The 57101-nt window shown below is 63.7% G+C and carries 59 protein-coding genes; 54 read left to right on the forward strand and 5 right to left on the reverse strand.

Features of this window, described 5'->3' with window-relative positions; translation table 11 throughout:
* The 16 genes from AC27E8_RS11065 to AC27E8_RS11140 form a co-directional block, all read left to right on the forward strand.
* A partial coding sequence (locus AC27E8_RS11065; RefSeq protein ID WP_487111485.1) for a hypothetical protein occupies positions 1–311 on the forward strand: 311 nt, incomplete at its 5' end.
* Positions 312–314: 3 nt separating this feature from the next.
* A complete protein-coding gene (locus AC27E8_RS11070) occupies positions 315–947 on the forward strand; it encodes a class D sortase (protein ID WP_487097125.1) in 633 nt (210 codons plus the stop codon).
* A gap of 173 nt (positions 948–1120) precedes the next feature.
* Positions 1121–2821 carry an ABC1 kinase family protein gene (locus AC27E8_RS11075; protein ID WP_487097127.1) on the forward strand — a complete coding sequence of 567 codons (1701 nt, stop codon included), beginning with the start codon at positions 1121–1123 and terminating at the stop codon, positions 2819–2821.
* Positions 2822–2842: 21 nt separating this feature from the next.
* Positions 2843–3334: a hypothetical protein gene (locus AC27E8_RS11080; protein WP_487097129.1), complete on the forward strand. Its 492-nt coding sequence runs from the start codon at positions 2843–2845 to the stop codon at positions 3332–3334.
* Positions 3325–4857: an aldehyde dehydrogenase family protein gene (locus AC27E8_RS11085; RefSeq protein WP_487097131.1), complete on the forward strand. Its 1533-nt coding sequence runs from the start codon at positions 3325–3327 to the stop codon at positions 4855–4857. The genes AC27E8_RS11080 and AC27E8_RS11085 overlap by 10 nt, the downstream gene beginning before the upstream one ends.
* 30 nt (positions 4858–4887) lie before the next feature.
* Positions 4888–6078, forward strand: a complete 1191-nt coding sequence (locus tag AC27E8_RS11090; protein WP_487097132.1) for an iron-containing alcohol dehydrogenase — start codon at positions 4888–4890, stop codon at positions 6076–6078.
* Between the two features lie 204 nt (positions 6079–6282).
* Complete coding sequence (locus AC27E8_RS11095) at positions 6283–7749, forward strand: S-layer homology domain-containing protein (protein WP_487097133.1); 1467 nt, start codon at positions 6283–6285, stop codon at positions 7747–7749.
* Between the two features lie 167 nt (positions 7750–7916).
* Positions 7917–9083 (forward strand): acyl-CoA dehydrogenase family protein, encoded by a 1167-nt coding sequence (locus AC27E8_RS11100; protein ID WP_487097134.1) that lies wholly within the window; start codon positions 7917–7919, stop codon positions 9081–9083.
* Positions 9084–9275: 192 nt separating this feature from the next.
* A complete protein-coding gene (locus AC27E8_RS11105; RefSeq protein ID WP_487097135.1) occupies positions 9276–10037 on the forward strand; it encodes a beta-ketoacyl-ACP reductase in 762 nt (253 codons plus the stop codon).
* A 69-nt stretch (positions 10038–10106) separates the two neighbouring features.
* On the forward strand, positions 10107–10880 hold the full coding sequence (locus AC27E8_RS11110; RefSeq protein ID WP_041694845.1) for an SDR family oxidoreductase: 774 nt from the start codon (positions 10107–10109) through the stop codon (positions 10878–10880).
* Positions 10881–10912: 32 nt separating this feature from the next.
* Positions 10913–12130, forward strand: a complete 1218-nt coding sequence (locus AC27E8_RS11115; protein ID WP_487097137.1) for an acyl-CoA dehydrogenase family protein — start codon at positions 10913–10915, stop codon at positions 12128–12130.
* An 81-nt stretch (positions 12131–12211) separates the two neighbouring features.
* Complete coding sequence (locus tag AC27E8_RS11120; RefSeq protein WP_041695595.1) at positions 12212–13846, forward strand: long-chain fatty acid--CoA ligase; 1635 nt, start codon at positions 12212–12214, stop codon at positions 13844–13846.
* A 19-nt stretch (positions 13847–13865) separates the two neighbouring features.
* Positions 13866–14321: a MaoC family dehydratase N-terminal domain-containing protein gene (locus AC27E8_RS11125; RefSeq protein ID WP_487097138.1), complete on the forward strand. Its 456-nt coding sequence runs from the start codon at positions 13866–13868 to the stop codon at positions 14319–14321.
* A complete protein-coding gene (locus tag AC27E8_RS11130; RefSeq protein WP_008340754.1) occupies positions 14318–14740 on the forward strand; it encodes a MaoC/PaaZ C-terminal domain-containing protein in 423 nt (140 codons plus the stop codon). The genes AC27E8_RS11125 and AC27E8_RS11130 overlap by 4 nt, the downstream gene beginning before the upstream one ends.
* A gap of 39 nt (positions 14741–14779) precedes the next feature.
* A complete protein-coding gene (locus AC27E8_RS11135) occupies positions 14780–15553 on the forward strand; it encodes an IclR family transcriptional regulator (RefSeq protein WP_487097140.1) in 774 nt (257 codons plus the stop codon).
* A 199-nt stretch (positions 15554–15752) separates the two neighbouring features.
* Positions 15753–16655, forward strand: a complete 903-nt coding sequence (locus AC27E8_RS11140) for an RpnC/YadD family protein (protein ID WP_487097142.1) — start codon at positions 15753–15755, stop codon at positions 16653–16655.
* Positions 16656–16716: 61 nt separating this feature from the next.
* Here the strand turns inward: AC27E8_RS11140 and AC27E8_RS11145 are convergent, their stop codons facing one another.
* Entirely contained in the window at positions 16717–17790 is a 1074-nt protein-coding gene (locus tag AC27E8_RS11145) for a phosphotransferase family protein (protein WP_487097144.1), read from the reverse strand.
* Between the two features lie 123 nt (positions 17791–17913).
* On the opposite strand from AC27E8_RS11145, the gene AC27E8_RS11150 reads away from it, so the two are divergent.
* Together AC27E8_RS11150 and AC27E8_RS11155 are read left to right on the forward strand one after the other, a co-directional pair.
* Entirely contained in the window at positions 17914–18555 is a 642-nt protein-coding gene (locus tag AC27E8_RS11150) for a metallophosphoesterase family protein (RefSeq protein WP_487097146.1), read from the forward strand.
* Between the two features lie 67 nt (positions 18556–18622).
* Positions 18623–19102 (forward strand): ribonuclease H-like YkuK family protein, encoded by a 480-nt coding sequence (locus AC27E8_RS11155; RefSeq protein WP_041695603.1) that lies wholly within the window; start codon positions 18623–18625, stop codon positions 19100–19102.
* Here AC27E8_RS11155 and AC27E8_RS11160 read toward each other — a convergent pair.
* A complete protein-coding gene (locus AC27E8_RS11160) occupies positions 19087–19896 on the reverse strand; it encodes a glycosyltransferase family protein (protein WP_487097147.1) in 810 nt (269 codons plus the stop codon). The genes AC27E8_RS11155 and AC27E8_RS11160 overlap by 16 nt on opposite strands.
* 69 nt (positions 19897–19965) lie before the next feature.
* Between AC27E8_RS11160 and yabG the strand changes: the two genes are divergently transcribed.
* The 23 genes from yabG (at position 19966) to AC27E8_RS11275 (ending at position 40351) form a co-directional block, all read left to right on the forward strand.
* Positions 19966–20832, forward strand: coding sequence for a sporulation peptidase YabG (yabG, locus tag AC27E8_RS11165; protein ID WP_014463124.1), 867 nt, complete (start codon positions 19966–19968; stop codon positions 20830–20832).
* A gap of 216 nt (positions 20833–21048) precedes the next feature.
* A complete protein-coding gene (gene veg, locus AC27E8_RS11170) occupies positions 21049–21324 on the forward strand; it encodes a biofilm formation stimulator Veg (RefSeq protein WP_008340745.1) in 276 nt (91 codons plus the stop codon).
* Between the two features lie 201 nt (positions 21325–21525).
* A complete protein-coding gene (locus AC27E8_RS11175) occupies positions 21526–21711 on the forward strand; it encodes a small, acid-soluble spore protein, alpha/beta type (protein ID WP_169304837.1) in 186 nt (61 codons plus the stop codon).
* A gap of 111 nt (positions 21712–21822) precedes the next feature.
* Complete coding sequence (locus AC27E8_RS11180) at positions 21823–22659, forward strand: cyanophycinase (RefSeq protein WP_487097149.1); 837 nt, start codon at positions 21823–21825, stop codon at positions 22657–22659.
* Positions 22656–25301 (forward strand): cyanophycin synthetase, encoded by a 2646-nt coding sequence (gene cphA / locus AC27E8_RS11185; RefSeq protein WP_487097151.1) that lies wholly within the window; start codon positions 22656–22658, stop codon positions 25299–25301. The genes AC27E8_RS11180 and cphA overlap by 4 nt, the downstream gene beginning before the upstream one ends.
* A gap of 55 nt (positions 25302–25356) precedes the next feature.
* Complete coding sequence (ispE, locus tag AC27E8_RS11190) at positions 25357–26235, forward strand: 4-(cytidine 5'-diphospho)-2-C-methyl-D-erythritol kinase (protein ID WP_487097153.1); 879 nt, start codon at positions 25357–25359, stop codon at positions 26233–26235.
* A gap of 11 nt (positions 26236–26246) precedes the next feature.
* Complete coding sequence (purR, locus tag AC27E8_RS11195) at positions 26247–27074, forward strand: pur operon repressor (RefSeq protein WP_487097154.1); 828 nt, start codon at positions 26247–26249, stop codon at positions 27072–27074.
* Between the two features lie 13 nt (positions 27075–27087).
* A complete protein-coding gene (locus AC27E8_RS11200; protein WP_487097155.1) occupies positions 27088–27465 on the forward strand; it encodes a RidA family protein in 378 nt (125 codons plus the stop codon).
* A gap of 138 nt (positions 27466–27603) precedes the next feature.
* On the forward strand, positions 27604–27903 hold the full coding sequence (gene spoVG / locus AC27E8_RS11205; RefSeq protein ID WP_012809622.1) for a septation regulator SpoVG: 300 nt from the start codon (positions 27604–27606) through the stop codon (positions 27901–27903).
* Between the two features lie 146 nt (positions 27904–28049).
* Complete coding sequence (gene glmU, locus AC27E8_RS11210; RefSeq protein WP_487097156.1) at positions 28050–29462, forward strand: bifunctional UDP-N-acetylglucosamine diphosphorylase/glucosamine-1-phosphate N-acetyltransferase GlmU; 1413 nt, start codon at positions 28050–28052, stop codon at positions 29460–29462.
* A complete protein-coding gene (locus AC27E8_RS11215) occupies positions 29452–30396 on the forward strand; it encodes a ribose-phosphate diphosphokinase (protein ID WP_008340731.1) in 945 nt (314 codons plus the stop codon). Before glmU ends, AC27E8_RS11215 begins: the two co-directional genes overlap by 11 nt.
* A 13-nt stretch (positions 30397–30409) precedes the next feature.
* The gene (pth, locus tag AC27E8_RS11220) at positions 30410–30985 is read left to right on the forward strand and encodes an aminoacyl-tRNA hydrolase (RefSeq protein WP_487097158.1); all 576 of its coding nucleotides are present in this window, start codon (positions 30410–30412) and stop codon (positions 30983–30985) included.
* A 93-nt stretch (positions 30986–31078) separates the two neighbouring features.
* Positions 31079–31318: an anti-sigma-F factor Fin gene (locus AC27E8_RS11225; protein ID WP_014463134.1), complete on the forward strand. Its 240-nt coding sequence runs from the start codon at positions 31079–31081 to the stop codon at positions 31316–31318.
* Between the two features lie 35 nt (positions 31319–31353).
* On the forward strand, positions 31354–34905 hold the full coding sequence (gene mfd, locus AC27E8_RS11230) for a transcription-repair coupling factor (protein WP_487097160.1): 3552 nt from the start codon (positions 31354–31356) through the stop codon (positions 34903–34905).
* A gap of 116 nt (positions 34906–35021) precedes the next feature.
* The gene (gene spoVT, locus AC27E8_RS11235) at positions 35022–35564 is read left to right on the forward strand and encodes a stage V sporulation protein T (RefSeq protein ID WP_008340726.1); all 543 of its coding nucleotides are present in this window, start codon (positions 35022–35024) and stop codon (positions 35562–35564) included.
* A 319-nt stretch (positions 35565–35883) separates the two neighbouring features.
* Positions 35884–37365 carry a bifunctional methyltransferase/pyrophosphohydrolase YabN gene (gene yabN / locus AC27E8_RS11240; protein ID WP_487097161.1) on the forward strand — a complete coding sequence of 494 codons (1482 nt, stop codon included), beginning with the start codon at positions 35884–35886 and terminating at the stop codon, positions 37363–37365.
* A gap of 64 nt (positions 37366–37429) precedes the next feature.
* Complete coding sequence (locus AC27E8_RS11245) at positions 37430–37702, forward strand: HU family DNA-binding protein (RefSeq protein WP_014463137.1); 273 nt, start codon at positions 37430–37432, stop codon at positions 37700–37702.
* Between the two features lie 3 nt (positions 37703–37705).
* A complete protein-coding gene (locus tag AC27E8_RS11250; RefSeq protein WP_014463138.1) occupies positions 37706–38008 on the forward strand; it encodes an RNA-binding S4 domain-containing protein in 303 nt (100 codons plus the stop codon).
* A gap of 170 nt (positions 38009–38178) precedes the next feature.
* On the forward strand, positions 38179–38439 hold the full coding sequence (locus AC27E8_RS11255; RefSeq protein ID WP_487097164.1) for a YabP/YqfC family sporulation protein: 261 nt from the start codon (positions 38179–38181) through the stop codon (positions 38437–38439).
* A complete protein-coding gene (gene yabQ, locus AC27E8_RS11260; protein WP_487097166.1) occupies positions 38436–39032 on the forward strand; it encodes a spore cortex biosynthesis protein YabQ in 597 nt (198 codons plus the stop codon). The genes AC27E8_RS11255 and yabQ overlap by 4 nt, the downstream gene beginning before the upstream one ends.
* A gap of 60 nt (positions 39033–39092) precedes the next feature.
* Positions 39093–39440 (forward strand): FtsB family cell division protein, encoded by a 348-nt coding sequence (locus tag AC27E8_RS11265; RefSeq protein WP_041694856.1) that lies wholly within the window; start codon positions 39093–39095, stop codon positions 39438–39440.
* A 147-nt stretch (positions 39441–39587) separates the two neighbouring features.
* Positions 39588–39989, forward strand: coding sequence for a S1 domain-containing RNA-binding protein (locus tag AC27E8_RS11270; RefSeq protein ID WP_487097168.1), 402 nt, complete (start codon positions 39588–39590; stop codon positions 39987–39989).
* Positions 39990–40150: 161 nt separating this feature from the next.
* On the forward strand, positions 40151–40351 hold the full coding sequence (locus AC27E8_RS11275) for a hypothetical protein (protein WP_487097170.1): 201 nt from the start codon (positions 40151–40153) through the stop codon (positions 40349–40351).
* 78 nt (positions 40352–40429) lie between these two features.
* On the opposite strand, the gene cmpA is transcribed toward AC27E8_RS11275, so the two are convergent.
* Together cmpA and AC27E8_RS11285 are read right to left on the reverse strand one after the other, a co-directional pair.
* A complete protein-coding gene (cmpA, locus tag AC27E8_RS11280) occupies positions 40430–40552 on the reverse strand; it encodes a cortex morphogenetic protein CmpA (protein WP_012809634.1) in 123 nt (40 codons plus the stop codon).
* Positions 40553–40696: 144 nt separating this feature from the next.
* The gene (locus AC27E8_RS11285; RefSeq protein WP_067850158.1) at positions 40697–41152 is read right to left on the reverse strand and encodes a ComE operon protein 2; all 456 of its coding nucleotides are present in this window, start codon (positions 41150–41152) and stop codon (positions 40697–40699) included.
* A gap of 138 nt (positions 41153–41290) precedes the next feature.
* On the opposite strand from AC27E8_RS11285, the gene spoIIE reads away from it, so the two are divergent.
* The 6 genes from spoIIE to ftsH all read left to right on the forward strand — a co-directional run bounded on the left by spoIIE (position 41291) and on the right by ftsH (position 49505).
* Positions 41291–43756: a stage II sporulation protein E gene (spoIIE, locus tag AC27E8_RS11290; RefSeq protein ID WP_487097172.1), complete on the forward strand. Its 2466-nt coding sequence runs from the start codon at positions 41291–41293 to the stop codon at positions 43754–43756.
* Between the two features lie 96 nt (positions 43757–43852).
* Positions 43853–44572, forward strand: a complete 720-nt coding sequence (locus AC27E8_RS11295; RefSeq protein WP_487097174.1) for a VWA domain-containing protein — start codon at positions 43853–43855, stop codon at positions 44570–44572.
* Complete coding sequence (locus tag AC27E8_RS11300; protein ID WP_487097175.1) at positions 44569–45474, forward strand: protein kinase domain-containing protein; 906 nt, start codon at positions 44569–44571, stop codon at positions 45472–45474. Before AC27E8_RS11295 ends, AC27E8_RS11300 begins: the two co-directional genes overlap by 4 nt.
* Before the next feature lie 118 nt (positions 45475–45592).
* Entirely contained in the window at positions 45593–47020 is a 1428-nt protein-coding gene (gene tilS, locus AC27E8_RS11305; protein WP_487097177.1) for a tRNA lysidine(34) synthetase TilS, read from the forward strand.
* 43 nt (positions 47021–47063) lie between these two features.
* Positions 47064–47606: a hypoxanthine phosphoribosyltransferase gene (gene hpt, locus AC27E8_RS11310; protein ID WP_008340702.1), complete on the forward strand. Its 543-nt coding sequence runs from the start codon at positions 47064–47066 to the stop codon at positions 47604–47606.
* Positions 47607–47696: 90 nt separating this feature from the next.
* Positions 47697–49505 carry an ATP-dependent zinc metalloprotease FtsH gene (ftsH, locus tag AC27E8_RS11315; protein ID WP_014463151.1) on the forward strand — a complete coding sequence of 603 codons (1809 nt, stop codon included), beginning with the start codon at positions 47697–47699 and terminating at the stop codon, positions 49503–49505.
* Between the two features lie 176 nt (positions 49506–49681).
* Here ftsH and AC27E8_RS11320 read toward each other — a convergent pair whose 3' ends face one another.
* Complete coding sequence (locus tag AC27E8_RS11320) at positions 49682–50545, reverse strand: hypothetical protein (protein ID WP_487097180.1); 864 nt, start codon at positions 50543–50545, stop codon at positions 49682–49684.
* A gap of 231 nt (positions 50546–50776) precedes the next feature.
* Here AC27E8_RS11320 and AC27E8_RS11325 point away from each other — a divergent pair, with 231 nt between their 5' ends.
* The 7 genes from AC27E8_RS11325 (at position 50777) to lysS (ending at position 56822) form a co-directional block, all read left to right on the forward strand.
* On the forward strand, positions 50777–51868 hold the full coding sequence (locus tag AC27E8_RS11325; RefSeq protein ID WP_487097182.1) for an HD-GYP domain-containing protein: 1092 nt from the start codon (positions 50777–50779) through the stop codon (positions 51866–51868).
* Positions 51869–51913: 45 nt separating this feature from the next.
* Entirely contained in the window at positions 51914–52807 is an 894-nt protein-coding gene (gene hslO / locus AC27E8_RS11330; protein WP_487097184.1) for an Hsp33 family molecular chaperone HslO, read from the forward strand.
* A complete protein-coding gene (gene folP, locus AC27E8_RS11335; protein WP_487097186.1) occupies positions 52804–53592 on the forward strand; it encodes a dihydropteroate synthase in 789 nt (262 codons plus the stop codon). The genes hslO and folP overlap by 4 nt, the downstream gene beginning before the upstream one ends.
* Entirely contained in the window at positions 53570–54070 is a 501-nt protein-coding gene (folK, locus tag AC27E8_RS11340) for a 2-amino-4-hydroxy-6-hydroxymethyldihydropteridine diphosphokinase (RefSeq protein ID WP_487097188.1), read from the forward strand. Before folP ends, folK begins: the two co-directional genes overlap by 23 nt.
* Positions 54048–54389 carry a helix-turn-helix domain-containing protein gene (locus AC27E8_RS11345; protein WP_487097190.1) on the forward strand — a complete coding sequence of 114 codons (342 nt, stop codon included), beginning with the start codon at positions 54048–54050 and terminating at the stop codon, positions 54387–54389. Before folK ends, AC27E8_RS11345 begins: the two co-directional genes overlap by 23 nt.
* 231 nt (positions 54390–54620) lie before the next feature.
* A complete protein-coding gene (greA, locus tag AC27E8_RS11350; RefSeq protein WP_012809648.1) occupies positions 54621–55097 on the forward strand; it encodes a transcription elongation factor GreA in 477 nt (158 codons plus the stop codon).
* Positions 55098–55334: 237 nt separating this feature from the next.
* Positions 55335–56822: a lysine--tRNA ligase gene (gene lysS / locus AC27E8_RS11355; RefSeq protein WP_487097192.1), complete on the forward strand. Its 1488-nt coding sequence runs from the start codon at positions 55335–55337 to the stop codon at positions 56820–56822.
* The last annotated feature ends 279 nt before the right edge of the window (positions 56823–57101 follow it).

Genomic DNA, 57101 nt, shown 5'->3' on the forward strand with positions numbered 1-57101 from the left:
GCACCACGGGCACCACGGGCACCACGGGCACCACGGGCACCACGGGCACCACGGGCACCACGGGCACCACGGGCACCACGGGCACCACGGGCACCACGGGCACCACGGGCACCACGGGCACCACGGGCACCACGGGCACCACACCGGGCCACATCATCGTGTCGGCGCAGCTTCCTAAAGTGCCCGGAGGACTGCTGCCCCAGACGTCCACACGCCTCCCGCTCTGGATTGCGTTGGGCCTCGCCCTGTTGATGCTCGGGGGCGGTTCCGCCGTTCCCGTGTGGCGGTGGACGCGGCGTTGGATGGTGTGAGTGATGAAGGCGAAGCAGATGCGGCGGCTCGCGCTCGGCGCGCGGGCCGTTCCGCTTCTTCTGACGCTCATCGGGGCCGTGATGGCGGGTGACGCAGGATGGGCGTACTTGTGGGAGACCGCCTGGGTGAACCATCGCCCCCTCCCCGCCTATCAGCCCGGGCCGCGCGCTATCGGTCAAGGTGCTAACGAGGTTCCGCTTTGGATGCCTCCGCCGCAGCCGGGACAAAAGATCGGTGAACTCGTCTTTCCAGCCGAAGGCGTGCGCGTGCCTGTCGTCCAAGGGGATTCGTGGGCAGATCTGGCGCTTGGCGCTGGGCACGATCCGGCCTCCGCTCTCCCCGGGCAGGGCAGCAACGTGTACGTCGCGGGACACCGCGACACGGTGTTTCACGTCCTGAGCCGCCTGCACGCAGGCGATCTCGTCGAATTTGAAACACCCTACGGGACGTTCACCTATCAGGTGACGGGTGCGCAAATCGTCCCGCCGACCGACACCGCCGTGACCGCACCGACGCCACGAGAGACTTTGACACTTCAGACCTGTTGGCCTTTTGACTACATCGGGTTCGCGCCCCTCCGGTACATCGTCCACACCCGCTTTCTTCACGGTCCGCGCGCAACGAACGGAGGGTGAAGATCCCCCCTCGTCATGGGGGGGTTCCCCCGAATTCCCCCGGTTCTCGGGATATAGGCAGACTATTTCGGATTGTATACTCCAAGAAAGATAAGTGTCGTGGCGCGTGTCCCTAGTGCAGGCCCAAAGGCTTGTACGGGAGGCATGGCGACTCGCGAGGGGGTGCGTGTCCCATGGCGGTTGCGCTGAATACCGAAGAGAGGAACGAGCTGGAGCGAGCGCGGCGGTTCATCGAGCGGGAGCGCCGGAAGATCACGCCGAGCAGGCGCCAGCGCGAGGTGGTGAAAGCGCTTGTAAAGCACGGCGTGTTGCATGCGCTCCGCGATAGGAGCCGAGACGAAGAGGCCGGTCAGCGCCTCTTGGGTCAACGGCTGCGCGCGGCGTTTGAAGAACTCGGCCCCACATTTATCAAGCTCGGGCAGGTCATCATGACGCGGCAGGAGCTGCTACCCGAAGCGGTGACGGCGGAGCTGGCCTACCTCCTCGACAGCGTGCCCCCGCTGCCCTTTCACTACATGATGGCCGTGCTCGAGGACGAGATCCCCAATTGGGCTGACGTGTTTCGCTGGATTGACCCGAATCCGCTTGGTTCGGCTTCGCTGGCGCAAGTGTATCGCGCTCAGCTGGCCGATGGCCGGATGGCCGCGGTCAAGATTGTCCGGCCGCTCGTCGACAGACTGTTCCAAGTGGACATCAACAACGTGCGCAAGCTCGTCCGGCGCTTGCAGAAATTGCTTCCGCCGCAACTCGAGGTTTCCATTGATTTAAACGGCATTATTGAAGACTACTACAGCAGCACCATGAACGAGCTGGACCTGCGCCGCGAGGCGGAAATCATGGAAGAGCAGCGCGGCATGGTCCAGGAGTTTGAAACCTTGTACATCCCTGAGGTGTACCACGTCACGCAGCGCGTGCTGGTGATGGAGTTCATCGATGGGTGGAATCTGAAAGACTTTCCCGTCGACTTCTTCACCTTTGAAGAGCGCTTGGAGCGCATGACGGATCTCGCGCATTACTACGTGAAAGCGTTTGTCGAAGGGAATTACCACGCGGACCCACACGCATCCAACCTGATGGTGGATAAGCGGACCAAGCGCATCGCCATCCTCGACTGGGGCCTGGTGGGGCGGATGGACGCGGCGCACACGGAGGCCATCTTCCGCATGCTCATGCACGTGCGCGTCAACCAGCAGGAGGACGCCATCGAGGCCCTGCTCGACATCTACGAACCGACTCGGTACACCGATCTCGTCCGCCTGCGGGATCAACTGCGCTCCTTGCTCATCCACTACACCAACAGCACGCAGGCCAGCTACTACAACTGGGGCAACCTCCTGCTCAGCACCATCGTGATTGCGGCCAAAAACTACTGCCGAATTCCGAACGGCTTGGCGCTCTGGACCAAGGGTTTTTCCGCGGCGGAAGGCACGGCGCGCTGGCTTTGTCCCGAGATCTCGTATCACCAACTGGTGGAGATTGCGGACGTCCAGATCCTGCGACGCTGGATGATGCGCCGCTTCAACTATCACACCAACGCCAGCTTTGCGGCTGAGTTCGCCAAACTCACTGCGACGCTGCCGCGGCGCCTCAATAAGATCCTCGAGCACTTCGAATGGAACGACTTCCGCGTCAACCTGGATGCCCAGTTGTCTCACCAGGCCGTGCGCACGCTGCACCGCGTAGTCAACAAATTGCTTCTGGCCACCATGTCGGGGACGTTCTTCCTCGGCGGCGCCATCCTGCTCGCCTTTGCTGACACGCGGCCGGATGCGCATGGCGGGATTGTCGATCTCGGCTGGGGTGGCGTAGCGGCCAGCGTGGCCCTCGGACTCTCAGCGCTCTGGAGCACCATCCGATCCAAGAAGCGAATCTGAACAGCGGCGGAGGGGATGTGTATGGCGGTGCAGTTTCAGTCAAGGGATTCCATGCCAGCCCGCGGCGGCACGCGTGAGACGGGAAACTTATCGCGCGAGGCGCAGGAGCAGTTGACGATTCAAAAGCGCATCGAGGCGTTTTACCGCCAGTCTGGCGGACCCAACAATCCGGATATCCCGAAGATCCTGGAGAAGCACCTCCTGTACGGGCGCGATCACGGCCCAAAGGGCAAGCGCGAGACGTTGGAGGACGCTTTGCGCGACATGATCACCCAGGACTATTCCAATCAGATCCTTTTCAAGTGGTTCATGCAGATGCGCATGGAGCGACAGAAGCGTGCACAGGCGGATCGCGCCGAGTTAGCTCGCATGCGGGGCGAGTTGGAAGCTCTGAAGCAGCAGGTCCAGGCGCTGCGGGCGCTCATTGAGGAGCACGTCGTCCCCCAGCACGCGGCGCCGAGTCGTGCGCAAGGCTGCGGCGAAATGTCAAGGGAGGAACAGCCATGGTCATGACGAGTGTGAGGCTCCCCGAGTACGGCATGTTCATCGACGGCGAGTACACGCCTGCGGAAAGCGGCGAGATGTTCGAGGTGGTGAATCCCGCTACGGGTCAGCCCTGCGCGCGCGTGGCCAAGTCGGACGTTCGAGACGTGGACCGCGCCGTGCGTAGCGCTCGGCGGGCGTTCGAATCCGGCGAGTGGTCTCGCGCCAAGCCCCACGAACGGGCCCAGGTGTTGTTGCGGTTTGCGGACGAGATCGTCGCACACGCGCAGGAGATCGCGTTTCTCGAGATCCTGACATCCGGTGCAACCGTGCGGCGCGTGTCGAACGCGGACATGTTGCTCATTGTCGACCTGCTCCAGCAGACGGCCAAGTTCGCGCAGGAGTACGAATACGCGAAGACGCTTCCGCTGCGTCCGTTTCCGGCGCCGAGCCACAACCAGGTGTGGAGAGAACCGGTCGGCGTCTGTGCGGGCATCACGGCGTGGAACTATCCGCTCATCCTCGCGATGTGGAAATTGGCGCCCGCGCTCGCCATGGGCAACTCCATCGTCATCAAGCCGGCGTCCAACACGCCGCTTTCCACGCTCAAGCTGGCCGAGCTCGCCGTGAAGGCCGGGCTGCCGAAGGGCGTGTTCAACGTGGTCACCGGGCCGGGATCGTCCGTGGGCGAAGCGTTGGTCACCCACCCGGAGGTCGACAAAATTGCCTTCACCGGATCCACCGAGGTCGGCAAGCGCATCATGCAACTCGCCGCCCAGGGCGTGAAGCGCGTGACGCTGGAGTTGGGCGGCAAGTCGCCGGCCATTGTATTGCCGGATGCGGATCTGGATCTCGCCATTCCCGGCATCCTGTTTGGCGTCTTTCTGCACAGCGGCCAGGTGTGTGAGTGCGGGACGCGCGTGATTGTCCACGAAGAGATCTACGAAGAAGTCGTGAACCGACTGGCGGAGATGGCTTCGCGGATCAAACTTGGCAACCCGCTCGACGACAAGGTGGGCATGGGGCCCATCATCTCGGAGACACAGCTCAAGTCCATCCTGGGTTATATCGAGTCCGGCAAACAGGAGGGAGCGCGCCTGGTGTGCGGCGGTTCGCGCGCAGAGGTGCCAGGGCTCGAAGGCGGGTATTTCGTCCAGCCCACCATCTTCGCGGACGTCGACAACCGCATGAAGATTGCACAGGAGGAGATCTTCGGTCCCGTGCTCGCGGTCATGAAGGCGCGAGACGTGGACGAGGCGGTGCGGCTGGCCAACGACACCGTGTATGGGCTCGCGGGCGGCGTCTGGACGTGCGATCTCAACCAGGCCTATCGCGTCGCGCGCGAAATTCGCGCGGGAACCATCTGGGTGAACGATTGGCACATGTTCCGCAGTGACGCGCCGTTCGGCGGTTACAAGATGAGCGGCTTTGGGCGCGAGATAGGCCGGTATGCGCTCGACGAGTACACGCAGCTGAAACATGTGCACGCCTCCCTCGTGCACGAGGTGGAAAACCGCCACTGGTATTCCATTGTCCTGCCCGAGAAGGCCTGACGCCATCGACGACTGCGAGGGGGTTCATCCATGCCATACATCCGATCCGGCTTTCAATTCATGGCGAGAACGACCATCACAAACGGCGTTGGCTCGCGCGTGCTCCTGCCTGAGACCGTGCGCGGGCTCGGCGGCAAGCGCGCGTTTGTCGTCACCGACCCCGGAATTGTGCGAGCCGGCTTGCTCGACAAGATTCTGGAGCTGTTCGATCTCGTCCCGACGCCCGTGACCATCGCCGGCGTGTTCGATCGCGTCGAGCAGGACGCGAAGGCGCATATCATCAACGAGGCCGCGCGCGCGTACCGCGAGTGTGCCGCAGACAGCCTCATCGCCCTCGGCGGGGGCAGCGTGCTCGACACGGTGAAGGGCATCAAGTGGATGGTGAGCCGCGGCCTCACTGACATCCGACCGGCGCTCATCGGCAATGTGCTCGAGATGTGGCCCGAAGCGCAGCCTATCTTCATTCCGCACGTGGCGCTGCCCACCACCGCCGGAACCGGTGCAGAGGCTTCGCCCATCGCCGTGGTCTTCCACGACGATCTCGGCGTCAAGGTGAACCTCATCAACCCGTTCATCAACGCGGATATCGCCATTCTCGATCCGGAACTCACCGTCGGCCTGCCACCCACCATCACCGCGTTCACGGGCTTCGACGCGCTGACGCACGCCATCGAAGGCTTCTTCTCGCCGCAGGCCAACCCGTTCACCGACGCGTACGCCATCCAATCCGCGCGCATGATCTTCGAAAACCTGCCGAAGGCCGTGGCCAACGGGCAGGATCTGACCGCGCGCGCCAACATGCTCATGGCGAGCACGATGGCGATCATCAGCTTCAGCCTCGCCTTGAACGCGATTCCTGTGCACAACATGGCGCACGCCTTCGGCGCGAAGTTCGGCATTCCGCACGGCCTCGCGAACGCGGTACTCCTGCCGAACGTGATGGCCGCGATGCCCGCGTTCTACCGCCCGCGCGTGGTGGAATTCATGCAGGCACTGAATCTCGACGCACCTTCCGATCCCGACGCTGCCCTCGACGCGCTCATCCAGCGCATTCGCGACCTGCGAGAACAAGTCGGCCTGCCCGCGACGTTTGCCGACTACCAACTTGACAAGCGGCAGCTCGGCAAGATGGTGGATCTGGTGCACGCCGATCCGTCCGGCGTCGTCTATCGCCTGCCGGATGCCATCATCCAGCGCGTCACGCGCGAGGTGGCGAGCTGAGACCAGGCACAGGGTTGGAATGAGCTTCACATCTCATATTCCTCGGCGATCTCGTTCGATGAGGGGCGAGATCGCCTTTGTTGTGTGCTCTTTGTCTCAATTCGGACAAAACCGAAGAAACTTGTAATTCGTTCTTCCAAATCACTGGGTCTTCAAGCTAGAATGAGTTGACACGACTTCCAATCGCGATGGGGGTTTCATGGGATGCGAAAGAACAGATACGCTGGTTGTGCATTGGTTGTCGCCGCTGCACTGTCGCCATACCTCACCATGGAGGTGAGCGCCGACACCGTCGAGTCCAAGGGGGCGTTTCTGCAACTCCTTCTGCAGCAAGCGGCGGTCAAGCCCGATGCCTTGGGCAGGTCCCCTTACGCGGACGTACCCACCCATTCAGCGCTGTGGGGCTATGTGCACAGGGCTTTGGAGCTCGGAATTGTGAAAGCGGACTCCCCGCGCAGATTCGGCGTTGCAGATCCGGTAAGTGCCGCGCAAGCCGCTGAGATGGCTGCGAAACTGTACCACGTGGATCTCGAAGGGATGTCGCCTATCCAATGGGCGCGTGAGCAAGGACTGTTGGGACAAGGAGACTCTTTCACTGCCGCGCAGGCGACGATGTTCGTGAACGGGCTAAAACATCTTGCGGAGGCCATTGCCCCCATCCCGGGTTCCTGGGCTCTTTCGCCCGCGCAGCGGCAGGAATTCTTGGGGGCACTTAACGATTCGAGACAAGCCCCGTTTATTCAGATGCAAGAAAACGAGAGTGAGGCATGGAAACTAGAACTCACTCCAGCGTTTCAAAAGAAACCCGGAATGCAGGCTCAGATCGATGAAATGTTAAGACTCAGCCATTGGCAAATGACAGGGTCTTACGAGCAGATGCGCACGGGTACGCATATCTACGCCGTTTCACAGGCGACAGTCCAAGTCGGATCGAACACCAGCAAAGCCCAAGCTGTCGACGACGATGGTGTCTACTATATGCAGCAAGACGGTTCGGGTTGGACGAACGTGACACAGGCTGAAGCGCCTCTCGCACAAAGCGTGTCTCAGTGGGAAGGGGTTCTTACCAATGTGACATGGGCGGGCCAGACGAATGGACTGGACGTGTTTCAGGCGCAGATCAGCCCGTCCGCTTTGGCGCGCATCGCACGTGCGATGGGGAAGACGGATACTTCGTCCCAACAGGCCATCCAGTTGCTAAGTCGCGCGCCGGGGCGCGTCGTTGTCGATATCGACAACTCGTCGGGCGCACCGCGCGTTGCAGACATTGAAATGTCCTACGACATCTCGCTTTCCGGGCCGGCGCTCACTGCGATGTTCGGCAAGGACGGGGCCAAAATGTTTCGCTCGCTTCAAATGTTGATTTCGGAGAAGACGGTCTATCAGTATCAGCCCCTGGTGCCCACGTTGCCGCCCGGTCTGCACCTCTCCGACTGGCCGACCGCCTCCAGTGAGGGCGGCACCACGGGGAATGCAACAGGGAATGCAACAGGGAATGCAACAGGGAATGCAACAGGGAATGCAACAGGGAATGCAACAGGGAATGCAACAGGGAATGCAACAGGGAATGCAACAGGGAACTTATCCAGCGGGGGCAATGGCAACGCGACGGCCAACGTGCCGGCGAGCGGGAACAGTTCAGACGGAAACGCAACTGGCAACTCAAATTGACCTCATGGGCGCGGTTGGAACACAACCGCGCCCTAACGTAGCTTGGCCACGGCCTGGCGATCCGACGTCGTTCCCCATTGCGCCTCCCCGCAGAAACCGCTATCATGATCCGTGTAGTTCTCATTTGAACTCGGATTTCATATTCGTAAACGACGGAGGTGAGTCGCGTGGATTTTACGCTACCATCCGAGCTGGAGGACATGCGGCGGACGATTCGCGACTTTGTGGAACACGAGGTTGAGCCGCTCGCGATGCAGATCGAGGAAGAGGATCGCGTGCCGGACAGCGTACTGGAAAAATCGAAGGAGCTAGGGCTGTTTGGCCTCAGCATCCCTGAGGAGTACGGCGGTATCGGCCTCAACATGTTGGGCAAGTGCCTCATCTACGAGGAGCTCGGCAAGACCATCAATGGCTACACGACCATCATTGGCGCACACAACGGCATTGGGTCGGTCGGCATCGTCGAGTTTGGCACCAAGGAGCAGAAGGAGAAATACTTGCCCAAGATGGCGACGGGGGAGTGGATCGGCGCGTTTGCGCTCACCGAGCCTCAGGCCGGATCGAACGCGGCAGCCATCAAGACCACGGCGGTGAAAAAGGGAGACCGGTACATCCTCAACGGGCAAAAGATCTACATCACCAACGCGCCGTATGCGCATGTGTTCACGGTGATGGCGGTCACAGATCCATCCAGGGGGCCGAAGGGGATCACGTCGTTCATTGTGGAACGCGACTTTCCAGGTTTTCGCGTGGGACACATTGAAAAGAAGATGGGGCTGCATGGATCGCATACGGCGCAGATCTTCTTCGAGGACATGGAGGTCCCGGAGGAGAACGTCCTCGGCCGAGAGGGCGAGGGATATGTGAACGCGCTTAAGATTCTGGCCAACGGCCGAGCGGGGCTCGCAGCGAGATGCCTAGGCTCCTGCGAATATCTGTTGGACAAATCGCTGGCGTTTGCGCATGAGCGAATCCAGTTCGGCAAGCCCATCTTTGAGCAGCAGATCATCCAGCACTACCTCGCGGAGATGGCGCTCGAAATCGAACTGCTGCGCACGTTTGTCTACCGCGTGGCGTGGATGACGGATCAGAAGATGAACGTCATTAAGGAAGCTGCCATGCTGAAGTTGTATGGATCTGAGGTCTACAACCGCGTGGCGGACAAGGCGGTCCAGATCCATGGCGGGCTTGGGTTCATCGCGGAGTATCCCATCGAGCGCTTCTACCGCGACGCGCGCATTACGAGAATTTACGAGGGCACCTCGGAAATTCAGAAGAATATCATTGCGGCACAGCTGCACAAGGAGTATGAGCGCACCAAGGCGGACGCATGATGGCGGATCGAAACTCTATTTCAACTATGAAAAAATTCTGGCATTCTGTCGATGAGCTGTGATAGGATGAGGTTGTGCCATCATCCTGAACGTTGAATCGATTCTGAAACATCGGCGAGCGGGTGGCCCATGCGCGATGTCAGCGCTTACCGACGGAGCCATCCGGCGACGAAGATGAGAGGGGTATGTGGCATGGGGAAGTTGGATGGACAAGTTGCGATTGTGACGGGAGCGGCGCGCGGCATTGGCGCGGCGACGGCAAAGCGGTTGGCGGCGGACGGCGCGAAGGTCGCCGTGTTTGACATCAAGGAGGAGTTCACGAAGGACACCGTCGAGGCCATCCGCCAGGCGGGCGGCGAGGCCATTGGCGTCGGGTGCGACGTGACCAAGGCGGACGACGTGGAGCGGGCTATTGAGTCGGTCGTGCAGAAGTGGGGCCGCCTCGACATCCTGGTGAACAATGCGGGTGTCATCCGTGACAACTTGCTCTTCAAGATGACCGAAGAAGACTGGGACACGGTGATGAACGTGCACTTGAAGGGCGCGTTCCTCTGCAGCCGGGCCGCCCAGAAGTACATGGTGCAGCAGAAGTCCGGCAAAATCATCAACCTCTCGAGCACGTCTGCGCTCGGCAACCGCGGGCAGGCGAACTATGCGGCTGCGAAGGCCGGCATCCAGGGGTTCACCCGCACGCTCGCCATCGAGCTCGGACCTTTCGGGATCCGCGTGAACGCGGTGGCGCCGGGCTTCATCGAGACCGACATGACGCGGGCGACGGCTGAGCGCATCGGTGTGGATTACGAGGCGTTCAAGCAGGCTGCGTCGCAGCAGATTGCGCTTCGCCGCACGGGCAAGCCGGAGGACGTGGCGAATGTCATCGCCTTCTTCGCGAGCGACGACTCCGCCTACGTGTCGGGCCAGGTGCTGTACATCGACGGTTGCCGTCACCGCTGACGACTGAGGCCGATCGCGCCGGGATAGGCGTGATCGGCCGCATGAATGGGAGAGGGAGGAGGCTCGCGCATGAGCGTGTTCGATCTGTTCCGCCTCGACGGCAAGGTGGCCATCGTCACAGGCGGAGGCCGCGGGCTGGGTCAGCAGATCGCAGAAGCGTACGCCGAGGCCGGCGCCCGCGTCGTCTTATGTTCGCGGCGCGTCGAAAACTGCGAAGAAGTGGCGCGCGAGATCGCAGAAGCAGGTGGAGAGGCCGTGGCGCTGCCGCTCGATGTGACCGACGAGGCGTCGATTCAGGCGCTCGTCGACGAGGTCATCGCGCGGTACGGCCGGATCGACATCCTGGTGAATAATTCCGGTACGTCCTGGGGGGCGCCCGCGCTCGATATGCCGTACGACGCGTGGATGAAGGTCCTCCAAACCAACCTGACCGGCGCATTCTTCATGTCCCAGCGCGTCGCTCGGCACATGAAGGATCAGGGCGGCGGCAAGATCGTGAACATCGCGTCCGTGGCGGGCATGCGCGGTTCCCCGCCGGAGATGTTGGATGCAGTGGGATACGCGGCTTCCAAAGGCGGCCTCATCGCCATGACGCGCGATCTCGCCGTGAAATGGGCGCGATACCACATCTATGTGAATGCGATTGCGCCTGGCTTTTTCCCGACAAAGATGACGCGCGTGGTGCTCGAGCGCGGCGGTAGCCTCATTCAGCTGCGAACGCCGCTCGGCCGCGTCGGCGGGGAACACGATCTCAAAGGAGCGGCCTTGTTCTTTGCATCCGCTGCGTCGGACTACGTGACCGGCCAGGTGCTAGCCGTGGACGGCGGCACGACGGCGATGTGACGATCGCGACCTCGCGTGAAGGAGCGGTGGGTGTGGATTTCTCGTACTCCGACAAAGTGGTGGCGCTGAAGAAAAAGCTTGAGGAATTCATGGAGGAAGTCGTCTATCCCGGCGAACGCGTCTACTACGAGCAGCTCGCGTCCCAGCCAAGCCGCTGGATGATTCCTCCCATCATGGAGGAGATGAAGGCGAAGGCCAAGGCGGCGGGGCTCTGGAACCTGTTCCTTCCGGACAGCGAGTACGGCGCTGGGCTCACCAACCTCGAGTACGCGCCGCTCGCCGAAGTGATGGGCCGGTCGCCCATCGCGCCGGAGGTCTTCAACTGCAACGCCCCGGACACGGGCAACATGGAGGTCCTCGTCCGCTACGGCACACCCGAGCAGAAGGAGAAGTGGCTGAAGCCGCTCCTCGCCGGCGAAATCCGCTCGTGCTTTTCCATGACGGAACCGGAGGTGGCATCCTCCGACGCCACCAACATTTCGGCGAGCATCGTCCGGGATGGCGATGAATACGTGATCAACGCACACAAGTGGTGGTCGTCCGGTGCGGGCGATCCGCGCTGCAAGTTCGCCATTGTGATGGGAAAGACGAATCCAGACGCGCCGAAGCACGAGCAGCAGTCCATGATCATCGTGCCGCTCGACACGCCTGGCGTCAAAATTGTCCGCACGCTCAACGTGTTCGGCTACGACGACGCGCCACACGGGCATGCCGAAATTGTGTTTGAGAACGTGCGCGTGCCCAAGGAAAACCTCATCTGGGGCGAGGGCAAGGGATTCGCCATCGCACAGGGGCGATTGGGACCCGGGCGGATCCACCACTGCATGCGGCAGATTGGCATGGCGGAGCGGGCGCTCGAGCTCATGGTCCAGCGCGTCAAGGAGCGCGTCGCGTTTGGGCGGCCGCTGGCGGAGCAGGGCGTCATTCGCGAGTGGATTGCGGAATCGCGCATCGAAATTGAACAGGCGCGGCTGCTCGTGCTCAAGGCCGCGTACATGATGGACACGGTCGGCAACAAGGCCGCGCAGAAGGAAATCGCCATGATCAAGGTCGTCGCGCCCAACGTGGCGCAACGCGTCATCGATCGCGCCATTCAGGCGTTCGGCGCGGCGGGCGTCAGCCAGGACACGCCGCTCGCGTACATGTGGACGCAGGCGCGCGTCATCCGGATTGCGGACGGACCCGACGAGGTGCACAAGCGCCACGTGGCGAGGCTCGAACTGGCCCAGCGGGCGGAGCGGCCCAACTAGTCCATGCCGCCACAAGAGGCGGAAGAGAAGGAACGAAACTCGCGGTGGAAAGAATGAGACTCGCGAAGGGAGTCGATGGCGATGATGAATTACCCGCTTCTGCTGAAATCGCCGCTCTACCGCGCCAAGACCATCTTCCCGGAAAAGGAAATTGTCTCGCGCGGATACAACGGCGTGTTTCGCTACACGTACCGGGATTTGTACGATCGCGTCTGCCGACTCGCGAACGCGCTGGATCGCGTGCTCGGCGTGAAAGCGCTTGAACACGTCGGATCGTTCGCCTGGAATCATCACCGGCACCTGGAGCTCTACTACGCGGTGCCGTGCTCGCAGCGCGTGTTGCACACCGTCAACATCCGGCTGTTTCCCGATCAAATTGCCTATGTCATCAACCACGCCGAGGACAAAGTCTTGTTTGTCGACGAAGATCTTCTCCCGCTGATCGAAGCCGTAGCGCCGAAGCTCACGACCGTGCAGGCGTACGTCGTGATGACAGACAACGACAAGCTGCCCGAGACGAAACTCCCGAATGTGTATCATTATGAAGACCTGATTCGCCAGGGCGATCCTCACTTCGACTTTCCGACGTTCGACGAGAACACCCCGGCGCTCATCAGCTACACCTCGGCGACGACGGGCAACCCCAAGGGCGTCGTCTACAGCCATCGCGGCCTCTATCTCCACTGCCTGACGGTGCTCGTCGACGAGCTGGGCACGCGCGAGACCGATGTGACGATGCCGGTGGTGCCCATGTTCCACGTGAACGCGTGGGGGCGGCCCTATGCCGACACCTGGATTGGGGCAAAGCAGGTCTATCCGGGCCCGCGGCCCACGGCGAAAGACCTCGCCGATCTCATTCACAACGAGCGCGTCACGTACTCGGCGGGCGTCCCTACCATCTGGATGGGCATCCTGAACCACGTCCGCCAGCACCCGGGCGAATACGACTTCTCCTGCGTGCGCTTCTTCATGTCGGGCGGATCGGCGCTGCCAGCGGCGCTCACCGAAGCGTACGAGAAGGAGCTCGGCGTGAAGCTGTATCAAGGCTACGGCCAGACGGAGACGAGCCCCGTGACGTTCGTTTCGTTCCCCAAGTCGAGCCTGAAAGACCTGCCGGACGAGGAGAAGTACCGGTTGCGCGCGAAGACGGGACTCATTTTGCCCGGGCTCGAGATGAAGATCGTCAACGAAAAGGGCGAGGAGGTCGCTCACGACGGCAAGGAGATGGGCGAACTTCTCCTCAAAGGGCCGTGGATCATCGATTCGTATTACAAAGATCCGGAGAAGACCAAGGAAGCGTTTACGGAGGACGGCTGGTTCCGCACCGGCGACATTGCCACCATCGATGAGAACGGCTATCTGCAGATTGTCGATCGCGTCAAGGACCTCGTGAAGTCGGGCGGCGAATGGATCTCGTCCGTGGACCTCGAGAATGCCCTCATGGCGCACCCGGCGGTGATGGAGGCGGCCGTGATCGCCATCCCCCACGAGAAGTGGCAGGAGCGGCCTCTCGCGTGCGTGGTCATCCGGGAGGAATACCGCGGCAAGGTCACGAAGGAGGACCTGCAGGCGCACTTATCCAAGATGGTGGCGAAGTGGTGGCTTCCCGACGACTACGTGTTCGTCGAGGAAATCCCCAAGACGAGCGTCGGCAAATTCTCGAAGAAGACGTTGCGCGAGCAGTACGACAAAGGCCAGCTCGTATCCATGTACTGAGCTTGAGGGGAGATGAACGATGGAACTCGCGGATTTTGAGCGGTTGCTCGGCGTGTGGTCCAAACCGGTCAAGAACGAGGTGGAGAAAGGGGCCATTCGAAAGTTCGCGGACGCGATTGGCGATCCAAACCCCCTCTACTACGACGAGGAGCGCGCGGCGCAGAGCCGGTTCGGCCGCCTCGTGGCGCCCCCGACGTTCAGCCGCACGTTCGACTACGGCGTGATTCCGGGCCTCGAGATGCCGACGGAGGGCCTGATTCACGGCGAGATGTTCTACACGTATTACAAGCCCATCCTCGCGGGTGACGTGCTATACGCGAGCTTCGCGCTCACGGACGTGAAGGAACGGTCCGGCAAGCTCGGCCGGATGATCCTGCTCGTCTTCACGTACAAAGTGGAGAACGAAGCCGGCGAACTGGTTCAGGAGGCGAAGTCGACCGTGATCTATCGACCGGAAGGGGGCGGGGCGAAATGACGGCGAAGCGATATCAGCCGGGCGATCACCTCACGCCGCTTACCAAGCCGCCCGTGACCAAGATTCAGCTCGTGAAGTACTCGGGCGCGTCGGGCGACTTCAACCCCATTCACACGGTGGAGGAGTTCGCCAAGGAGGCAGGGCTCGGCGGCGTCATCGCACACGGCATGCTGACGATGGGCTTCGTGGCGCAGATGCTGACGGACGAGATCGGCGAAGAGGGCGATCTGCTGTCGTTCGGCGTCCGGTTCGTTGACATGGTGCGGCCGGGTGATATCATCACCTGTGACGGCGTCGTCCAAGAGGTGAAAGAGGAAGAAGGCTATCAGGTGGTGACGTGTGACGTCTGGGCGCAGAAGTCGCCAGGAGACGTCCGCGTCGTCCAGGGTACGGCGACGTTCCGCAAACCGCTCGCCTGAAGGCGGGCCAGACACTTTTTCGCGGAATGAGGGTGTCCGTTGGACTACCAAGTGCCATCTGTCGCGCTCGCGGCGCGCGTTTTGAAGCTCTTGAGCCGGCACAAGTATCGGCAATCCACGTTGACCGAAATTGCCGAGCGGCTCGGCGTGAACAAGACGACTTGCCTGCGCGTGCTGCGGACGTTGGAGCGCGAGGATTTCGTCTCCTACGATCCGCAGTCGCGCCGCTACAGCCTGGGCCCTTATCTTATCCCGCTCGGCGCTCGGGCGGCAGATCTGAATGACGTCTACGCGCACGCGCTTGCTGAACTGCATCAGGTCGCCGCGCACACGGGCATGACGGCCGTCCTCGTCAAGCGGCTGCGCGACGATCGCGTCATTTACATCGGCTCCGCCGAGCCGCCGGGCGACGGGGTGCGCATCGCGGTGTCCGTGGGGCAGCAGTTCCCCGTGTACGGCGCCGCCTTCGGCCGCTGCTTTCTGGCGTATGACGACGAGTCCACGTGGCGTCGAGTGCTCCGAGAGGGGCTCAAAGCCTACACGCCGAATAGCATCACCGATGAAGAGGAGTACGTGCGCCTCCTCCAGGAAGTGCGCGAAAAGGGGTACGCGGTCTCCCATGGCGAGCTGTGGCCTGGTATTTCGGCAGTCGCGGTGCCGGTCTTCAACCAGCAGAACAAGGTCGATCTCGTCCTCTCCTGCCTCACGATGACGTCGGTCATCCAGGACGAGGACGTGGAGCGGGCGGTGAAGGCGCTCAAGGAGAGCGCCGCCAAAGTCTCGGCGTGGAGCGGATATCAAGGTCGGTCGTAGGCACCCGTTTTGGCGGGTGCCTTTTCAATTGGGGACGGTCCTGCTAACGTCGCAAGCCCATCATAGCGCTTCAGTGTATGGCCTCGATACGCGTGAACAGCAGGAATGTTGCACCCAACAATCGAACATATGTTCTGTAGCGATCAATCCGTTGTTCGCCTTGGGACCCTTCCGTATACTTGAAGAAAGGAGACTTGCGATGTCGAGGCAGGACGCTTTGATGAAAGCATTGACGCGTTCACTATCGGGTGGGGCGCTGGACGCCATCGGCGTGTACGGCGTGGAACTTGTGGAGCCGGTGGAGACCGAATTGCCCGCGAACGTTCTTCGGATGGATCGGGTCTGGCGCACGGCAGCCGGTCATCTGTTTCACCTCGAGTTCCAAGCAACGCGGGAGGCTACACTGCATCGATTTTTGGAGTACGACGCTCGTCTTGCAAACCGAATGCGCTGTCCCATACGGACCGTGGTTCTTTATCACGCGAGCATCTCGAGCGCACCAGAGGAACTGAATATTGGCACAGCGCTGTACCGCGTCGAAAACGTGTTTTTGGCTCACGTGAATGGCGATGAGGCACTCGATGAGGTGGAGCACCACCTCCGGGACGGTCGTTGGGAGCCGCGCGACCGCCTGCGACTTGCGTTGGCCATGAACATGCGCCTGAGCGACCCTTCGCGGGCGTTCGACCGAGTCCTGTCCTTGATCCCTCAGGTGCGCAACCCAAGCGAGCGGGAACTCGTCGTCAGCGCGCTCCTGACGCTCGGGGAACAGGCGCTTTCGGAGGAACAGCGGCTACGTTTAAGAAGGGAGTTGAGAAACATGTATCGCCTGATTGATGAGATCTTTGAGGACGGCCGCAGGGAAGGGCACCTTGAGGGTTTCAAGGAAGGACTGCAAGAGGGCATCGAAAAAGGCATGGAGAAAGGCATGGAGAAAGGCATGGAAAAAGGCATGGAAAAAGGCATCGAGATGGGAACGGAGATGGGCGTTCGCCGAGTCGCGCGAAACATGCTCGAGGCGGGCATGCCGTGCGAGGTCATTGAGCGGGCGACGGGACTCTCTCGCGATGTGATTGAGGCCCTGCGAAAGCAGATGAACTGAACCGAGAGGCCAGTCGGCCGGGCCGGCTGGCCTCTTGACATGTGGGGCGCTGGGATGGGCCTCAGGGGCGGTCGATCTCGGCCCTGGCATGTTCCACAAGCGCCCGGATGCCGTCGCCGAAGCGGGCGAAACGGGCGTCGGACGTCTTGCCCAGCTTGTATCGCACGTAAATCTGCTGCAAGATCACGGCGAGCTTGAACACGCCGAACACATAGTAAAACTTCATGTCGTGGACCGAACGCCCCGTCTCCTGTGCGTACCGCTCCGCCATCTCGCGGCGCGAGTAAAAACCTTCGAGCGTCGTCACGGACGGGAAGAGCGCCTGGAGCGCCGGCGGATCGGACGGCTCGGTCCAGTAGCTCAGCATGACGCCGAGATCGAAGAGTGGATCTCCAACAGTTGCCATTTCCCAGTCTACGATGCCGACAATGTGTTGATACGCCGGCGGGGCAAACAGCATGTTGTTCAGCTTGAAGTCGTTGTGGATGACGGTGACGTCGCGCGATTCCGGGACGTGGCCGCTGAGCCACGCCATGACGGCGTCCGCGTGCGGCACGTCCTCGTCCGTGCGAGACCGGTGGAATCGCTCGATCCACCCGTCGACCTGGCGGCGCAGAAAGCCCTCGGGCTTGCCAAACTGGATGAGACCGGATGCCACCGGGTCCACGGCGTGCAGCTCCGCGAGCGCCTGAATCGCGCGCTCGGAGATGGCCCGCCCCACCTCGGGCGCATAGGCGAAGTCCTCGGGGAACGCGTCGTCCAGCGGGACGCCCGGGCGGTACTCCATGACGAAAAACGGCACGCCGATGACTCGCGGATCTTCGCAGTAGGCATACGGTTTCGGCGCTTTCGGGAAGTGCGGATGGAGCTTCGCGAGGATGGACGACTCGCGCCCCATGTCGTGCGCCCGCGGGGGGAGCGGGCCGTGGGGCGGGCGGCGCAGGACGGCCACAAACTCGCCGCTCTGAATCAGGTACGTGAGGTTCGACGCGCCGGTCGGGAACTGAACAGCCATCAGCGGGCCGGAATCCGATGGAAGCACGCCCTCGCGCACGAGGTAAGTCCGGAGTCCTTCCCAATCCAGTTGATCTTCTTCGCGAACCGGCATGACGCCGGGCACGGTGCGGATGTCCATGGGCGAGCCCTCCAAGCCTCGCATCCCAGGCGATGTGTGGCAGGGATTTTATCATTGAAATACAATTTCTATTATGTGAAACGCGGGCTTTCGATGCAAGCGTTTTCTAGGAGGGTCCTTTCCGTGGCATCGGCGCCGCCAGAACGAACCATTTTCATCAGCGACATTCATGGGCACCTGCGCCCATTTGCGCGGCTTTTGACGAGGCTCGGATACCGGCCGGATCGCGATCAGCTGGTCCTCGTCGGCGACTACATCTCGGGCGGCCCGGACAGCCTGGGCGTCCTCCGGCTGGTGCGGGATCTGTGCGCCCAAGGGGCCGTAGCGCTCCGAGGGAATCACGAGGAGGCTCTCGTTCGCTGGATGCGCGGCGGGATGAAGCCGCTCGGTCCCGTGCGCGACTCGCTGTATCGAGCCATTGCGTCAGACTCGTCGCTCGCCGCCTTTCTCCCCACCCTGCCGTACGCCTGGGAAGGGGAGCGGTGGGTCGCCGTTCACGCTGGCATCGATCCCGACAAGCCCGATTGGCGGCAGACCGCGAAGCGGGACCTGTTGACCATCCGCGAGCGGTTTTATGCGCGCCCGCATCGGGTGGGTAAGCTGGTGGTATTCGGGCACACGCCGTGCATGGTGCTGCATGGGACGCATGACGTGTGGTATGGTTCGGATAAAGTCGGAATTGACGGAGGTGCGCGTCACGGCGGACAGGTAAACGCGCTCGTCGACGCGGGCGGCGCGTTGACCAGCACAGCTGAGCCCGTGTGACATCCTGCGGCAGATGACCGCGGCGCAGGCGTGGATGCCGCGTAGCCAACGAGAGGGGGCGGTGCGCGTGCTGTTTCGCAGCCCGACGCTCGGCGTGGTGACGTTGGAGCAGGTGGCGGAGGACGCCATCCAGGAGCGAAGAGAACATCCCCAGGATCGCTTTCGGTTGATCATTGGCACCGATTCGCAGCCACACGAGCACACGGCGTCCGCGACTTTCGTGACCGCGGTCATCCTGCACCGCGTGGGGCGGGGCGCCCGCTACTATGTGCACAAGGAGCATCACGAGCACATCCACTCGCTGCGCCAGCGCATGTTTACCGAGGCCTCGCTGTCCCTGCAGGTGGGCGGTCTGCTGAGCGAATTGCTCCAAAAGGCCGGACAGGATTGGCAGATCGAGGTGCACCTCGATATCGGCGAAGGGGGCGAGACCAAGCAGTGGATTCGCGAGATTGTCGCATGGATTGAGTCGAACGGCTACGAGGCGCGCATCAAGCCCGAGTCGTTTGGCGCGAGCAAGGTGGCGGATCGCTACACCAAGTCGTGATGTCTCCTGCGAAGGTTCGGCCCGCGGATGCAGCTCATCCACGCCTCGACGGCCCGCCAGTCACGCCGTCCCGGCCAAAGCGGTGGCGGATGGCTCGAACCGCTGAAGAGGGCTATCTCGGCCGCCCGCGCGTCCTCGCGCAGGAGATCGAGCACGGTCGCCTGCGCGCCCGCCTCCCGCGAAGGGTTGCCCACCAACCTACCGTCCCACGCTTCATACACCCGCCACGGAATCCCTTCACGGCGCGTGAGGGCGAAGAAGAGCCCCGGAGAAGCCACGAAACGCGGCGAGACGCGCAGGAAGACGGAAAGGGGGATGAAGTGCGGCAGGAGAAACGGCCGCAGCAATGGCGGGGCGCCCGCGCGGCACACGAGGCGATGCCAGTGCCGGTCGATCTCGGCCGCCCGCACGCGTCCCCAGACGCCCGTGATGGCTCCCGGGTGCCGGAGGGCGTCCTCGAGAAAGTCTGCGAGCATGGGGCCGAATCCTCCCTGCCAGTCCGCATCCATCATGAATACGGCCGTCGAATCAGGCCAGCGCCGCCAGGCCTCCATGGCTGCGATGGCCCTCGGGGCGTCGTGTCCCAGCGCCTTGGCAAACTCCACCACGGTGAGTTCCAGTCCCAACGTGTCCGACACGCGCCGCGCCTCCGCCACGGTGCCATCCGTGCAGCCGTTTGCACAGAGCGCAACCCGGCGCACGCCTGCCCTTCCCACCTGCCGCAACACATTGCCAATCCGCCCCGCCTCGTCGCGCGCCCCGAGCGCGCACGCGATGTCCCGCGCATCCGCCATGTTTCCATCCTCCGGGATCACGAAGCCGTCGAGCCGCATACCGTAGTCTAGAGCCCGCCATGGGAGGCGATGACGGTGTGGCACATTGGCGATCGCGTCACGCGCCGTTCGTACGGCCACGACATCTGCTTCGTGATCGTTGAATTGGACGAAAGCTCGGAGACCGCCATCCTCAAGGGACTGGACGTGCGCCTGATGGCCGACGCGCCCTTTGACGATCTCGCCCCTGTCACCGAGGAGGATATGCGCGCGTTCGAGGCGATGCGCACGCAGGTCGTCGGCGAATGCCTCCGCATCATTCGATCCCGCCGCGCCCACGACTCGGAGAAGCGATCGCTCCGCAAAGAGGCGCGGTACCGGGCGAATCCCGACTTCTTCGAGCGCCCGGGGACCGTGCTTCACCTGGACGGCGACGGCAGCTATCTGCAGAAGTGCCTCGCCATGTACGAGGAGCTCGGCATTCGCGCCGTCGGGCAGCACGTGGCGGAATCGGAGATGCCGCGAAAGGTCGTGCATCTGCTCGAGACGTATGCGCCGGACATCCTCATTATCACCGGCCACGACGGCGTCATCCGCAAGGGCAAGGACTGGTCCGACATCAAGAACTACCGAAACTCGCAAAACTTCGTGAAGACCGTGGCCAATGCCCGAAAATACGTGCGGAACATGGACGATCTCGTCATCATCGCCGGCGCGTGCCAGTCTCACTTTGAGGCGCTCATCGAGGCGGGCGCGAATTTCGCCTCTTCGCCGCAGCGCATCATGATTCACGCGCTCGATCCCGTCTTCATCGCGGAAAAGGTGGCGTTCACGCCCATTCACGAGACGGTGAATCTGTACGACGCGGTGAAGTCCACCTACACAGGCACGGACGGGATCGGCGGACTGGAGTCGCGCGGCAAGTACCGGCTCGGACTGCCGAAGTCCATGTACTGAGGTCATGCGAGACATCCGGTGTGTCCAGGCCGCGGGCGACGTCCCGACGAAGGCCCGCGGCGGTCCCTCATCGGCGCCGAATTCCATGCGACTCGCCGTGGATCCCCGTAAAATACCCATTGACACCGAAAAACATGCGCTGATATAATCATCTAATTTCCTTGACACCCCGTTCCGTGCGATGGTATAATGAAGCGCGGAAAGAGGTGGTGTGTGTTGGCCAGGAATGCGCTCCACGAAATTAAGAAGAGTCTGGATGGACTCGTGGGTGAACGCGTGTTGCTCCGCGCAAACGGAGGCAGGCGCAAAACCATTGAGCGCTTCGGGGTTCTCGAAGAGACGTATCCGTCGGTGTTCGTCGTCAAGCTGGACCCGCCGGACGGATCGTTTGAGCGCGTCTCGTACAGCTACGCGGACGTGCTGACCGAGACCGTCGAGCTGATGCTGTGCAAGGAGGACGGGAACACCACCAAGTTCGTGGTTGAACACTGAACCTCGAAGATGGGCCGGGGGCTCTGTGAGGACAGGCCTCGTCACATAGATGGAACAGGATGAAGATGACCAGGGTGAGGCGGATGGCCTTGCCCTTTTTTGTTGTCCGTAAGGCCTGCACCCGCGGAGTGAAAGCCGCATAGAACACGCCTCTCCAGCGCATTGTAAAGGTGTCGCCTCTGACCCAGGGAGGGATTTGGCATGGCACGGCGGAGAAGCACCATGTCAGATGCGTTCAAGGTGGAACTGGCCAAGGAGCTCGGGTTCTACGACACGGTCCAGCGCGAAGGCTGGGGCGGGATCAAGGCGCGCGACGCCGGGAACATGGTGAAACGCGCCATCGAGATCGCAGAGCAAGCGTTGGCTGAGAAGTCCGGGCAGAGGTGACCGAGGGCGGCTGGGATCATCCCGGCCGCCCTTTGTTGGCGTTCGCATGCTGGCCACGCGTTTCGGGAAGAGTAACTGGATGATCTGACCAATCTCTGGGAGGGCGTGCGGTTGGGGCAGAAAGGACCTCTCGTCATCATCGGCGGCGCGGAGGACAAGGCGGGCGAGTGCCGCATTTTGCGCCGATTTCTCGATCTCGGCGGCGGAAAGCGCGCCCGGGTGCTCGTCATCACCGTGGCGACGAAAACCCCGGTCGAGGTGGGCGCGGAGTACGTGGACGTGTTTCACCGCCTCGGGGTGGACGACGTGCGCACATTCGACGTGTCCACCCGCGAGGCCGCGAACCGCGACAGCGCAGTCCAGATGATCGCGCAGGCGACGTGCATCTTCTTCACTGGGGGAGATCAGGAGCGCATCACGAAGCTCCTCGGCGGAACGAAGGTGGATTCGGCGCTGCACGAGGCGCACAGGAGCGGCGTCGTGCTCGGCGGGACGAGCGCGGGCGCCTCCATGATGTCGAGCACCATGATTGTCGAGGGCGAGGGAGAGACCAATCCCCGCCCCTCCATCGTGCGCATGGCGCCCGGCATGGAGTTTCTGGATGGCTGCGTGATCGACCAACACTTTGCGCAGCGGGGCCGGCTCGGAAGGCTGTTGTCTGCGGTCGCGCAGTATCCGCATCATCTGGGGCTTGGCATCGACGAAGACACGGCCGTCGTGGTGCACGACGGGCAGGTGCTCGAGGTCATCGGCCGCGGGGCGGTGAGCGTCGTAGATGCAGGCAGCGCCACCTATTCCAACCTTGACCGCATTCGCCGGGACGAATCGCTCGCGCTGTGCGACGTGAGACTGCACACGCTGCCCGAGGGTTGCGGATTCCTGCTGCGCGAACGCAGGCCCATTCCCGACTTTCCACACTGGCTTCGCCAGAAGGAGCTATCCTCATGAACATCGTGCGCATTCGCTTCATCGAGGGGCCCAACATCTTCACGTACCGCCCCATTCTCCTGGCCCGGTTGGACCTCGGGGCGTATACGGGCAAAGAGAGCATCGACATCCCCGGATTCGGAGAGCGCCTCTTGTGCCATTTCCCTGGTCTGCGTCAACACCACTGCGCCAAGGGACGGCCGGGCGGCTTCATCGAGCGCCTGGAGGACGGCACCTATTTCGGCCACATCTGCGAACACGTGGCCATTGAGATAGGCCATCTCGCCGGCATTCCGGCCAACTACGGCAAGACCGTGTACGCGGGGCGGCCGGGGGTGTACGACGTGGCCATCGAGTGCGCGTCCTACCCTGCGCAGCGGCGCGCACTCGAGGCCGCCCTCGACGTGGTGACTTCGCTCGCCGAAGGTCGCCATCCGGGCGATCTCGACGCCCTAATTCGAGAAATCGCTAGGCTGTACGAGGACGACCGCCTCGGCCCGAGCACGCAGGCCATCGTCGACGCGTGCCGGCGGCGCAACATCCCCGTGCGGCGCCTGCAGGCGAGCTTCCTCGAGCTCGGCTACGGCGTGCACCGGAAGCGAATCGAGGCCACGCTTACCGACCGGACGTCTTGCGTCGCCGCCGACATCGCGAGTGACAAGGCGTTGACCAAGCGTCTGCTCGACGAGGCCGGGCTCGCCGTGCCGCCAGGCGGGGTGGCGGCGGACGAGGACGAGGCCGTTTTTCTCTGGCGCCACCTCGGCGGGCCCGCCGTTGCCAAGCCGCTCGACGCGCGCCAGGGCCAGGGCGTATCGCTGCGCCTCGAGTCCGAGGCGGAGGTGCGCGCTGCATTTCGCGAGGCCAGGCGGTACGCGCGGGAGGTCATTGTCGAAGCGTATGTGCCAGGCGAGAACGTGCGCGTGCTGGTGGTCGACGGCCGCGCCGTCGCCGCGTCCGTGCGCGAGCCCGCCTTCGTGGAGGGAGACGGCGTGCACACGGTCCGTGAGCTGGTCGATCTCGTCAACCGCGATCCGCGCCGCGGCGAGGGCCACGAGAAGCCGCTGACGAAGATTGCTATTGACGAGATCGCGCGCCAGGTGCTTCTGCGCCAGGGCATGTCGCCCGAGTCCGTGCCGCAGGTCGGCGAGCGCGTGGCGCTGCGCGAGAGCGCCAACCTCTCGACGGGCGGCGAGGCGCGCGACGTGACGGACGTGTTGCACCCATCCTACTTGCGCATCGCCGAGCGGGCCGCCGAGGCCGTGGGCCTCGACGTGTGCGGCGTCGATCTCGTCGTCCCCTCGCTCACGGCTCCCGCGGACGCTGGGGGATGGGCGGTGATTGAGGTGAACGCCTGCCCGGGCATCCGCATGCACGAGCACCCGTCGAGCGGATCGCCGCGCCGGGCTGCGGAAGCCATTGTGGAGTCCTTGTTTCCGGCCGGATCGGACGGCCGAATTCCCATCGTGTCCATCACAGGCACAAACGGCAAGACGACCACCGCGCGGCTCGTCGCGCACGGGTTCGCGCTCGCCGGCAAGACCGTAGGGCTCACGACCACCGGGGGCGTGTACATCGGGGGCGAGTGCGTGTTAAAGGGCGATACCACGGGGCCTATGAGTGCGCGGCTCGTGCTGTCGAATCCGCGCGTCGAAGTCGCCGTGCTCGAGACGGCGCGCGGTGGGATTGTGCGCGGCGGGCTCGCCTACGATGTCGCGGACGTCGGGGTCATCACCAACCTGTCGCTCGATCACGTCGGCCAGGACGGGCTCGAGTCCATCAACGACATCGCCTTTGTCAAAGCGCTCGTCGGAGAGTGCGTCCGCGACGATGGCGCGGTGGTCCTGAACGCGGACGACCCGCGCGTGCTCGCCCTGGCGCCGCGCTTTCGCGCGCCGCTCGTGCTCGTGTCGCAGGTTCCGGAAAATCCGCACGTCGCGCGGCACGTGCAGGCAGGCGGCATGGCGGTGGTCATCTCGGACGGCGTCCTCTACGAATGGCAGGGCGGCGCCCAGCGGCCCATCCTCGCCGTCGAACAAATTCCCATCTGCCTGGGCGGCCTCGCGCGCTTTCACGTCGAAAACGCGGCGTTGGCGGCGGCCGCCATGCGCGCGGCGGGGCTACCCGCATCCACCGTTGCCCAGGCGCTCGCGACGTTCTCGCCCGAGCAGAACGCCGGCAGGCTCGAGATGTACGTGCTCCCGAACGGGGCGCGCGTCGTGCTGGACTACGGCCATAACCCGGCCGGCTTCCGGGAGGTTGGGCGATGGCTTCAGGCGCTGCCCTGCAGGCGCCGCGTCGGCGTGGTGGGCGTTCCGGGGGACCGGGCCAATCACGTCGTGGAGGAGGCGGGGCGCGCGCTCGCACCGTGGTTCGACGAGTTCATCGTGAAGGAGGACGCTGATTTGCGCGGGCGGGAACCCGGCGAGATCGCGCGTCTCTTGTCTTCTTCTATTTTGCGGGCGTGTCCGGACAAAAAGGTGGCGGTGATCCTGGACGAGCGAGAGGCCACACGCATCGCCGCGCGGGGGCTCGGGCCGGAGGACGTCGCCTGCGTGTTTTACGAGCGGCTCGCGCCGCTCAAGGAGGCGCTTGAGGAGCTCGGCGCGCGGCCGTGGCACAAGGTTGTGGCGGAGGGCGCGGGCGAGCGGCTCGCCATGCTGTGATTCTTGACATTGTCTTGCCGCCTCGGCATGCTAATCCTAGTCGAGGTGGGGCGCTTTGTTGTTGCAACGCGCGTACGCGAAGATCAACCTGACCCTGGATGTCCTTGGGCGCCGCGACGACGGCTATCACGAGGTCGACATGGTCATGCAGACGGTGGACCTGTCGGATGTCGTCTGGCTTGAGGCTCGAGACGACGGCGACATCACCATGGAGAGCACATCGTCCTCGGTGCCTATGGACGAGCGGAACCTGTGCGTGCAGGCAGCGCGGGCATTCAAGCGCCGCACGGGTTTTCCGGGCGGCGTGCACATTCAGCTCGAAAAACACATTCCTGTCGCCGCGGGGCTCGCCGGCGGGTCGAGCGACGCCGCGGCTGTTTTGCGCGGGCTGAATCAGTTATCAGGCGCGGGGCTCACCCTGGACGAACTCGCGGACATCGGCGCGGAAGTGGGATCCGACGTCCCCTACTGCGTCTATGGCGGGCTCGCCATCGCGCGCGGGCGGGGCGAACGCGTGACGCGCTATCCGCACGTCCCGGCCATGTATGCGGTGCTGTTGCACCCGCGCCTCTTCGTCTCAACTGCGGACGTCTACCGCGGCCTTGAGCCTTCCGATTTCACCTCCTCCCCGCGCAGCGAGGAGATGGTGCGCTGCCTCGCGGAAGGGGACCACGAGCGGGTGGTTGCGCTCGTCCACAACGCCCTGGAGCGCGTCACCCTGAGCCTGTATCCGGAGCTACGGGCGCTCAAGGAGCGGGTGACCTCCATCGCGCAGCGGCCTGTGCACATGTCAGGGTCGGGGCCCACGTTGTTCGTGCTGACCCCCGTGCATACGCACGCGCAGCGGCTGTACAACGCGCTCCGCGGCATCATGAAAGACGTGTACGTGTGCCGGTTTGTGGGCGGCTACGCCCAAGCACACGCGCGCAGCTGAGGAGGCGGGCCATGCAGCGGCATGAACGGCTCATCCGGCTGACCCGCCGGCTCGTCGAGCGCCCCATGGCGCCCATCGGCATCTCGGCGCTGGCCGAGGCGTGGGGCGTGGCCAAGTCCACGCTGAGCGAGGACGTGCAGCTCGTCCGCGAAGTGCTCGCCGATGACGGCGCCGGCCGGGTGGAGACGCTCGTCGGGGCCCAAGGCGGCGTGCGCTTTGTGCCCCAGGTGGATCGGGAGCGCGCCGAAGCCTTTCTGTGGGACGTCGCGCGCCGGCTCGCCTCGCCGGATCGCGTCATCGCCGGTGAGTTCCTGTACGCGTCGGATGTGTTGGGCGATCCGGACGTGATCGACACGGCGGGCGCCATGGTGGCGAGCCGATTCGCCCACGCGGGCGTCGAGGTGGTGGTGACCGTCGAGACGAAGGGCATCCCGCTCGCCGCGAGCGCCGCGAGGTACTTGCACGCGCCGCTCGCCATCGTCCGGCGCGAGCAGCGCGTGACGGAGGGCGCCTCGCTCACGACGCACTATGTGTCCGGTTCGGCGAAGCGCATTCAGACCATGTCCTTGAGCACCCGGCTGGTCCCGCGGGGTGCGCGGGCGCTCATTGTGGACGACTTCATGCGCGCGGGCGCCACGGCCCGGGCGGTGGCCGAGCTCATCGGCGAGTTTGGCGGTGAGGTCTGCGGCACGGCGGTCTTTATGGCCACGTCGCAGCCCGCGCAGAAGATGGTCGCGGATTACGTGGCGCTCATCGAGGTAGGCCCTGTGCGCGAGAGCGGTTTTGAGGTTCGCCCCAATCTCGGCGCGCTGGCTTGGCGCGCTACCCATGTCGATTGAGGAGGTCTTGTCCATGCAGATCATTCACACGGATCAGGCGCCGAAGGCCATCGGCCCGTATTCGCAAGCGGTCCAGGTGGACCGATTCGTCTACACCTCCGGCCAAATTCCGCTCACGCCTGACGGCGAGATGGTCCAGGGCGGCGTGAAGGAGCAGGTGGAGCAGGTGTTCCGCAACCTCGACGCGGTGCTCACGGCGGCGGGCGCGCGGCGCGATCAGGTCGTAAAGGCCACCATCTTCATGACGGATCTCGCCGAATTCCAGGTGGTCAACGAGGCGTGCGAGGCGTTTTTCGGCAGCCATAAACCCGCTCGCTCGACGGTGCAGGTGGCGGCGCTTCCGCGCGGCGCCAAGGTCGAGATCGAGCTCGTCGCCTATCTGGGTGAATGAGCGCCAAGCGGAAAACAGAGAACGAGGTCGAATTTTTGAAAAAATGATGACGATCTGTGCAGGAGTTTGCCGCCCGGATGTTGAATTGGTCGTGCAAGACAGATGTGACCAATTCGCGACATCAGGGTGGTGAAGAGGGTGCAGATCACCGATGTAAGGCTTCGCCGAGTGGCGAGTGAAGGCCGCATGAAGGCGATCGCGTCCATTACCATCGACAGCGAGTTCGTCGTCCACGACATCCGCGTGATCGATGGCAACAACGGCATGTTTGTCGCGATGCCGAGCAAGAAAACGCCGGACGGCGAGTTTCGGGACATCGCGCATCCCATTTCGTCGTCCACGCGCCAGAAGATCCAGGAGGCCGTCCTCGCCGCGTACTACCGCGCGCAGGAGGCGGACGCCGAGAACTCGCAGCCGCTTCGCGACTCGGCCATGTGAAGCTTGTGTGAAAAGTCCCTGGCGAAAGTCAGGGCTTTTTTGTGATCGCGGGCCTGCCAAATTGAAATGCACCCCCCCATCGGGTACACTTTGTGGCGACAAGATTTGTGGGAGCGCACACATGGCGCGCTCGGAGGAGATATTGCATGGCGCAAACCGCTGTCGTGCTGGCCGCGGGGCACGGCACACGCATGAAGTCACAGACACACAAGGTGTTGCACCCCGTATGCGGGAAGCCGATGATTCACCACCTTTTGGACAGCCTTCGCGAGGCGCGGATGGACCAGGTCGTGGTGGTGGTGGGACAGCATCGGGAACAGGTGGAGGCGGCCATTCGCGGCCGCGCCGAAATCGCGGTCCAGGAGAAGCAGCTCGGTACCGCAGACGCCGTGCGAGCGGCGCTGCCGCTCGTGCCTTCCGATACAGAGACGGTCGTCGTGCTCTACGGTGACGCACCGCTCATTCGGCCGGAGACCATCTTGCACTTGATGCGGCTGCGCGAGGAGACCCGCGCAGCCTGCGTCGTGCTTGCGGCGGAAGTGACGAATCCGAAGGGGCTGGGCCGCGTCTTTTTGAATGATCGCGGCGAAGTGGAGCGCATCGTCGAGGAGAAAGACGCGACGCCGGAAGAGCGCGCGCACCGGCTCATTAACACGGGCATCTACGCGTTTCGCCGGGATGCCCTGGAAGAGGCCCTTCGCGAGGTCAAGAACGACAACGCGCAGGGGGAATATTACCTGACGGACACGGCGCTCATCCTGTCCCGCCGCGGGGAGCGCGTCATCGCGCACATCGCGGAGGACGAGGACGAAATTGCGAGCGTGAACAACCGCGCCGAGCTGGCGCGCGTGGAGGCCATCTGCAGGCAGCGCATTCTCGCGCGCTGGATGATGGAGGGGGTCACGGTGGTGGACCCCAACACGACGTACATCGAGGCGGATGTGGAGCTCGCGCCGGACGTGACTCTGCTCCCCGGCACCATGCTCGCAGGCCGCACGCGGATATCGACGGGGGCGGTCATCGGGCCGCACACGCGGCTGGTGGACACGGTCGTGCGGGAAGGGGCCCGCGTTCAGTACACGGTGGCGGTCGAGGCCGTCATCGGCGAAGAGGCCGAGGTGGGGCCGTTCGCCTACCTGCGGCCGGGGGCGGAGATTGGACGGCGTGTGAAGATTGGCGATTTCGTCGAGGTGAAAAACAGCCGCATCGGCGATGACACCAAGGTGAGTCACCTGGCGTACGTGGGAGACGCGGAGATTGGCCGCAACGTCAACGTCGGGTGCGGGGCCATCACCGTGAACTACGATGGCGAGCGGAAACATCGAACGGTCATCGGCGACGACAGCTTCATTGGTTCAAATGTGAACCTCATCGCGCCAGTGACCATCGGCAAGGGCGCGTACGTCGTCGCGGGCACGACGGTGACGGACGACGTCGGCGACGACGGCTTCGCCATTGGCCGTGTGCCCCAGACCACCAAGCCGAACTACGTCCGGGCGTGGAAGGCGCGCAGGCAGAATCGGAATCCGGAGAAGGGCGGGAACCATTGTGGCCATTGACGCCGACTTGAAGCTCGTCACGGGAAATGCCAATCCGGCATTGGCGCAGGAAATTGCCGACTACATCGGAGTCCCGCTGGCGGACTGCCAAGTCGGGCGGTTTTCGGACGGCGAGGTCCGCATCCGCCTGGGCGAGAGCGTGCGAGGCGCAAACGTCTTCATCATTCAACCCACGAGCCAGCCGGTCAACGAGCATCTCATGGAGCTCCTCATCCTGATGGATGCGGTGAAGCGCGCCTCGGCGCGCACCATCAACGTCGTGATCCCGTACTATGGATATGCGCGTCAGGATCGCAAAGCCCGCGCGCGCGATCCCATCACGGCGAAGCTCGTCGCCAATCTGCTGCAGACGGCGGGCGCGAGCCGCGTCATTTCGATGGATCTGCACGCCGGCCAGATCCAGGGCTTCTTCGACATTCCGGTGGATCACCTCATCGGGATGCCCATCCTGGCGGATTACTTTCTGGACAAGCAAATTGAAAACCCCGTGGTGGTGTCGCCCGACATGGGCGGTGTCACCAGGGCGCGCGCGTTTGCGGAGCGCCTGGGCGCCCCGCTCGCCATCATCGACAAGCGGCGGCCGGACGCGAACGTGGCGCAGGTGATGAACATCATCGGTGACATCGAGGGCAAGACGGCCATCCTGATTGACGACATGATTGACACGGCGGGGACCATCACCGCGGGCGCGGCGGAGCTTTTGAAACGGGGCGCGCGTGGGGTGTACGCGTGCTGCATTCATCCCGTGCTCTCGGGACAGGGCGTGGAGCGCCTGCAGAACTCCGCCATCGAAGAGGTGGTCGTCACCAACACCATTGCGCTGCCCGAGCACAAGCGGATCGACAAAATCAAGGTGCTGTCGGTGGCGGAGCTCATCGCGGAGGCCATCATCCGCGTGCACACGCAGCGCTCCGTGAGCCAGCTGTTCGACTGAGGAGAGACGGACCTTGAAAGTCATCGTGGGACTCGGAAATCCGGGGCGCGAGTATGAGCGCACCCGGCACAACGCCGGGTTCATGGCCATCGACACCTTGGCGGAGAAACTCGCGGCGCGCGTGGACCAGGCCGACTTCCACGCGCTCATCGGCGACGCGCGCTACGCGGGCGAAAAGGTTCTGTTGGTGAAGCCGCACACGTATATGAACGTAAGCGGCCTTTGCGTAGGCGAGATTGTCCGCTACTATCGGATCGATCCGGCCGAAGACCTGATGGTCCTCTACGACGACATGGACTTTCCCCCGGGCGTCGTTCGGCTGAAGGCGCAGGGGTCCGCAGGAGGCCACAACGGGATCAAGTCCATCATCGATTCGCTTGGCACGGAGAAGTTTGGGCGCGTCCGCATCGGCATCGGCCGGCCGCCGAAAGGAGCGCCGATTGTGCCGTACGTCCTGGGAGCGTTTTCGCGAGAGGAAGAGCCGCACATCCGCAGGGCGCTGGAAACGGCCGCAGAAGCGGCGCTGTACGCCGTCGAGCGCGGATTCGCCAACGCCATGACTCGCTACAACGCGGCGGCCAAGGCTTGAGCCGCCGCGAGCGGCGGAGGTATGGGAAGCGCATCGCGTCTCCATACTAAGGGGAGACCTGTCTGACAAACGTCTGACAAAGGGGCGATCCCGATGCGCTTCGAATACGTCTGCCGCTATTGCAGACAGAAAATTGGGGCGGTGGACGCGTCGCACTGGTCGCTGAGCGACGCGATGGAGCGGCTCGGCCTCCACCATCTCGAACCGGATCACCAGTGGGACGTCATCCGCCCTCGCGACAACCAGTTTGAGATTCAAACCGTCTGCGACGCCTGCGAGCAGGCCGTCGCGATGCATCCCGAACTGCTCTTGGAAGGAAGTATCATACAATAAATCCAGGTACATGCGTGTGCTGGGAGGGGGAAAAGGTGAAGGGTCTCGTCGAACTCATGGCCGCGGACGGGGCGCTTTCGTCATTGGCGGACGGGATGGGGCCGCGCAGAAACGACATGCTCATCACAGGCGTGACCGGGGCCGGACGGCAGCTCGTGATGGCGGCCTTGTACCATCTCCGCAATCGCCGTCTCCCAGAGTCGATGATTGTGGTGACGCATACGGCCAGTCACGCGCAGACCATCTGGGAGGACTTGAAGGAGTACCTGCCGGACGCGCGCGTCTATCTGTATCCCGAGCGAGACAACGCGCTCGTGGATTACCTGGCGTCGTCCTCGGATGTTCTGGCGGAACGGCTGCACGTCCTTGAGGCCCTCGCGCAGGAGGGCCCTGTCGTCGTGGTCACCACGCTTCTCGCGGCCTGGCAGCCGGTGACGAAAAAGCATCACTTTCTACACTCGCTGGTGAACCTCGCGGTAGGGGAGACCAAGCCCATCGACGACGTGGTGGCTCAGCTCGTGCGCGGCGGCTACGAGCGCGTCAGCCTCGTGGAGAGCCGCGGCCAGTTCAGCGTGCGCGGCGGCATCCTCGACGTCTTCCCGCTGGGCCACGACCTCCCATATCGCATCGAGTGGTTTGACACGGACATTGACTCCATTCGCACGTTCGATCCCGCCACGCAGCGATCCCAGGACAAGCGGGATCGCGTGTCGTTTGGCCCGGCGTTCGACCTGATGCTCCCGCAGCCCGTCGCGGACAAGGTGGCGGATGAGCTCGAGGCGCGGCTCGAAGCCAGGCTGAAGACGGTGACGGATGCGGCGCTCCGGGATCGGCTGGAGCAGTCCATCTCGGCGGACATCCGCAAGTTGCGAGAGGGGCAGCCGTTTGCGGGCGTGGCTCGCTACCAGCTTCTGTTCCCGGATCACGCGGACACGCTGTTCGATCACGTCCCTCAGCCTGCATTTGTCTGCTTCGACGAGACGGCTCGGATCCTGGAGCGCGCGGAAGTGCTTGAGAAAGAGTTTCGCGAGTGGCTCTCAGGCGCCATCATGCGGGGCGAGGTGCTCTCGGGGACGGTCGACGCCATTCACTACGAGGCGAAGTTTCAGGAATTGAATCGGCCGAAGGTGCACTTTGCGACGTTCGCCCATACCCGCGGCAGTCAGCGGTATCAGCAGGTGCTCAACATCTCGGCGCGCAGCATGCAGAATTTCCACGGGCAGATGAACGTGTTGAAGCAAGAGCTCGCCCGCTGGGAGAAGGCGCACACGCAGGTGGTGTTTGCGGCTGCGACCAAGGAGCGGGCGGATCACCTGGCGCGCGTCCTGGACGACTATCGCATCCAGGCGGACCAGGTAGAGGTCTTTACGCCGGGATCGAAGGTGCCGCAAATTGTCGTCGCCAACCTGTCGAGCGGGTTCGAGTTGCCGATGCACCGGATCGCCGTGATCGTCGAGACCGAGGTGTTCACGGCAAAGCGCAAGCATCGCCAGACGCGCGCGCAGGTCTCGGATGCGGAGCGGATCAAGAGCTACCAGGAGTTGAACGTCGGCGACTACGTGGTGCACGTGAATCACGGCATTGGCCGATACATGGGCATCAAGACGCTCGAGGTGGATGGCCGCCGCAGCGACTACCTGTACCTGAGCTACGCGGGCGGGGACAGCCTGTACGTGCCGGTGGACCAGATTGACCAGATTCAACGGTACATCGGCTCGGGCGAGAAGGAGCCGAAGCTGCACAGCCTCGGATCGAGCGAATGGCAGAAGACGAAGAACCGCGTCAAGAAGTCGGTGCGCGACATCGCGGGGGATCTCCTGAAGCTTTACGCGAAGCGCGAGGCGACGCCCGGGCACGCGTTCTCGCCCGACACGCCCTGGCAGGCGGACTTCGAGAACATGTTCCCGTACGAGGAGACGCCGGATCAGCTTCGCGCCATCGCGGAGATCAAGCGGGACATGGAGAAGCCGCGCCCGATGGATCGGCTCTTGTGCGGCGACGTGGGCTACGGCAAGACGGAGGTCGCCATGCGCGCGGCGTTCAAGGCGGTGATGGACGGGAAACAAGTCGCGGTGCTGGTGCCGACGACGGTCCTCGCGCAGCAGCACTACGAGACGTTCAAGGAGCGGTTCGCCGGCTTCCCAGTGAAAATTGAGATGCTGAGCCGCTTCCGGACGCGCAAGGAGACGCAGGAGGTGTTGAAGGGCCTCAAGGAAGGGACCATCGACATCGTCATCGGCACCCACCGGCTTTTGCAGAACTCGGTGCAGTTCAAGGATCTTGGTCTTCTCATTGTGGACGAGGAACAGCGCTTCGGCGTGACGCACAAGGAAAAGCTGAAGCAACTGCGCGCGAACGTGGACTGTCTGACGCTCACCGCGACGCCCATCCCGCGTACGCTCCACATGTCCATGCTCGGCGTGCGCGATCTGTCCATCATCGAGACGCCGCCTGAGAACCGGTTCCCGGTGCAGACGTACGTCGTGGAGTACAACGAGGGCCTTGTCAAGGAAGCCATCGAGCGCGAACTCGCCCGCGGCGGACAGGTGTACTTCGTGTACAACGACGTCCAGACCATCCACCGCATGGCGGAACGCGTGCAGTCGCTCGTGCCCGATGCGCGCGTGGGCGTGGCGCACGGTCAGATGGCCGAGGCAGAGCTCGAGCGCGTGATGCTCGACTTTCTCGAAGGCGAGTACGACGTGCTCGTCACCACCACCATCATCGAGACGGGACTCGATATTCCGAACGTGAACACCTTGATTGTCTACGACGCCGACAAGTTCGGTCTGTCCCAGCTCTACCAGCTGCGGGGCCGCGTCGGCCGATCCAACCGGATTGCGTACGCATATTTCACCTATCAACCGGCCAAGGTGCTGTCGGAGGTCGCGGAAAAGCGCCTGGCGGCCATCAAGGAGTTCACCGAACTGGGCAGCGGCTTCAAGATCGCCATGCGCGACCTGTCCATCCGCGGCGCGGGCAACCTGCTCGGGGCCGAGCAACACGGATTCATCAACTCGGTCGGCTTCGACATGTACACGGAACTTTTGCAGCAGGCCATCCGCGAGCTGCGCGGCGAGCAGCTGGAGAAGCCCGTCGAACCGACCATCGACGTGCCTGTCGAAGCGTACATTCCAGACACCTATATCTCGGATCCGTCGCAGAAGGTGGCCATGTACAAGCGGTTCCGTGCGATTCAGGCGGTGTCCGAGGCGGACGATCTCGAGGACGAGCTCATCGATCGCTACGGCGATCCGCCGCAGGAGGTGCGCAATCTGCTCGACGTGACGAGGCTCAAGAGCCTCGCGATGCAGGCGCACGCGGATCACATCGCGACGCAGGGGGCCGAGACGACCGTGCGGTTCCCGAACGAAAAGCAGGCGGCCGTCGATTATCCGAAGCTCCTGTCCATGGCGGTCAAGCACAAGGCGCAGGTCACCTCGCGGCCGAACGGCATGATCTTTGTGGCGTTCCGCACGAAGGGCCTGGCAGGGGACGAGATCGTCCGCAGGCTCATCGCCTTCTTGGCCGATTACCTGGAGATGGTGCGGCAGTCCAAAAAGCAGGAAGAGGTGGCGGGCGTCTGACTCCCGCCGCGCCTGGCCCTCATGGCTTGGCTGGTGCATAGAGGATCTGGGCGAGTCGCATAATACAGTCACGTCGGATTCCGTTGCACCAAACTTCATGAGGGTGAGGGATCTTTTTGAAAGCCACAGGCATCGTGCGGAGAATTGATGATCTCGGTCGGGTGGTCATTCCGAAGGAAATTCGACGGACGTTGCGCATTCGCGAAGGCGATCCCTTAGAGATATTCGTGGACCGCGATGGCGAAGTCATCCTGAAGAAGTATTCGCCCATCGGTGAGCTCGGGGACTTTGCCAAGGAGTACGCGGATTCGCTCGCCGAAAACACGGGGCACATCGCGATGATTGCGGACCGGGACGTGATCATCGCCGTGTCGGGGGCGCCGAAGAAGGAGTTTTTGGACAAGCCCGTGAGCGAAGACATCGAGCAGGCGATGGAGGAGCGCAAGACCGTTCATAACTCGACGGCGGGGGAGTACGCCATCGTGCGAGACCGCCCGGAGCGATTCGGCGCGCGCGTCATCGCGCCCATCATCGCCGCGGGCGATCCAATTGGCGCGGTCATCCTCGCCACCCGCGACGAGAGCGTGCGGATGGGGGAGACCGAGGTCAAGTTGGCGGAAACCGCCGCCGGTTTTTTGGGTAAGCAGATGGAACAATGAACAAGCGTCATCCATAATGTACCATATATGCATGGGGTGTGCAAGTGCGATTCGGACGGATGAGCGCCAACGGCGCATGTCGAAACCGACGGCCGATCGCCATCGGGCCTCCCGCACTGGGGAAACAGGAGCCAGCGGGAGGCCGTTTTGTGTTCGCGATCCCTGTGCAGTATCATGTGGACGATGCGTAGGGAGACGAATGGGACGGAGACGGCGCGCTGAGCCTCAAGTTCAGCATGCGAAAAAGGACCGGTCTCCACCTGGAGGACCTCGAACGCCGAGGGTTGCACGGAAGCCAGTCCATGGAGGGGTAGGCGCATTGAGCACGGTGCACATTGTCGGATTGGGCCCTGGAGATCCGGACAGCATCCCGATTGGATCGTACGAGATCATGCGGCGCGGCTGGCCCGTCGTGCTTCGCACGCGCGAGCATCCCGCCGTAAAGCGGCTCGACGAAGCGGGCGTCACCTACCAGACGTGCGATGACCTCTACGAGACGTGCGACACGTTTGACGCCGTCTACGATGCGATTGTCGCGCGCCTGCTCCACCTCGCCGAAGGCCATCCGCATGTCGTCTACGCGGTTCCGGGCCACCCTCTCGTGGCCGAGCGCGCGGTCCAAATCCTGTTGGCGCAGCCTCACCCGGGTGTGGAGGTGGAGGTAGGCCCAGGTCAGAGTTTTCTCGATCTCGCCGCGGCGAGGCTCGGGATCGATCCGGTGGAGGGGCTCCTGTTGCTCGACGGCCTTGCGCTTCGGCATGACCAACTCAACCCGCGCCTGCACACCTTCATCGCCCAGGTGTATGATCGCGCCGTGGCGAGCGAGGTGAAACTCACCTTGATGGAGCTCTACCCGGACGAGTACGAGGTCGTGGTCGTGCGCGCGGCCGGCGTTCGCGGAGAAGAACGGATGGAGCGCGTGCCACTGTACGAGATCGACCGTCTTGCGTGGATCGACCACCTCACGACCCTGTATGTGCCACCAGCCAAGGACGCGGCCGTGTTGTACCGGGATCTGCACGAGGCCCCGCGCATTGTCGAGGTCCTGCGCGGGCCAAACGGCTGCCCGTGGGATCGGAAGCAGACGCACGCGTCGCTGCGCAAGTACGTCGTCGAGGAGGCGTACGAGGTGGCGGAGGCCATCGACGAGGGCGATGCCGATCACCTCGCGGAGGAGTTGGGAGATCTCCTGCTGCAGATTCTCCTCCACGCGCGCATCGCGGAGGAAGCGGGCGAGTTCACGCTCCGCGACGTGTTCGCGGGGCTCGCGGCGAAGCTGGTCCGCCGCCACCCGCACGTGTTTGGGGACGAGGTGGCGAAGACGGCGGACGACGTCCGCGGCATTTGGGAGCAGGTAAAACAGGATGAGCGTAGAAATGAAGAGCGTGAAGAGAGCGCCTTGTCAGGCGTGAAGCTCGCCGGGCCAGCGCTCGCCGTGGCGCAGGCGGTCCAGAAGGCGGCGGCCAAAGTCGGGTTCGACTGGTCGGACGAGGCCGACGTATGGCAGAAGGTCAAAGAGGAAATGAATGAACTTGACATCGAGCGACGTCGGGAGCCGCGGGATGCCGCCAAGCTCACTGCGGAAGCCGGGGATGTGCTGTTTGCCGTCGTCAACCTCTGCCGGTTTCTCGATCTCGACGCAGAGACTGTCCTGGCCCAGGCGACGCGCCGATTTGTCCGCCGATTCCGGTACGTGGAGGAACGGCTGCGCTCAAATGGGGAATCATGGGAAACTGCGTCGCCAGAAGCCCTTGACGCGTACTGGAACGAGGCAAAAATCGCATTTTCACAGTCGAACTAGCAGGATTCCCGGCGAGAAGAACGAATAACATTCCCGACATTCCCACGAAAGGGGTATCGCACGCGTGAACAAGATGGAACTCATCAACCGTGTCGCGGAAGAGACGGGATTGAAGAAGAAGGACGCCGAGGCCGCTGTGAACAAAGTGTTCGAGGTCATCGAGAAGGCCCTCGCCAACGGCGAGAAGGTGCAGATCATCGGCTTCGGCACGTTTGAGACGCGTTCTCGCGCTGCGCGCTCGGGCCGCAACCCGCAGACGGGCGAGGTCATCGAGATCCCGGCTTCCACGGTGCCTGCGTTCAAACCGGGCAACAAGCTCAAGGAAGTCACGCGCTGAACCTTGCGACTCGATAAGTTTCTCAAGGTGTCCCGCTTGATCAAACGGCGCACCCTGGCCAAGAAGATCTGCGATGCCGGGCGCGTGTTGGTGAACGGCCGCCCCGGCAAAGCGGCGACGGATGTGGCCGTGGGGGACGAGATTGTCATCCAATACGGCAACAAGACCGTGACGGTCGTCGTCCGGCGCCTCGCGGAGAATCCGCGGCGGGACGAGGCGGCTTCTCTTTACGACATGGTCCGCGTGGAACCTCGCGCGGGCGACGTCGACGAAGCGTTTGTCGACGATGAAGAGGAAACTCCATAAGCCCGGTTCGGGACCGGCCCGTGACGGCCGGTCTTTTGCTATGGGCGAGGGCGCGGCTTGCACTTGTTCGGGCCGGCGTTCGGCGCCCAGACGGGGTGGTGCGCTCCCTCGGTCTACATGTCCACCCTCCGTCATACACTCGGAGCGACAGGGTGGTTGGAGGTGTCGGCATGGATCCGGCCGAGGGACACGATGTGCACATCTTCGGCAGGCGGGAGATCGAGGTGACCGGGGTCGAGCGCCTCGAGCGGTTCGATGCGGAGGCCTTCGTCATCGCGACGCGCGCGGGCGAGCTAAGCGTCGAGGGGAAATCGCTCGCCATTAAGGCGTTCGATCGGCAGACGGGGATCATTCGCATTGAGGGCGAGATTGGCGCGCTCATTTACGGAGATCATCGCCGAGCGCCGCGGTGGGGGCGGCTTCGGCCATGAACGCGGGGCAGAACGTGGCTTATGTGCTGTGGATGCTCGCTTCGGGAGCGGCCATGGGCGCGGTGTTCGACTGGTACAACACCATCTCGGGCGGTTTCCGCTGGCTGCGGCGCCTGCGGCCGGTGTGCGATCTCGCCTTTTGGCTGTCGGCGGCCGTGGGCGTGTATCTGCTCACGTTTCGGACCATTGGCGGCGAATTTCGCATCTGGACGCTCGTGCTGCTCGTGGTGGGCTACGGCCTGTATCGCCTGACCCTCAGGCGGCGCGTCGTCCGCGGGGCGTTCGCCGTTGTGGCCGTCATCCGCTTCATCGTGCGAATGGTGCGCCGCACGTTGGAGATCTTCGTGGTCTGGCCACTCCGGATGGCGGCTCGGCTGGTGGTGGCCGTCGCGACGGCCTTGTACCGAGTGGGGCTGATGGTGGAGAACGCTGCGTGCCGCATCGTCGCCATCGCCTTCGCCGTCGTCACGTTCCCGGTTCGCCGCTACGTTCGCCGAGACGCCGGATGGCGAAAAAAACTAGCCGCCTGGCAAGAGGATTTCTGGCAGTGCGCGTCGAATTGGTTGATCCAAAGCCGCGGATCGGCTCGCTGACGCGCCTTCGCCGGTATGTCGGCGTGCCAGGCGGTAAATCTCACAGAGGAGCGTTTCGCCATGCGAGCAGTCGAGTCGCGCCCGTTGCCAAGCGTCAGGCGAGAGCCTCAGCGGCAGCGCCGGAACTTCCCCGTGCGCATCCGTTACGTGGCTGCGCTGGCCATTTGCGCGTGGGCGTTCTTTTACTTCTGGCATGCGGAACGTCCCCAATTGCGCCAGCTCGCGGCGGAGAACGCCAAACTGGAGAAGCAGCTGACCTCGCTCCAGGCCGAGCAGCGCTCGTTGCAGACGGAGAAGCAACAATTGAACAATCCGGCGTACATTGAAAAGTACGCGACGGAGCATCAGAATCTCGTGATGCCCAACACGGTGCCGTTCGATTTGCAGTCGCCGTCCAAGTCCCACTGACGTCGCGGACGTACGTGAGTCGAAAGGGCGCAAGGCGGATATCCTACGGATGAGCGGAGGTGGCCGCCGGGGCTTCACGCCGTTTGTCAGGCAAGCCGTTCATCGGATTCTTTTGGTTCAATCGGACAGGGAGGAACAAGCAACTTTATGGCCATTGAGGTCGGGAGCAAAGTGACGGGCAAAGTGACGGGAATCACGCGATTTGGCGCGTTTGTCACGTTGCCCGAAGGCGAGACGGGTTTGGTGCACATCTCCGAGATCTCGGACGACTATGTCCGCGACGTCAACGATTACCTGAAGGTCAACGACGAGGTCACCGTCAAGGTGCTGAGCGTCAGCGGAGATGGGAAAATCGCCCTGTCCATTCGCCAGGCCAACGAATCGTCTGGCCGCGCGCATCGCGGAGGATCGCGAGGGGGTCAGCGCCAGGACCGGCGCCAGGGATTCGAACAGATCATGAATCGATTTCTCAAAGACAGCGAAGAGCGCCTTGCGCAGCTCCGGCGGAGCGAGGCCAAGCGCGGCGGCCGCGGCGGTCGTCGCGGCTGACGTCGAGCCGCGGTGGCACCTGCTTTCAGCGCGGCGCACTTCGCGAGAAAATCGTGAAAAAAGCACCGGGTTCTCGAAGGGCCCGGTGTTTTCGCGTCATAAAATGTGTCGCTTTCCCTCGCATTCCTGCCGCGCGCCAAGCGCCTGAGAGGAGAAGTTTCGTGCAGGCCGATACCTACTACCTCGAATACGAGCTTCACGACGGCACGCGCGTCTTTCTCGCCTTCGACAACGAGAACGATCGCGACGGCTGCCACATCTCGCTCGATATGTACAAGGCCCAGCTCGGCCCCATCACAGAGGAGGTGCTGGACCGCATTCTGGGCAAATTCCATGGGCGGATCGCCGGCTTTCCGGGCTAAGGTGCGCTTCGGATCTGGCGCCGCGCCTAGGCGCACGGGGCGCGGCGGAAGGCCAGCTCAACCGTTTGGACGGCCCGCTCACGGCTCCGCTTTCGCGTCCGATTGCCGATATCGGTAATACGCTTCATTCAGCATCACGATGGCCTTGCGATCGCGATTGAGGAACGCTCTCCTGAGTTGACTCCGAAGCCATTCCGGCATTCCACATCACCTCGCTCGTCGCCAGTTGTTTGTAGTGTACGCGGCGGGGACAGAAATGGCGCCCAGCAATCTCGCGCTTTGAAGGCTCGCCTTCGGCTCGAAGCGCGCGAGGGCGACCGACCTCACGCCGCGCCTGGCACCGCCCTATACCAGAAGATCCAACCGGCTTCGCACCTGTTCGACAACCACCCCCGCCTTCGACAGCAGTTCCATCGCGTACGGGTCCGGCCGATACTCGAACTCGTAAAATACGCGCCGGATCCCGGCCTGAATGAGGCTCTTTGTGCACGTCAGGCAGGGCGTGTGCGTGACATACAGATCCGCGCCTTCCGCCGCAATGCCAAAGCGCGCGCACTGCAGCAGCGCGTTCTGCTCCGCGTGAATCGCCCGCACACAGTGGCCGTCCACCACCTTGCAGCCCACGTCCACGCAGTGCTCGTCCCCGTGGATGCTGCCGTTGTATCCGCTGGCGATGATCCGCTTGTCCCGCACCAACACGCACCCCACCTGCAGCCTCGTGCAGGTGGATCTCGCCGCCATCACCCGCGCCTGCGACGCAAAGAAGCTGTGCCAGTCCATCCGCTCTCGCTTCATCTCCATGTCGATCACGCCCTCCCCGTGCCGAACGATGTCCAGAATTCTCGAAAACTTTCCCGCTGCCGCAGACGCCGTTTGACAAAATCTGCAGTTCTACCTGCCCTATAATGGCCATACACATGGATGAAAGGGGACGGATGTATGGTCGGAAAGCGAACACGGAGCGGGCCGAAACCTCATCTTGCTGAGCCGAATCGGGCGGCGCGCTCCAAACCTGCTTCTCGCTGGACCCTTCGGGCGTGGCGCCGCGCCCTGCTCATCGGCGCGCTCGCGTTCCTCCTCGGTCGCGCCTCCATCGATCACGCCGTGGCGCCGTTTGCCCTCGCCTATTACGCCGTCGTCATGGCGCTGGCGGGCGAGCGCCGCGCGTGGCCCGCATACGCCGGCATCCTCGGCGCGTTCACCGAGGGCATCGACAGAGGACTGGAACTCGCCGCGGCCATCGTGCTGTACAAACTCGTGCACCGGATCATCTTCCGCCGCAAGACGGCGGACATCATCTGGGCGCCTATTCTCGCCGGCGCCGTGGGCTTCGCCGTTCACCTCGCCACGTTCGGGACAAGCCTCACGTTCGCCGAGGCGCTGCTCGCCTTCAGCCAGGGCGCCCTGGTCACCATCTTAGCGCTCATCTTCCTGCAGTGCATTCACCTCTTCCTCGGGCAGGAGCTCACGCGCACGCTGCGCTACGAGCAGGTGATGAGCGTCGTCATCCTCATCGCCTCCGTCATCATGGGCTTCGACGGGCTCGTCATCCACGGCGTTCCGCTCGCGCTCTTGGCCATCGACTGGATGGTGCTCGTGCTCTCTGCTACCGGGATTGGGCCCGCCGTGGCCGGCGCCGTCGCCATCAGCATGCTGTCGCTCTTGAGCCACCAGGCGTCGCTCATGGAGGTGGGGGTGCTCGGCTTCATCGCGCTCATCTGCGGCCTGATGCGCGACGCCAACCGGTTTGCCGTGGCCGCCACGTTCGTGGCCGGCGTCGGCGTGCTCACGCTCGCCTACGCGCACGCCTATGCGCCCCTCCTCGTGCAGATGTCCGCCGCCGGCGCCGCGTCGGTGCTGTACCTCCTGACGCCCCGGAGTCTCTTTGCCGAGCTTCGCTCCTTCGTGCCCGGGACGCCTGAACATTCCGCCGACGAGCGCACGCGCGCCGAGCGGGTGCACGCGCTCATGACCGAGAAAATCCACGAGGTTAGCCAGATCTTCGAGGAGCTCGCCGACACCTTCTCCGACGTGAGCGGCAACGACTACCTCTTGATGCGCGATCTCGTCACGCAGACCATCCAGAAGACCCGCGACAGCGTCTGCTCGCTCTGCCCGCGCCAGACCCTCTGCTGGGGGCGCGAGATGCTCCAGACCTACAACGCCATGAAGCACACACTCGCGCAGATTGAGTCCGCGAACGGACGCCGCGCCGCGCCCACGCCGGAACTCAGGGATCGCTGCATTCGCCTCGATCCCATGATGAGCACGCTGCGCTACAACCTCGATCTCACGCACCGGGACTACAAGTGGCTGAAAAAGATGATGGAAGAGCGAAAGCTCGTGGCGCATCAGCTGGCGGGGGTGGCGGATGTCGTCCGGGCCATCGCGAAGGAGCTCGAGATGGAGCAGAAGACGCTCCTGTCGGATCGCGAGAAGATTGTGAGCGCGCTTGAGGAACTCGGGCTCTACGTGGACGACGTCCGCATCGTAAGCCTCGAGCCGGGCCGCGTGGAAATTGAGGTGGTGCAGCCGTCCGAGAGCGCGCACGAGACGTCCGCGCGCATGATTGCGCCCCTTCTGTCGGGCATCCTCGGCGAACACATCACGGTCGCCAAGCTCTCCGTGCCGCCGCACGGCGGTCCCTGCACGGCAACCTTCGCCTCGGCGCGCCAGTATCAGGTGCATGCCGCGGCCATGGCCATCGCGAAGGACGGCCGCCCCGTCTCGGGCGACACGCATACCGCGGTCGATCTCGGCAACGGCCGCTATGCCCTCGCCATCTCGGACGGCATGGGCAATGGCGAGCGCGCGAAGCAGGAGTCGAAGTCGGCCATCGACCTCCTGAAGCGGCTCATGAAGGCCGGATTCGACGAAAAGCTCGCCGTGCGGACCATCAACTCCGCGCTCGTGCTGCGCTCGCGCGAGGAAATGTTCACCACGCTCGACATGGCCGTGATCGACCTGTTCCACGCCAAGTGCGAGTTTCTGAAGGTTGGCTCCGCGCCGAGCTACATCAAGCGAGGGCAGGAGGTCATCAAGGTCACCGGCAACAGCGTACCCATCGGCATCCTCGAGGAGATTGAGGTGCAGACCATCGAAGTCCAGCTCCTGCCGGGCGACGTGCTCATCCTCGTCTCGGACGGCATCTACGACGCGGCACCGGAAGGCGCGGACACGGACGACTGGGTGCAGACGGCGCTCGCCCAGATCCGCTCGACAGATCCGCAGACCCTCGTGGACGAGCTCGTGGAGATGGCCGTCGAGGCTTCGCACGGCAAGGTGCGCGACGACATGACCGCGGTGGCGGCCGTGATCGAGCGGTATCAGGAGCAGTGGGCGGCCATCCGGCTGCCGAACGTGCCGAGTCTCCGGTCCGCTGAGCGCAAGCGCCGCATGGCTTGAGCGCAGCCTGCAACGGATTCTATCAAGCTTTTGGGAATGAAACGGTTCCACCTCGGCGATACTGGCGACTAGCAAGTTTCGCGGAGGTGGATTGTTTTGACTAGGGAAGCGACCATCCGGCAGATCCTCGTCATCACCGACGGCTGTTCCAACATCGGGCCCGATCCCGTCGAAGCCGCGCGCAGGGCGCACCGGCACGGCATCGTCGTCAACGTCATCGGCATCGTGGGGCGCGGCGACGCGGGCGAGCAGGGCTATCAAGAGGCGCACTCCATCGCGGACGCGGGCGGGGGCATGTGCCGCATCGTGCAGCCTGCGGACATCTCGGCCACCGCGCAGATGATGACGCATCAGACCATGCAGATGACGCTTCAGCAGGTGGTCAACCAGGAACTCCTCGCCGTCATGGGCAAGTCGACGGAGGATTTGCCGCCCGCCGATCGCGCCCGCGTCATGCAGGTGGTGGAAAAGCTCGAGGACGAGGTGGCGCTGCATCTCGTCGTCTGCCTCGACACGAGCGCGAGCATGCGCGACAAGATCCCGACCGTGCGCGAGGCGGTGCGCGATCTCGCCCTGTCGCTCAAAGTGCGGTCTGGCCCCCTGGCGGTGAGCGTCATCGCGTTCCCCGGCAAGGGCGAGGAGGCGACGCGGCTCGTGCAGCCGTTCTCTTCCGAGGTGAACGTCGCGGCGCTCGAGGCGGAGCTCGTGGCGCGCGGCGGCACGCCGACCGGCCCCGCCATCGATCACGCCGCCGATCTTCTCCTCTCCTACGCGCGCAACGTGGACGAGGACGCGCCGCGGCGTGAGTTCGGATGACCCATTCCCGCCCGCTCGCGCCCGGCACGTGGGTGGTGGGCAAGTGGACCCATCGGCGCTGGCGGATCCGCGGCGTGCTCGGCACGGGCGCGAACGGGGTGGTCTACGCGGTGGAGCGGGACGACGGGCTCAAAGGCGCCATGAAGGTGTGCGAGACAGCGGGCCAGGTGGCGTTCGAGTGGTCGCTCTTGAACCTCGTGCGAGGGCCGGGATCGCCGTTTCCCGCGCCGCAGCAGATCGACGACTCCAATCGCGCCGGCGCCCGCTTCTTCTACGTCATGGAGCGCATTTCCGGCAAGCCGCTCGACAAGGTCTGGCCGGCGCTTGCGCCCGCCATGCGCAAGCAGGTCATGATCCGCATCGTCGAAGGGCTCGCCAAGCTGCACGCCACCGGCCACGCGTTCTGCGACGTCAAGCCGCAGAACGTGCTTGTCCAGGAGGCCAGTGGTGAGGTGCGCTTCGTCGATCCCGGCGGGGTGACGCCGTTTGGCAAAGCCGTCCGCCAGTTCACGCCGACAACCGACGGCGCCTTCTTCGGGCTATGCGACAGGCGCGCGAGCGCGGCGTACGACGTCATCGCCTTGGCGCTCATGGCCGTATCGCTCGAGGTGCCGTCGCCCGCGAACTTGTACCATCTGCCGCCGGAGAAGCGGAGGGAATGGCTCCTGCGCGCGGTGGCGGATCAGGTGGACGGCGCGTGGCGACCCGTGTGGCATCGCGTGCTGCGCCGGGAGATCCGGGACGCCGAGGCGCTTCGCGCCGCCATCGCGGAGGTGCGCGTGAAGGAGAAAGTGAAACAAGGGGGCGGGCACGACTGGACGGCCGCGTTCATGTGGGCGAGCATCGCGAGCGCCGTGCTCACCACGGCCTGCGCCTGGGCACTCTATCTCCGGATCTTCTGACCCCTTGCACGGCTTCGACCGGCGGCTTCGCTTTGCTACAATGAAGGCAGACAGGGCACGCCCGCGCGCCGGACGAGGCGCTCCGGGCGGCCGACATCGGAAACGGCGGGAACATCCTTTGGAACGAGCGCGCCATCTTCTCACGCACGTGATTTCCTTCTTCCAACAGCATCGGCTCGAGACCGCCCACGCGGTGTTAGGCGTATCCGGCGGCGTGGACTCGATGGTGCTCCTGCACCTGTGTCAGCGCGCCGCAGAGGAGGCGCCGTGCGCCCTGGGCGGTTTTTCCGTGGTCCACGTGCACCACGGTCTGCGCGAAGCGGCGGATGCCGACGCCGCCTTCGTCGAGCGATATTGCCGAGATCGCGGCATTGCGTGCGAAATGGTCCGCGTGACGGTCGAGGATGCGCGCGGAGAAGGGGTGGAGGCGGCGGCTCGGCGCGCGCGGTATGAGGCGCTCGCCGAATGCGCGCGGGCGAAAGGCGGTGTCATCCTCGTGGCGCATCACGCGCAGGACGAGCTGGAGACTTTCGTCATGCGCCTGTTGCGCGGCGCGGGCCCGGGGGGGCTTGGCGCCATGCGCCCGGAGGCGGAGATGAACGGCGTGCGGGTGCTGAGGCCGCTCCTCGCGGTGGAGAAGCGCGAGATTGAGCGGTACGCGGCTCTGCATGGGGTGCCGCACGTGGAGGATGAGACGAACGAAGACCCCCGGTTTTTTCGCAACCGCGTCCGTCAGGTGGTGATCCCGGCGCTCCGCGCCGTCGAACCGCGCGCGGAAGAGAAGGTTCTGCAGGCGCTCGAGCTCTTGTGGGCGGAGGACGCGTTCATGCGCGAGATGGCGCGCGAGGCTGTGCGGCGCGTTGCGGTGCGCAGCGCCGACGGCCAAATCGCCTTTTCTGCCAGCCGCCTTGGCGAACTTCACGTTTCTTTACAACGCAGGGTGATTCACATACTATTGAATTGTTTCTCCGCGCGCGAGTGGACGTTGGCTCACGTCGAGGCGGTTCGCCGCCTGGCCCTCTCGGGGCCCCCGTCGGGCGAAGTCCATCTCGCGGTGGATGTGCGGTGCGTCAGATCCTACGATAACCTGTACATAGGTCACCTGCCCATCGCTCGTCCCGCGGTGGAGGCCAAGGTAGCGTGGGATCTCCTTGCGGCGGCGGAGGTCCGCCTCGGGGAAGGCGAGGCGTGCTGGCGGTTTCGGCGGCTGCGCGTGGCGCATCCGGCGTCCGCCCGCATGCCGTCGCCCTGGTGGCTCCTGTTGCCTGCCGACGTGTCCCGCGCCGAGATCGTCACCGGGGTGCCGACGAGGGAGCGGGTGCCGCTCTTCGGCGGGCACGGAACCAAGAAACTGCAGGACGTCTTCACGGACGCCAAGCTGCCGCGGGAGTGGCGTGCGCGCTGGCCGCTCCTTCGGGTGGACGGCGACATCGTCTGGATCCCCGGCATTATGCGATCCGGCGCGCACCTTTGGCGCGGCGGACCCGCGTTCGTCATTCGGGCGCGACCGCCTGCGGCGTGCCTGCGCGCGCTTGGCGAGCGGTAGAGGCAGTGGGTGAACATTTCACAGCGGACATGGGGAGGCACTCATGCATCCTGATCTGGAGCGTATCCTGTTCGATGAGGAAACCTTGCAGGCCAAAGTGGCCGAGATGGGAGCGACGCTGAGCCGAGACTACGCAGGCAAAACGCCTCTTCTCATCTGCATCCTCAAGGGCGCGGCGCTGTTCATGGGCGATCTCGTCAAGCGGATCGACGTTCCGGTCGAGATCGACTTCATGGCGATTTCAAGCTACGGCCAGTCGACCAAGTCGTCCGGCGCGGTCCGCATTTTGTACGATCTCGAGCGCCCGGTCGAGGGGCGCGACGTCATCATTGTGGAGGACATCGTGGACACGGGCCTCACGCTCGCGTACCTGCGCGACACGATGATTCGGCGCCAGGCGGCGAGCGTAAAGATTGTCTCCCTGTTCGACAAACCGAGCGGGCGAAAGGTCGACATCCAGCCGGACTACTTCGGCTTCACGGTGCCGGACGCGTTCATCGTCGGCTACGGCCTCGACTACGCGGAGCGGTACCGAAACCTGCCATACGTGGGCATCCTCAAGTCTGACATCTATGCGACAGGTTGACGCGCGTCTCCCTGGCGGGCGTCTTTCTTGCTAGGAACGCCTATCCCGGTATGGTACAATAGTCGCGCCGTAACCGAGAGGAGGTAAGGCATGAACCGTTTTTACCGGAGCGTTGTCCTGTACGTGCTGATCCTGTTCGTGCTGATCGGCGTACTGAGATACCTCACCGGCCCTGAGCAGGTTCGCGGGCCGATTCCATATAGCCAGTTCATTCAATATGTCGAGCACAACCAGGTCACGGGCACGCTGCAGGTCACGCCCGACGGCCTCACCGCGACCATCGACGGGACCCTCAAAAACGGGGAAAAGTTTGAGACTCGGGCTCTGTACGACAACAACCTCGAGCCCTTCTTGCAGAGCCATAACCTGTCGTTCAACGTCATTCCGCAGCCCCGCGGAAGCGTATGGCTCTCGCTCCTCGAGCAGGTGGTTCCGTTTGCCTTCCTCTTCATCTTAATGTTCATCCTGTTCAACCAGGCCCAGGGCGGCGGCAACCGGGTCATGAACTTCGGCAAGAGCCGGGCCCGGATGTACACGGAAGACAAGCGAAAGGTCACGTTCGCGGACGTCGCAGGGGCGGATGAGGAGAAGGCAGAGCTTGAGGAGATTGTCGAATTTCTGAAAGATCCGAAGCGCTTCACCGCGCTCGGCGCGCGCATCCCGAAGGGCGTGCTGCTCGTAGGCCCGCCCGGCACCGGTAAGACGCTCCTCGCGCGCGCGGTGGCGGGCGAAGCCGGCGTGCCGTTCTTCAGCATCAGCGGTTCGGACTTCGTCGAGATGTTCGTCGGCGTGGGTGCTTCGCGCGTGCGCGATTTGTTCGATCAGGCGAAGAAAAACTCGCCCTGCATCATCTTCATCGACGAGATCGACGCCGTGGGACGGCACCGCGGCGCGGGGCTCGGCGGCGGACACGACGAGCGCGAGCAGACTCTGAACCAGCTGCTCGTGGAGATGGACGGCTTCTCTTCGAACGAGGGCATCGTCATCATCGCCGCCACCAACCGCCCCGACATCCTGGATCCGGCGCTGTTGCGCCCGGGCCGGTTTGACCGGCAGATTGTCGTCAATCGACCGGACGTGAAAGGGCGCGAGGAGATCCTGCGCGTGCACGCGCGGAACAAGCCGCTCGCGCCCGATGTGAACCTCGAGATCATCGCGAAGCGGACGCCGGGCTTCACCGGCGCAGATCTCGAGAACGTCTTGAACGAGGCGGCGCTGCTTGCGGCCCGCAAGAAGCAGAAGGAAATCACCAACGCGGATATCGACGAGGCTATCGATCGCGTCATGGCGGGGCCGGAGAAGCGCAGCCGCGTGATGAGCGAGAAGGAGCGCAGGCTCGTCGCTTATCACGAGGCGGGCCACGCGGTGGTGGGCTACTTCATCCAGCCGGATCGCACGGTGCACAAGGTCACCATCGTCCCGCGCGGCATGGCCGGCGGCTACACGCTGAGCCTGCCGAACGAGGACCGGTACTTCATCACGAAGCAGCAGATGCTCGATGAAATCTGCATGACGCTCGGCGGGCGCGTCGCGGAGGAGATTGTCTTCGGCGAGATCTCGACCGGCGCGTCGAACGACCTCGAGCGGGTCACGAACATCGCCCGGCAGATGATCACGGAGTACGGCATGAGCGACAGGCTCGGCCCGCTGCAGTACGGCAGCCGCGCGGGAGGGGCCATCTTCCTGGGGCGAGATCTCCAGGGCGAGCCGAACTACAGCGATCAGGTGGCGTACGAGATCGACCAGGAGATGCGGGAAATTGTCGAGACGTGCCACGAGCGCACGCGGCGCATCCTGACGGAGAAGCGCATGGCGCTCGATGCGCTGGCGGAGCGGCTCCTGGAGAAGGAGACGCTCGACGGCGAGGAAGTCAAGGAGATCCTCGAGCGGTATCGGTGAACAGGGCCTAAGACGAAAATGGAAAGCGGGATGTGCCAGGGAGGTGGCGGCGTCCCGCTGTTCTTTTTGATGTAGCACAACGCGCCGATTTGGCGCGGAGCCTCATGGTCGACAAAGGACACGTTGCGGCCGGTCGGGGCATGTGGCCTGCCATTCGGTTCAGCGCGGCCTTGCGCTCAGCTCGTCACGTTGAGCGCGGGATAGTACGGGGAAGGATCTGCGTTCAGGAAGTAGTTCAGCGTGTACATCCCTGTACCCACAATCTCCTCGCCGCGGATACCGCCTCTCTCGAGCACGGCTGCCACCTGGATCAACTCATTCAAGTACCCACTCGGTTGTTTGAACTCCGCATACACGTTGCAGGTAGCGTGTGGCGGGATCACGACGCCGGCGCTTGTGAGCGGTCTCGCATCCTTTGGATAGCCACCCGGAACTTCCTTGCTGTTCATCACATAGCCAACCTTTGAAAACTGAAACCCTCCGGCTGTTTCTAGACCCATGAAGCGCACCGGGACGTTCGAATGATTCGCAAATCGAAAGCCAAAATGGTGCGGGCCCGTCAGGTAGTCGGGCTGTCCTGCTTCTCCGCCAGGCAAGTAGGGGAGCGCGAGCCAATCGACGGGGTGCTCGACGACGTGGGTGTACGCTTTACCGAGAACAAAGGACTGGTTTCCCGTCGCAAGACGAACGGTGACGCCGACCGGATCCCCTTGGTACGTGCCGGCAGCGCGGACGTTCCAAAGGAGTGCATATTGGAATACGACTTGACTTTCGCTCGTCTGGATGTGTACTGGCGCGACGGGTTGGAGCGCATTTGCATGCAGCTCTGCACCTTGCAGCGGAAGCCGTTCTTTTCGGTAAGGGTTCGTGATATTCGCCTGAATCGTGATGGTCTGGCCGGGGCCCGTCACCACAGAATACAGCCACTTGTTGAAGAGGGTCCATCGATCTGGCGGTGCGCTCGGGTGATCGCAGCCGGTGGCGAGGCCTACGGACAGGGCGGCGACAGCAACACAGGTCCAGGTGCGAGCGCGATTCACGTGCGTCCCCCTTATCTGAGCGTTTACCCGTGTTATACATTTCGTTCGCGCGCCGCACATGAGTCTTCAGACCCATTTTGTGCTAGCAAAGTGATAGCACTCAAATGGCCTTCGTGCCTTTTCTCACGCTGCGCCGCGGTGAAATGTGTGAGCGGGCAGCAGGATCTGGACCACTTCGCCTTGAATGAAGATAGGGTGTTCGGCTCAACAGGGATAGGGACATGCGGAGGGATGCGCCCCGTGAGGTGGGTGGCCACACAGTACGTCAAACCGAATTCCATTTTGGCACAACGCGTGCCGGACAAGCGGGGCCGCACCCTGCTGGCGAGAGGCGTGGTCTTGACCGACAACTTGATTCGCCGACTCATCGAACTCGGTGTGCGGGCGGTCTGCATTGAGGACAAGGCCACGGAGGACATCGTGGTCCGGGAAGTGGTGAGGGAAGACACCAAGGTCCGCCTGTTCGGCATGACATACGACACGCTTCATGAACTCGCGGTCACCCAATTTGCGCCGCACGTGCGGGCGTTTCAAATTCGAAAGATGTTCACCCCGGTGGTGGAAGATGTGATCGACGAGCTCCGGTCCACGGGAGCCGCGGCGGATCAGCTGAGCACCGTGTACGTGCAGGACGGGGAACTCTTCCACCACTCGGTGAATGTGATGTTTTACGCGGTGACGCTCGGGCTGAAGCTCGGCCTGAACCGACACGACCTTGTCGATCTCGGCATTGGCACCCTCCTGCACGACGTCGGCAAGCTGCGGTTGGATCGGAAGATTCTGCAGAAGCCGGGGCGACTTACAGACGAGGAGTTTCGCATCATTCAGCAGCACGCGCGCATCGGGTACGATATCCTGATGAGGCAGGGCGATATCTCGGCGAGATCGGCCGTGATCGCCCTTCAGCATCACGAGCGGCTGGACGGAAGCGGCTACCCGGACCGCTTGGTGGGCAGGGACATTCACCTGTTCAGTCAGGTGGCGATGGTGGCGGACGTCTACGAGGCGCTCACGGCCAATCGCGTCTACCGCCGGGCGTTTTTGCCGCACGACGCCCTCGCCATCCTGGAGAACGACACGGCGCAGGGCAAGCTGCCAAAGCGCGTCATGGAGGCGTTTCTCGCCACGGTGTCCTTGTATCCGCTCGGCATGTCGGTGCGGCTGTCGGACGGGACGCTGGGCGTCGTGGTGGTGCCGTCGGCTCACAACCGGCAGTACCCGGTGGTGCGCGTCATCGAGGATGCGGAGGGCCGCCCTGTGGAACCGTATGAGATCGATCTCGCCACTGCGCGCGACGTGCACATCGCGACCTGCGAGACGTGAGACCAGGCGGCGGGCTCATCTGCCCGCCGTGCAGGGGGAATGGAGATGACGAAAGACCGCGTGATCCGCGCCATCGCGCGGGAGGGGCGCGTGCGCGTCCTCACCTGCCACACCACCGAGCTCGTGCGCGAGCTTGCGAGGCGCCACCACACTTGGCCGGTGGTCACGGCGGCGCTTGGGCGCACCGCCTCCATCGCCGCGATGATGGCGATGCTGCTCAAGAATCACGAGTCCATGACGGTCAAGATTGAAGGGGACGGGCCGATTGGATACCTGGTGGTGGAGGCGCTGCCCTCAGGCGACGTGCGCGGCTATCCGGGCAACCCGCACGTGCACCTGCCCCCGAACAGCCAGGGCAAGCTGGACGTGGGCGGCGCCATCGGGCGGGGGCACCTGTACGTGGTGCGGGATACGGGACTGAGATCGTACTATACGTCGTCGAGCGAGCTCGTCTCGGGCGAGATTGCAGACGATTTCACCTATTATTTTGCCACGTCCGAACAGACGCCGTCCGCGGTGGGCGCGGGCGTGCTCGTCGGCACGGACAACGTGCCCATCGTGGCGGGGGGATTCCTGATTCAACTCATGCCCGGGCACACGGAGGAGGACGCCGCGTACGTGGAAGAGCGCCTGGCGGAGGTGCCGAGCGTCACGGGCTTTTTGGAGAAGCATCCTGCGGCGGACGTGCTTTTGTTCAAGCTCTTCCCGGACGCGCATATCTTAGCCATGCAGGACGTGCGCTTCCGCTGCAAGTGCAGCTATCCCCGCTTGCGCGACGTGCTGTTGAGCCTCGGCGCCAAGGAGCTCCGAGCTATCCGCGACGAGCAGGGACAGGCCGAACTCACGTGCCACTTCTGCGGCAACGTGTACACGTTCGGGCGAGAGGAGCTCGACGAGATGATTGCCGAGATCGAACGGCAAGGGGTGGGCGCGCCGTGACAGTGATCATGGGGATTCTGAACGTGACGCCGGATTCGTTCTCGGACGGCGGCCGGTATCTGGATCCGGAGGCGGCCGTGGCGCGGGCGCTCGAGATGGAGGAGGAAGGCGCCGGCATCATAGACATCGGCGCCGAGAGCACGCGGCCCGGGCACACGCCGCTCTCGCCGGACGAGGAGTGGCGCCGCTTGGAGCCAGTGTTGGCGCGGCTTGCGGGGCGGCTTAAGGTGCCCATCTCCATCGACACGTACCACGCCGAGACCGCGCGCCGCGCCGCGCAGTACGGCATCGCCATCGTGAACGATGTCTCCATGCTGCGGGATCCGGACATGCCCGCCGTCGTCCGCCATCACGGCCTGCGCTACGTGCTCATGCACACGCGCCGCGAGGTGCTACCCGGGCTCCCCGTGGCCGCCATGGTGGAAGAACTCCGCCGCCCACTCGCGCGGCTCCTCGAGGAAGGCGTGCCCGCGCGAGACATCCTCGTCGATCCCGGCATCGGCTTCGGCAAGACGCGCGAGCAGGATCTCGCCTGCCTCGCCGAGATCGGCCGCTTTCAGGCGCTCGGCCATCCGGTGCTCGTCGGCGCAAGCCGCAAGCGGGTCATCGGCCACGCGCTCGGCGGCGTGCCGGTGGGCGAGCGGCTCGCCGGATCGCTCGCCGTGGTGGCGCACGCGTGCATGGCGGGCGTGGACATCGTGCGCGTCCACGACGTGCGCGATTCGGTACGCGTGGTGCGGATGATGGAGGCGATTTTGGCGCATGGCGGATCCTTCGCTTCATGACGCGTACATCGGGGCCGGATCGAACGTCGGCAGGCGCATCGTTCACCTCGGCTTCGGCATCGAGGGGCTCAAGGGGCTTGGCGAGATCGCGGGCGTGTCCCAGGTGTATGAGACCGCGCCCGTGGGCTACCTGGATCAGGGCGACTTCCTAAACCTCGCCGTCCACCTGCGCACGCGGCTTTCGCCGCACGAGCTTCTGCGCGCGCTGCTCGCCATCGAGGCGAGGGCCGGGCGCACGCGCGAGATTCGCTTCGGCCCGCGCACGCTCGATCTCGACCTGCTCCTGTACGACGATCTTGTGCTCGACGAGCCGGAACTCACGCTGCCGCACCCGCGCATGTGGCAGCGGGCGTTTGTCATGGTGCCGCTCGCGGATCTGAACCCCGACCGCCTCGCCCCGAGCGGCGAGACGTGGGCCGATCTCGCGGCGCGCCTTCGCCAGAAAGACGAGGTGCATGAGGTTGGACGCTTTTGGTAGGCGGCTGCGCGCCTTTCGCAAGCTGAAGCAGATGACCCAGGCCGATCTCGCCCGCGCCCTCGGCGTGAGCCTCGCGACCATCGGGGGCATCGAGCGAGGCACGCGGCAGCCGACGGAACATCTCGTGCGCGCCATCGCGAGCGCCCTCTCCGTCGGCGTGGATGAGTTATGCGGCCGGGACTGGCCCGCGAAGGGTGAGGATGCCGAAGCGTGGGATGCGGCGTGGGATGCGGGCGCAGCGCCCGCGGCCCGGGCGGGCGATTCAGGTGCGGATCATGAGCCTGCGGTCCATGCGAGCGCCTTTCACGAAGGTACCTAGCGAAAAGGACCCGCATGGTCTCCGCGTGTCGCTGGATCAGGGCGCGATGGTACGTTGACAATGTGTGGGGCCGTCTCTATAATGGCGCATAGATCCGCGAGTGACGATTTCGTTTTCCGGACAATGGTATCCTGAATGGCTCACAGCGCGCGTGCTGCCAGGGATGGCATGCACGCTTCTCGCTATTCCGGGAGCCTTGAAGCACCGACTGGGAGCAAAGGAGAGACAGCCATGGCAGATAAAGAAGTGTTGCTGACGCCCGAGGGCCTGCGCAAGCTTGAGGAGGAGCTGGAACTCCTGAAGAGCGTCAAGCGGCGCGAGGTCGCGGAGCGCATCAAGGTTGCCATCAGCTACGGAGATATTAGTGAGAATTCTGAGTATGAAGACGCCAAGAACGAGCAGGCGTTTATCGAAGGCCGCATCATGACCCTCGAGAAGCAGCTGCGCAACGCGCGGGTCATCAACGAGGACGAGGTCGACACCAACGTCGTCAGCATCGGATCGACGGTCAAGGTGTTGGATCTGGACCTGGACGAGGAAGTGGAATACACCATCGTGGGATCTGCGGAGGCCAACCCCGCCGAGAATAAGATCTCGAACGAGTCGCCCGTGGGCAAGGCGCTGCTCGGCAAGCAGATTGGCTCGATTGTCGAAGTGAACGTTCCCGCAGGCGTCATCAAGTTTAAAATCCTTGAGATCAAGCGGTAAGCGTATTCCGCGGCAGCGCGCCCGACTTTTGGCATCCGGTTGTGCGGACGAGGCTCTGTGCCTCGTCCCTTTGCATGTCTGGCGGAGGTCGGGCGAGATCGCCCACTGTCCGCGCACTGGCCGGGGCGGGGGCGTCCCGCGAGCCTTCGGTTTGCAACTTGCGCCGTTTTGTCCAATGATGATACAAGAAACGCCGGGCCCATCATTCCGGTCAACTTTCCTGAGGAGCGTGTCGGTTTGGAAGAGCAAGAGCTGATTCAACATCGCCTGGAGAAGATGAACGCCCTGCGCGAGCGCGGCATCGATCCGTTCGGCGGCCGCTACGAGGTCACGCACCACGCGGCCGACATCCATCGCTTCGGCGAGGGCAAGAGCCAAGAAGAACTGGAGCGCGAGAACCTTCGCGTGCGCATCGCCGGACGCATGGTGGCCCGCCGCGGCCACGGCAAGGCCACCTTCGCCGTGCTGAACGACGTCACCGGCAACATCCAGATCTACGCCAAGTACGACGTGCTCGGCCCCGAGGCGTACGACGTGTTTCAGCACCTCGTCGATCTCGGCGACATCCTCGGCGTCGAGGGCACCGTCTTCCGCACCAATCGCGGCGAGATCACCGTGCTCGCGGAGAAGGTGACGTTTCTCACCAAGTCCCTTCGCCCCCTGCCCGAGAAGTGGCACGGGCTCAAGGACGTCGAGACCCGCTACCGCCAGCGGTATCTCGATCTCATCGTCAATCCGGACGTGCGCGAGATCTTCATCGCCCGCTCCCGCATCATCCAGGAGATCCGCCGCTTCCTGGACGGCCAGGGCTTCCTCGAGGTCGAGACGCCGACGCTCCACACCGTGGCGAGCGGCGCCCACGCGCGCCCGTTCATCACGCACCACAACGCGCTCGACATGGACCTGTACCTGCGCATCGCTATTGAGTTGCACCTGAAGCGGCTCATCGTCGGCGGCCTCGAGCGCGTCTACGAAATTGGCCGCGTATATCGGAACGAGGGCGTCTCGACGCGCCACAACCCCGAGTTCACCATGCTCGAGCTGTATCAGGCGTACGCCGACTTCCACGACATCATGGATCTCACCGAGAACATGGTGCGCCACGCGGCCAAGGCCGTGATCGGCAAGCTGCACATTCCCTACGGCCATCACGTCGTGGACCTCGAGTCGCCCTTCAAGCGCGCGCACATCGCCGATCTCGTCCAAGAGCACACGGGCGTCGACTTTCGCCGCGTGACCTCAGACGAGGAGGCGCGGCGCCTGGCGGCGGAGCACGGCGTGAAGATTGAGCCGCACATGACGTATGGCCACATCCTGAACGAATTCTTTGAGCAGCGCGTCGAGGACAAGCTCATTCAGCCGACGTTCGTCTACGGCCACCCGGTCGAGATCTCGCCGCTCGCCAAGAAGAACGCCGAAGATCCCCGCTTCACCGACCGGTTCGAGCTGTTCATCGTCGGCCGCGAGCACGCCAACGCCTTCAGCGAGCTGAACGACCCTATCGATCAGCGCGAGCGCTTCCTCGCGCAGCTCCGCGAGAAGGAAGCCGGCAACGAGGAGGCGCAGGCGCTCGACGAGGACTTCTTGACGGCGCTCGAACACGGCATGCCGCCCACGGGTGGGCTTGGCGTCGGCATTGACCGGCTGGTGATGCTGCTGACGGGCCAGCCCTCCATCCGCGATGTCCTCCTCTTCCCACTCATGCGCGAGCGGCAGGACGACTGAGCGCCGTGGGCGCGAGGTGCGGGCCGGGGCGGCCTGGCCCTGCCCTTCGCCTGCCATGCCTTTTATGGTCTAAAAATTTCCTTACCCGATCCCGCTTGACATAGAGGGGGAGGCGGTGATAGTATCATTCTCGCCGCCCGCGAGGCGGCAGAAAATCCGCGCGGTGGCGCGGGAATCGCTCCTTGAAAACTAAACACACGAGACCACCAAGCCCGTAAGTCCTTGTGACCGAACGGTCAGGATAAAGCACTTGGATTGAGAGTTTGATCCTGGCTCAGG

The sequence above is a fragment of the Alicyclobacillus sp. CIJ1 genome, assembly GCF_057538885.1.

Excerpts from the sequence above, each read along its gene's own strand:
- AC27E8_RS11070 (WP_487097125.1), top strand. The coding sequence starts at position 315 with ATGAAGGCGAAGCAGATGCGGCGGCTCGCGCTCGGCGCGCGGGCCGTT.
- AC27E8_RS11075 (WP_487097127.1), top strand. The coding sequence starts at position 1,121 with ATGGCGGTTGCGCTGAATACCGAAGAGAGGAACGAGCTGGAGCGAGCG.
- AC27E8_RS11080 (WP_487097129.1), top strand. The coding sequence starts at position 2,843 with ATGGCGGTGCAGTTTCAGTCAAGGGATTCCATGCCAGCCCGCGGCGGC.
- AC27E8_RS11085 (WP_487097131.1), top strand. The coding sequence starts at position 3,325 with ATGGTCATGACGAGTGTGAGGCTCCCCGAGTACGGCATGTTCATCGAC.
- AC27E8_RS11090 (WP_487097132.1), top strand. The coding sequence starts at position 4,888 with ATGCCATACATCCGATCCGGCTTTCAATTCATGGCGAGAACGACCATC.
- AC27E8_RS11095 (WP_487097133.1), top strand. The coding sequence starts at position 6,283 with ATGCGAAAGAACAGATACGCTGGTTGTGCATTGGTTGTCGCCGCTGCA.
- AC27E8_RS11105 (WP_487097135.1), top strand. The coding sequence starts at position 9,276 with ATGGGGAAGTTGGATGGACAAGTTGCGATTGTGACGGGAGCGGCGCGC.
- AC27E8_RS11110 (WP_041694845.1), top strand. The coding sequence starts at position 10,107 with ATGAGCGTGTTCGATCTGTTCCGCCTCGACGGCAAGGTGGCCATCGTC.
- AC27E8_RS11120 (WP_041695595.1), top strand. The coding sequence starts at position 12,212 with ATGATGAATTACCCGCTTCTGCTGAAATCGCCGCTCTACCGCGCCAAG.
- AC27E8_RS11125 (WP_487097138.1), top strand. The coding sequence starts at position 13,866 with ATGGAACTCGCGGATTTTGAGCGGTTGCTCGGCGTGTGGTCCAAACCG.
- AC27E8_RS11130 (WP_008340754.1), top strand. The coding sequence starts at position 14,318 with ATGACGGCGAAGCGATATCAGCCGGGCGATCACCTCACGCCGCTTACC.
- AC27E8_RS11140 (WP_487097142.1), top strand. The coding sequence starts at position 15,753 with ATGTCGAGGCAGGACGCTTTGATGAAAGCATTGACGCGTTCACTATCG.
- AC27E8_RS11145 (WP_487097144.1), bottom strand. The coding sequence starts at position 17,790 with ATGGACATCCGCACCGTGCCCGGCGTCATGCCGGTTCGCGAAGAAGAT.
- AC27E8_RS11160 (WP_487097147.1), bottom strand. The coding sequence starts at position 19,896 with ATGGCGGATGCGCGGGACATCGCGTGCGCGCTCGGGGCGCGCGACGAG.
- yabG (WP_014463124.1), top strand. The coding sequence starts at position 19,966 with ATGACGGTGTGGCACATTGGCGATCGCGTCACGCGCCGTTCGTACGGC.
- AC27E8_RS11175 (WP_169304837.1), top strand. The coding sequence starts at position 21,526 with ATGGCACGGCGGAGAAGCACCATGTCAGATGCGTTCAAGGTGGAACTG.
- cphA (WP_487097151.1), top strand. The coding sequence starts at position 22,656 with ATGAACATCGTGCGCATTCGCTTCATCGAGGGGCCCAACATCTTCACG.
- purR (WP_487097154.1), top strand. The coding sequence starts at position 26,247 with ATGCAGCGGCATGAACGGCTCATCCGGCTGACCCGCCGGCTCGTCGAG.
- AC27E8_RS11200 (WP_487097155.1), top strand. The coding sequence starts at position 27,088 with ATGCAGATCATTCACACGGATCAGGCGCCGAAGGCCATCGGCCCGTAT.
- glmU (WP_487097156.1), top strand. The coding sequence starts at position 28,050 with ATGGCGCAAACCGCTGTCGTGCTGGCCGCGGGGCACGGCACACGCATG.
- AC27E8_RS11225 (WP_014463134.1), top strand. The coding sequence starts at position 31,079 with ATGCGCTTCGAATACGTCTGCCGCTATTGCAGACAGAAAATTGGGGCG.
- AC27E8_RS11255 (WP_487097164.1), top strand. The coding sequence starts at position 38,179 with ATGGATCCGGCCGAGGGACACGATGTGCACATCTTCGGCAGGCGGGAG.
- yabQ (WP_487097166.1), top strand. The coding sequence starts at position 38,436 with ATGAACGCGGGGCAGAACGTGGCTTATGTGCTGTGGATGCTCGCTTCG.
- AC27E8_RS11265 (WP_041694856.1), top strand. The coding sequence starts at position 39,093 with ATGCGAGCAGTCGAGTCGCGCCCGTTGCCAAGCGTCAGGCGAGAGCCT.
- AC27E8_RS11270 (WP_487097168.1), top strand. The coding sequence starts at position 39,588 with ATGGCCATTGAGGTCGGGAGCAAAGTGACGGGCAAAGTGACGGGAATC.
- cmpA (WP_012809634.1), bottom strand. The coding sequence starts at position 40,552 with ATGCCGGAATGGCTTCGGAGTCAACTCAGGAGAGCGTTCCTCAATCGC.
- AC27E8_RS11285 (WP_067850158.1), bottom strand. The coding sequence starts at position 41,152 with ATGGAGATGAAGCGAGAGCGGATGGACTGGCACAGCTTCTTTGCGTCG.
- spoIIE (WP_487097172.1), top strand. The coding sequence starts at position 41,291 with ATGGTCGGAAAGCGAACACGGAGCGGGCCGAAACCTCATCTTGCTGAG.
- AC27E8_RS11300 (WP_487097175.1), top strand. The coding sequence starts at position 44,569 with ATGACCCATTCCCGCCCGCTCGCGCCCGGCACGTGGGTGGTGGGCAAG.
- hpt (WP_008340702.1), top strand. The coding sequence starts at position 47,064 with ATGCATCCTGATCTGGAGCGTATCCTGTTCGATGAGGAAACCTTGCAG.
- ftsH (WP_014463151.1), top strand. The coding sequence starts at position 47,697 with ATGAACCGTTTTTACCGGAGCGTTGTCCTGTACGTGCTGATCCTGTTC.
- AC27E8_RS11325 (WP_487097182.1), top strand. The coding sequence starts at position 50,777 with ATGCGCCCCGTGAGGTGGGTGGCCACACAGTACGTCAAACCGAATTCC.
- hslO (WP_487097184.1), top strand. The coding sequence starts at position 51,914 with ATGACGAAAGACCGCGTGATCCGCGCCATCGCGCGGGAGGGGCGCGTG.
- folK (WP_487097188.1), top strand. The coding sequence starts at position 53,570 with ATGGCGGATCCTTCGCTTCATGACGCGTACATCGGGGCCGGATCGAAC.
- AC27E8_RS11345 (WP_487097190.1), top strand. The coding sequence starts at position 54,048 with ATGAGGTTGGACGCTTTTGGTAGGCGGCTGCGCGCCTTTCGCAAGCTG.
- greA (WP_012809648.1), top strand. The coding sequence starts at position 54,621 with ATGGCAGATAAAGAAGTGTTGCTGACGCCCGAGGGCCTGCGCAAGCTT.